General features: G+C 66.7%; 54 protein-coding genes, 1 tRNA gene and 1 riboswitch (2 of these 56 cut by a window edge). Of the genes, 24 read left to right on the top strand and 31 right to left on the bottom strand.

Translation table 11 applies throughout. From position 1 onward, the window contains the following. The 20 genes from AE618_RS15725 to AE618_RS15630 form a co-directional block, all read right to left on the bottom strand. On the bottom strand, positions 1-762 hold the 5' portion of the coding sequence (locus tag AE618_RS15725) for an electron transfer flavoprotein subunit alpha/FixB family protein (RefSeq protein WP_054210006.1). Its footprint begins 183 nt before the window's first position; the window shows 762 of its 945 coding nt (coding positions 1-762); its start codon is at positions 760-762; the stop codon falls past the left edge of the window. After that, positions 762-1,511, bottom strand: coding sequence for an electron transfer flavoprotein subunit beta/FixA family protein (locus AE618_RS15720; protein ID WP_054210102.1), 750 nt, complete (start codon positions 1,509-1,511; stop codon positions 762-764). Before AE618_RS15720 ends, AE618_RS15725 begins: the two co-directional genes overlap by 1 nt. 201 nt (positions 1,512-1,712) lie before the next feature. Next, the gene (locus AE618_RS15715) at positions 1,713-2,408 is read right to left on the bottom strand and encodes a rhomboid family intramembrane serine protease (RefSeq protein ID WP_054210005.1); all 696 of its coding nucleotides are present in this window, start codon (positions 2,406-2,408) and stop codon (positions 1,713-1,715) included. A gap of 65 nt (positions 2,409-2,473) precedes the next feature. Then, entirely contained in the window at positions 2,474-3,055 is a 582-nt protein-coding gene (locus AE618_RS15710) for a cob(I)yrinic acid a,c-diamide adenosyltransferase (protein WP_054210004.1), read from the bottom strand. Between the two features lie 75 nt (positions 3,056-3,130). Then, entirely contained in the window at positions 3,131-3,724 is a 594-nt protein-coding gene (locus AE618_RS15705; RefSeq protein WP_054210003.1) for an acyloxyacyl hydrolase, read from the bottom strand. Between the two features lie 207 nt (positions 3,725-3,931). Then, positions 3,932-4,120 carry a twin transmembrane helix small protein gene (locus AE618_RS15700; RefSeq protein WP_054210002.1) on the bottom strand — a complete coding sequence of 63 codons (189 nt, stop codon included), beginning with the start codon at positions 4,118-4,120 and terminating at the stop codon, positions 3,932-3,934. Positions 4,121-4,202: 82 nt separating this feature from the next. Then, positions 4,203-5,072, bottom strand: a complete 870-nt coding sequence (locus AE618_RS15695) for an ABC transporter permease (RefSeq protein ID WP_054210001.1) — start codon at positions 5,070-5,072, stop codon at positions 4,203-4,205. A 142-nt stretch (positions 5,073-5,214) separates the two neighbouring features. Next, complete coding sequence (locus AE618_RS15690) at positions 5,215-6,261, bottom strand: ABC transporter substrate-binding protein (protein ID WP_054210000.1); 1,047 nt, start codon at positions 6,259-6,261, stop codon at positions 5,215-5,217. 40 nt (positions 6,262-6,301) lie between these two features. Continuing rightward, positions 6,302-7,375: an ABC transporter ATP-binding protein gene (locus AE618_RS15685; RefSeq protein ID WP_054209999.1), complete on the bottom strand. Its 1,074-nt coding sequence runs from the start codon at positions 7,373-7,375 to the stop codon at positions 6,302-6,304. A 4-nt stretch (positions 7,376-7,379) separates the two neighbouring features. Beyond that, positions 7,380-8,198 carry an ABC transporter permease gene (locus tag AE618_RS15680; RefSeq protein WP_197280801.1) on the bottom strand — a complete coding sequence of 273 codons (819 nt, stop codon included), beginning with the start codon at positions 8,196-8,198 and terminating at the stop codon, positions 7,380-7,382. Positions 8,199-8,325: 127 nt separating this feature from the next. Beyond that, the gene (locus AE618_RS15675) at positions 8,326-9,561 is read right to left on the bottom strand and encodes a metal-dependent hydrolase family protein (RefSeq protein ID WP_054209997.1); all 1,236 of its coding nucleotides are present in this window, start codon (positions 9,559-9,561) and stop codon (positions 8,326-8,328) included. A 125-nt stretch (positions 9,562-9,686) separates the two neighbouring features. Then, entirely contained in the window at positions 9,687-10,970 is a 1,284-nt protein-coding gene (locus AE618_RS15670) for a glycosyltransferase family protein (RefSeq protein WP_054209996.1), read from the bottom strand. Between the two features lie 126 nt (positions 10,971-11,096). Next, positions 11,097-11,402, bottom strand: coding sequence for a hypothetical protein (locus AE618_RS15665; protein ID WP_054209995.1), 306 nt, complete (start codon positions 11,400-11,402; stop codon positions 11,097-11,099). 147 nt (positions 11,403-11,549) lie between these two features. After that, on the bottom strand, positions 11,550-12,350 hold the full coding sequence (locus AE618_RS15660; RefSeq protein WP_156330300.1) for a polysaccharide deacetylase family protein: 801 nt from the start codon (positions 12,348-12,350) through the stop codon (positions 11,550-11,552). Beyond that, the gene (locus tag AE618_RS15655) at positions 12,347-13,483 is read right to left on the bottom strand and encodes a glycosyltransferase family 4 protein (protein WP_054209993.1); all 1,137 of its coding nucleotides are present in this window, start codon (positions 13,481-13,483) and stop codon (positions 12,347-12,349) included. The genes AE618_RS15660 and AE618_RS15655 overlap by 4 nt, the downstream gene beginning before the upstream one ends. A 33-nt stretch (positions 13,484-13,516) precedes the next feature. Continuing rightward, entirely contained in the window at positions 13,517-14,689 is a 1,173-nt protein-coding gene (locus AE618_RS15650) for an ABC transporter permease (RefSeq protein ID WP_054210101.1), read from the bottom strand. Between the two features lie 35 nt (positions 14,690-14,724). Then, on the bottom strand, positions 14,725-15,723 hold the full coding sequence (locus AE618_RS15645; protein WP_054210100.1) for an ABC transporter permease: 999 nt from the start codon (positions 15,721-15,723) through the stop codon (positions 14,725-14,727). Positions 15,724-15,764: 41 nt separating this feature from the next. Next, positions 15,765-17,735 (bottom strand): ABC transporter substrate-binding protein, encoded by a 1,971-nt coding sequence (locus AE618_RS15640; RefSeq protein WP_054209992.1) that lies wholly within the window; start codon positions 17,733-17,735, stop codon positions 15,765-15,767. Next, positions 17,735-19,618: an ABC transporter ATP-binding protein gene (locus AE618_RS15635; RefSeq protein WP_054209991.1), complete on the bottom strand. Its 1,884-nt coding sequence runs from the start codon at positions 19,616-19,618 to the stop codon at positions 17,735-17,737. The genes AE618_RS15640 and AE618_RS15635 overlap by 1 nt, the downstream gene beginning before the upstream one ends. Before the next feature lie 99 nt (positions 19,619-19,717). Next, positions 19,718-20,731 carry a heparin lyase I family protein gene (locus AE618_RS15630; RefSeq protein WP_054209990.1) on the bottom strand — a complete coding sequence of 338 codons (1,014 nt, stop codon included), beginning with the start codon at positions 20,729-20,731 and terminating at the stop codon, positions 19,718-19,720. Positions 20,732-20,930: 199 nt separating this feature from the next. Between AE618_RS15630 and AE618_RS15625 the strand changes: the two genes are divergently transcribed. From AE618_RS15625 to AE618_RS15615, 3 genes are read left to right on the top strand one after another with little or no spacing between them, the layout of a single operon-like run. Continuing rightward, positions 20,931-23,663: an ABC transporter transmembrane domain-containing protein gene (locus tag AE618_RS15625; RefSeq protein WP_054209989.1), complete on the top strand. Its 2,733-nt coding sequence runs from the start codon at positions 20,931-20,933 to the stop codon at positions 23,661-23,663. Beyond that, a complete protein-coding gene (locus AE618_RS15620; protein ID WP_054209988.1) occupies positions 23,660-24,109 on the top strand; it encodes a cyclic nucleotide-binding domain-containing protein in 450 nt (149 codons plus the stop codon). The genes AE618_RS15625 and AE618_RS15620 overlap by 4 nt, the downstream gene beginning before the upstream one ends. A gap of 16 nt (positions 24,110-24,125) precedes the next feature. After that, entirely contained in the window at positions 24,126-26,063 is a 1,938-nt protein-coding gene (locus tag AE618_RS15615) for an adenylate/guanylate cyclase domain-containing protein (RefSeq protein WP_054209987.1), read from the top strand. 3 nt (positions 26,064-26,066) lie between these two features. Here AE618_RS15615 and AE618_RS15610 read toward each other — a convergent pair whose 3' ends face one another. Then, positions 26,067-26,660, bottom strand: coding sequence for a hypothetical protein (locus AE618_RS15610; protein WP_156330299.1), 594 nt, complete (start codon positions 26,658-26,660; stop codon positions 26,067-26,069). Positions 26,661-26,692: 32 nt separating this feature from the next. Between AE618_RS15610 and AE618_RS15605 the strand changes: the two genes are divergently transcribed. The 7 genes from AE618_RS15605 to AE618_RS15575 all read left to right on the top strand — a co-directional run bounded on the left by AE618_RS15605 (position 26,693) and on the right by AE618_RS15575 (position 34,498). After that, a complete protein-coding gene (locus tag AE618_RS15605; RefSeq protein ID WP_054209985.1) occupies positions 26,693-27,355 on the top strand; it encodes a hypothetical protein in 663 nt (220 codons plus the stop codon). Beyond that, on the top strand, positions 27,352-28,617 hold the full coding sequence (locus tag AE618_RS15600) for a glycosyltransferase (protein WP_054209984.1): 1,266 nt from the start codon (positions 27,352-27,354) through the stop codon (positions 28,615-28,617). The genes AE618_RS15605 and AE618_RS15600 overlap by 4 nt, the downstream gene beginning before the upstream one ends. Continuing rightward, positions 28,614-29,816, top strand: coding sequence for a glycosyltransferase family protein (locus AE618_RS15595; RefSeq protein WP_054209983.1), 1,203 nt, complete (start codon positions 28,614-28,616; stop codon positions 29,814-29,816). The genes AE618_RS15600 and AE618_RS15595 overlap by 4 nt, the downstream gene beginning before the upstream one ends. Before the next feature lie 147 nt (positions 29,817-29,963). Further along, positions 29,964-30,950 (top strand): cobaltochelatase subunit CobS, encoded by a 987-nt coding sequence (cobS, locus tag AE618_RS15590; protein WP_054209982.1) that lies wholly within the window; start codon positions 29,964-29,966, stop codon positions 30,948-30,950. 14 nt (positions 30,951-30,964) lie between these two features. Then, positions 30,965-31,381, top strand: coding sequence for a GNAT family N-acetyltransferase (locus tag AE618_RS15585; protein ID WP_054209981.1), 417 nt, complete (start codon positions 30,965-30,967; stop codon positions 31,379-31,381). Continuing rightward, positions 31,378-33,279, top strand: a complete 1,902-nt coding sequence (gene cobT / locus AE618_RS15580) for a cobaltochelatase subunit CobT (RefSeq protein WP_054209980.1) — start codon at positions 31,378-31,380, stop codon at positions 33,277-33,279. Before AE618_RS15585 ends, cobT begins: the two co-directional genes overlap by 4 nt. A gap of 220 nt (positions 33,280-33,499) precedes the next feature. Beyond that, positions 33,500-34,498 carry an esterase-like activity of phytase family protein gene (locus AE618_RS15575; RefSeq protein WP_054209979.1) on the top strand — a complete coding sequence of 333 codons (999 nt, stop codon included), beginning with the start codon at positions 33,500-33,502 and terminating at the stop codon, positions 34,496-34,498. Positions 34,499-34,541: 43 nt separating this feature from the next. Here AE618_RS15575 and AE618_RS15570 read toward each other — a convergent pair whose 3' ends face one another. Next, positions 34,542-34,913: a hypothetical protein gene (locus tag AE618_RS15570; RefSeq protein WP_156330298.1), complete on the bottom strand. Its 372-nt coding sequence runs from the start codon at positions 34,911-34,913 to the stop codon at positions 34,542-34,544. A gap of 136 nt (positions 34,914-35,049) precedes the next feature. Beyond that, positions 35,050-35,337: a 50S ribosomal protein L28 gene (rpmB, locus tag AE618_RS15565; RefSeq protein WP_054209977.1), complete on the bottom strand. Its 288-nt coding sequence runs from the start codon at positions 35,335-35,337 to the stop codon at positions 35,050-35,052. A 279-nt stretch (positions 35,338-35,616) separates the two neighbouring features. Between rpmB and AE618_RS15560 the strand changes: the two genes are divergently transcribed. Then, positions 35,617-36,444 carry a DUF3108 domain-containing protein gene (locus tag AE618_RS15560; protein ID WP_054209976.1) on the top strand — a complete coding sequence of 276 codons (828 nt, stop codon included), beginning with the start codon at positions 35,617-35,619 and terminating at the stop codon, positions 36,442-36,444. 118 nt (positions 36,445-36,562) lie between these two features. Here AE618_RS15560 and AE618_RS15555 read toward each other — a convergent pair whose 3' ends face one another. Together AE618_RS15555 and AE618_RS15550 are read right to left on the bottom strand one after the other, a co-directional pair. Beyond that, complete coding sequence (locus AE618_RS15555; protein ID WP_054209975.1) at positions 36,563-36,907, bottom strand: SMR family transporter; 345 nt, start codon at positions 36,905-36,907, stop codon at positions 36,563-36,565. 55 nt (positions 36,908-36,962) lie between these two features. Next, positions 36,963-38,147, bottom strand: a complete 1,185-nt coding sequence (locus tag AE618_RS15550) for a pyridoxal phosphate-dependent aminotransferase (RefSeq protein WP_054209974.1) — start codon at positions 38,145-38,147, stop codon at positions 36,963-36,965. Between the two features lie 272 nt (positions 38,148-38,419). Here AE618_RS15550 and AE618_RS15545 point away from each other — a divergent pair, with 272 nt between their 5' ends. The 6 genes from AE618_RS15545 to denD all read left to right on the top strand — a co-directional run bounded on the left by AE618_RS15545 (position 38,420) and on the right by denD (position 44,606). Next, positions 38,420-40,282, top strand: coding sequence for an IlvD/Edd family dehydratase (locus AE618_RS15545; protein ID WP_082365302.1), 1,863 nt, complete (start codon positions 38,420-38,422; stop codon positions 40,280-40,282). Positions 40,283-40,489: 207 nt separating this feature from the next. Beyond that, positions 40,490-41,329 carry an isocitrate lyase/PEP mutase family protein gene (locus tag AE618_RS15540; protein ID WP_054209973.1) on the top strand — a complete coding sequence of 280 codons (840 nt, stop codon included), beginning with the start codon at positions 40,490-40,492 and terminating at the stop codon, positions 41,327-41,329. Then, entirely contained in the window at positions 41,326-41,652 is a 327-nt protein-coding gene (locus AE618_RS15535) for a hypothetical protein (protein WP_054209972.1), read from the top strand. The genes AE618_RS15540 and AE618_RS15535 overlap by 4 nt, the downstream gene beginning before the upstream one ends. Further along, entirely contained in the window at positions 41,649-42,827 is a 1,179-nt protein-coding gene (locus AE618_RS27415; protein WP_082365301.1) for a GNAT family N-acetyltransferase, read from the top strand. The genes AE618_RS15535 and AE618_RS27415 overlap by 4 nt, the downstream gene beginning before the upstream one ends. A gap of 17 nt (positions 42,828-42,844) precedes the next feature. Next, a complete protein-coding gene (locus tag AE618_RS15525) occupies positions 42,845-43,591 on the top strand; it encodes an SDR family oxidoreductase (RefSeq protein WP_054209971.1) in 747 nt (248 codons plus the stop codon). Positions 43,592-43,622: 31 nt separating this feature from the next. Then, the gene (gene denD / locus AE618_RS15520) at positions 43,623-44,606 is read left to right on the top strand and encodes a D-erythronate dehydrogenase (RefSeq protein WP_054209970.1); all 984 of its coding nucleotides are present in this window, start codon (positions 43,623-43,625) and stop codon (positions 44,604-44,606) included. Between the two features lie 96 nt (positions 44,607-44,702). Here denD and AE618_RS15515 read toward each other — a convergent pair whose 3' ends face one another. From AE618_RS15515 to rplU, 3 genes are all read right to left on the bottom strand, one after another. Next, positions 44,703-45,356 (bottom strand): GNAT family N-acetyltransferase, encoded by a 654-nt coding sequence (locus tag AE618_RS15515; RefSeq protein ID WP_082365300.1) that lies wholly within the window; start codon positions 45,354-45,356, stop codon positions 44,703-44,705. A 152-nt stretch (positions 45,357-45,508) separates the two neighbouring features. After that, a complete protein-coding gene (gene rpmA, locus AE618_RS15510; RefSeq protein WP_054209969.1) occupies positions 45,509-45,775 on the bottom strand; it encodes a 50S ribosomal protein L27 in 267 nt (88 codons plus the stop codon). 100 nt (positions 45,776-45,875) lie between these two features. After that, complete coding sequence (gene rplU / locus AE618_RS15505; RefSeq protein WP_054209968.1) at positions 45,876-46,562, bottom strand: 50S ribosomal protein L21; 687 nt, start codon at positions 46,560-46,562, stop codon at positions 45,876-45,878. A gap of 319 nt (positions 46,563-46,881) precedes the next feature. Between rplU and AE618_RS15500 the strand changes: the two genes are divergently transcribed. Further along, positions 46,882-46,971 (top strand) — tRNA-Ser (locus tag AE618_RS15500). 67 nt (positions 46,972-47,038) lie between these two features. Here AE618_RS15500 and AE618_RS15495 read toward each other — a convergent pair. Next, positions 47,039-47,305: a hypothetical protein gene (locus tag AE618_RS15495; protein WP_054209967.1), complete on the bottom strand. Its 267-nt coding sequence runs from the start codon at positions 47,303-47,305 to the stop codon at positions 47,039-47,041. A gap of 79 nt (positions 47,306-47,384) precedes the next feature. Beyond that, entirely contained in the window at positions 47,385-47,594 is a 210-nt protein-coding gene (locus tag AE618_RS15490; protein ID WP_054209966.1) for a hypothetical protein, read from the bottom strand. A gap of 124 nt (positions 47,595-47,718) precedes the next feature. Further along, positions 47,719-47,845: riboswitch (TPP riboswitch) on the top strand. Positions 47,846-47,948: 103 nt separating this feature from the next. On the opposite strand from AE618_RS15490, the gene AE618_RS15485 reads away from it, so the two are divergent. The 6 genes from AE618_RS15485 (at position 47,949) to AE618_RS15460 (ending at position 54,029) form a co-directional block, all read left to right on the top strand. Continuing rightward, positions 47,949-49,028, top strand: coding sequence for a hypothetical protein (locus tag AE618_RS15485; RefSeq protein WP_197280800.1), 1,080 nt, complete (start codon positions 47,949-47,951; stop codon positions 49,026-49,028). 2 nt (positions 49,029-49,030) lie between these two features. Continuing rightward, positions 49,031-50,482, top strand: coding sequence for an acyl-CoA reductase (locus tag AE618_RS15480; RefSeq protein ID WP_054209964.1), 1,452 nt, complete (start codon positions 49,031-49,033; stop codon positions 50,480-50,482). After that, positions 50,472-51,236 carry an ABC transporter ATP-binding protein gene (locus tag AE618_RS15475; RefSeq protein WP_197280799.1) on the top strand — a complete coding sequence of 255 codons (765 nt, stop codon included), beginning with the start codon at positions 50,472-50,474 and terminating at the stop codon, positions 51,234-51,236. The genes AE618_RS15480 and AE618_RS15475 overlap by 11 nt, the downstream gene beginning before the upstream one ends. Beyond that, positions 51,233-51,982 (top strand): ABC transporter permease, encoded by a 750-nt coding sequence (locus AE618_RS15470; protein WP_054209963.1) that lies wholly within the window; start codon positions 51,233-51,235, stop codon positions 51,980-51,982. Before AE618_RS15475 ends, AE618_RS15470 begins: the two co-directional genes overlap by 4 nt. Before the next feature lie 153 nt (positions 51,983-52,135). Then, on the top strand, positions 52,136-53,095 hold the full coding sequence (locus AE618_RS15465; protein WP_054209962.1) for an ABC transporter substrate-binding protein: 960 nt from the start codon (positions 52,136-52,138) through the stop codon (positions 53,093-53,095). 166 nt (positions 53,096-53,261) lie between these two features. After that, positions 53,262-54,029 carry a 3-oxoacyl-ACP reductase gene (locus tag AE618_RS15460; RefSeq protein ID WP_054209961.1) on the top strand — a complete coding sequence of 256 codons (768 nt, stop codon included), beginning with the start codon at positions 53,262-53,264 and terminating at the stop codon, positions 54,027-54,029. On the opposite strand, the gene AE618_RS15455 is transcribed toward AE618_RS15460, so the two are convergent. After that, positions 54,026-56,253: the 3' portion of a xanthine dehydrogenase family protein molybdopterin-binding subunit gene (locus AE618_RS15455; RefSeq protein WP_054209960.1), read on the bottom strand. It continues 124 nt past the right edge of the window; 2,228 of the gene's 2,352 nt are visible here — the last part of the coding sequence; its start codon lies off the right edge, out of view; the stop codon is at positions 54,026-54,028. The two genes, AE618_RS15460 and AE618_RS15455, sit on opposite strands and share 4 nt — an antisense overlap.

Genomic DNA, 56,253 nt, shown 5'->3' with positions numbered 1-56,253 from the left:
GTAGAGATCAGGCGCCACGACCTTGCCGGTCTGGCCGACCTGCCAGTCATTGGGGGCAAAGCCCGCATCGACAGCGGCGCGCGAGGCGCCCATGGCGGCGCCGAGCCGATCGGCAACGGGCTCGATCACCTTGGTGAAGTTCTCGGTCGAGCCCAGCGCGCGACCGCCGGATATGATGATCTTGGCCGAGGCCAGCTCCGGACGGTCGGACTTGGCGACCTCCTCGCCCTTGAAGCTGGAGAGGCCGGGGTCCTCGCCGCCCGAGACGGTCTCGACCGGGGCCGAGCCGCCCTCTCCCGTCGCCTGGAAGGAGGCGGTGCGGATGGTCAGGAGCTTCTTGGCTTCGCCGGACTGGACGGTCTGGATGGCGTTGCCGGCATAGACCGGGCGTTCGAAGGTGTCGGGCGAGACCACCTTGATCACGTCCGAGACCTGCATCACGTCGAGCAGGGCTGCGACGCGCGGGAGAACGTTCTTGCCGGTCGTGGTCGAGGGCGCGACGATCGCGTCATAGCCCTCGGCGAGCTTGACGATCAGCGCCGCCAGCGGCTCGGCGAGGTTGTGGCCGTAGGAGGCGGCCTCCGCCAGCAACACCTTCTCGACGCCGTCGAGCCTGGCGGCGGCGTCGGCCGCAGCCTTCGCGCCCTCGCCGGCGACGAGGATGTGGACCGGCGCGCCGAGCGCCTTGGCCGCGGTCAGCGCCTTGTTGGTGGCGTCCTTGATCGTGGCGTTGTCGTGGTCTGCAATCAGCAGCGTGGCCATCACAGCACTCCCGCTTCGTTCTTGAGCTTCGAGACGAGTTCGGCGACCGAGCCGACCTTGACGCCGGCCGAGCGACCGGCGGGTTCGACGGTCTTCAGCACCTTGAGGCGCGGCGCGACATCGACGCCCAGCGTCTCGGCCGAGGTCTCGTCGAGCGGCTTCTTCTTGGCCTTCATGATATTGGGCAGCGAGGCGTAGCGCGGCTCGTTGAGGCGCAGATCGGTGGTGACGATCGCGGGCAGCTTGAGAGCGACCGTCTGCAGGCCGCCATCGACCTCGCGGATGACATCGACCGAGCCGTCGCCGACGATGACCTTCGAGGCGAAGGTGCCCTGCGGCCAACCCAGCAGGGCGGCCAGCATCTGGCCGGTCTGGTTGCAGTCGTCGTCGATCGCCTGCTTGCCGAGAATGACGAGCTCAGGCGCCTCCTGCACGACGATCTTCTTCAGGAGCTTGGCGACGGCGAGCGGCTCGACCACGCCGTCGACCTTGACCAGGATGCCGCGGTCGGCGCCCATGGCGAGACCCGTGCGGATCGTCTCGGCGGCCTGGGCCGGGCCGATCGAGACCACGATCACCTCTGTCGCCTTGCCGGCTTCCCTGAGGCGCAGCGCCTCCTCGACCGCGATCTCGTCGAACGGATTCATCGACATCTTGACGTTGGCGAGCTCGACGCCGGAACCGTCCGCCTTGACGCGGATCTTTACGTTGTAGTCGACAACCCGCTTCACGGGCACAAGGATCTTCATCGTCATCATCACCGTTCAGAAAAGAGGCTGACTTAACCGCGCCCTTGGCCACAATCCTGGCCATACCCTCAGCCGCGGCGCCACCGTCGGCAGGATCGCGGCATCGCGGCTCTCGGCTGGAATGCGGAGGGACCGTAACGACGGCCGTTTGCGCTTGTCAACGCTGGCAACGGCTCATTGGCGATGTGCAAACCGCACCCCTCATCCCCGCGCGACGCGCCCAAACAGCGTGACACCGCGATGGATGAAGAGCGGGGTCAGGGCCGCGCCGGTGCCGAGCCCGCCGAGATGCGCCCACCAGCCGACATGGCCCTGCGGATCGATCAGGGCCTGGACGAGCTGGAACAGGATCCAGGCACCGATCGCATAGAGTGCGGTGATATGCAGCGGGATCCAGTTGAAGGCGAGGCCCCAGATCCGCACGCGCGGATAGAGCATCAGATAGGAGGCGATGACGCCCGAGATCGCGCCCGAGGCGCCGATCAGCGGCTGGTCCGAGGCCGGATTGATCAGTGCGTGGGCCATCGAACCGCCAAGTCCGCACAGGACGAAAAACAGCAGGAAGCGGACATGGCCCATAGCGTCCTCGACATTGTCGCCGAAGACCCACAGAAACAGCATGTTGCCCAAGAGATGCGCCAGGCTGACATGCAGCAGGACATTGCTGAACAGCGTCACCCAGGGCGGAGCCTGCAGCAGTTCGGGCGGCAGTTGCGCCGCGCCGAAGAACACCGAGGGGATCAGCCCGAAGCCAGCCGCGACCGCGATCTGGCCTTCCGCATTCTGGCGCAGCGTCACCACGAGATAGAGCGCGATGCAGAGGCAGATCAGGCCGTAGGTGACATAGGGCGCACGCATGAAGCGGAGCGGCACACCGTCATGCAGGGGGATGAACACGCGGACCTCATCATTGTGGTCGGGACTCTCGCGAAAAACCGGTTCCCACTTTGTCGCATCCGGCTCTAGCGGTTCTGACCGGGCACCCAGAGCACGTCGCCTCCGGCCCTGGCATTGAGGAAGCGCGAGGCGACGAAGAGGAAGTCCGAGACGCGGTTGATGTAGTGCAGCGCCGGCGCGCCGACGATTTCGCCTGGCGTTTGCGCCAGCTCCGTCATCAGCCGCTCGGCCCGGCGGCTCACCGTACGGGCCAGATGCAGATGCGTGGCGGCCGGCGTGCCGCCCGGCAGCACGAAGGAGCGCAGCGGCGCCAGATCGGCGTTGAGCGCGTCGATATCGTCCTCGATCCGCGCGACCTGGGCCTCGACGATGCGCAGCGGCTCATAGGCCGGGGGCTCGCCTGTGTCGGGGGTCGACAGGTCGGCGCCGAGATCGAACAGATCGTTGCTGATGCGGCCGAGCATGGCGTCGACGCCGGCATCCTCGGTGATCGCGTGGAGCCTCGCGATGCCGATGCAGGCATTGGTCTCGTCGATGGTGCCATAGGCTGCGACGCGCAGATCGAATTTGGCGCGGCGCGGCCCGGTTGCGAGCCCCGTGGTGCCGTCGTCGCCGGTGCGGGTGTAGATCTTGTTGAGCTTGACCATGCCCGCGTTATAGCGCGGCGCGTGCCGGACGGAAGCGGTTCCGCGAGGATCGGCTCTGCGTCAAAAGCTCGGGCGTCAGAAACTGTAGCCGAGCTTCGCGCCGACATTGGCCGGGCCGCGCGGGTTGCCGCGGTCGGCGCAGCCGGCGGTGCTGAAATGCTCCAGCGTGGCGACCAGGCTCCAGCGGTCGTTGAGGCGCACGCCGAGCGCGGCGGCCTCGCGCGTGCCGCTGTTGCAACCGACATTCAGCCGGTCCTGCGGGATGATCGCGCCGGTCTTGCCGTCGTTCAGGGCGGCGCCGAGGCTTGCCTCGACGAAGACGGTCTTCGTCAAATCGACCGTCCAGGTTGCGCCGGCATAGGCGTAGCGCGTGCCGTTGAAGTTCGCGCTCGAGCCGAGATGGAAGCGCGGGACGAAGGCGTTGGCGAAGCGGTCGTTCAGCGTGAAGGGACGCGGGGTCGCGATCTCGCCGCTGAAGTTCAGGAGCCCGCTTTCGCGCCCGCCGGGATTGGCGACGGCCGCGCCGATGCGCGCTTCCCAGGACAGGGCGGAGGAGGGTTCGGTCGCGGGGGCGTAGCTCGAGACACCGGCCGGGAGGGTCTGCGCCTGCGCCGCCAGAGGCGAGACCGTCAGGGAACCGGCGAGGAGGAGCAACGCGACGCGAACCATGGGCAGAGTGTTCTTCTTGTCGGCAAAGCGGAGATTAAGAAAGCGCAGAGACTCGTGTCGGGAATATGGCGGGATTGCGGCTGAGGCGTCCTGGTTGCGTCGGCAAGGGAGAATTTGTTTATTCAAATCAATATCTTAGTTGGATTATGTGGATAAGCGCCGCTGACCGTGACATGGGCGGTCATCCTGTCGATGACGCTGGCCGGCTCAGCCGCTGCGCCACCACATCACGCCCAGGATGAGCAGGATCGCGACGAATTGCAGGATCACGCGAAGGCGCATCAGGCGCTGCGAGGTGTTGGCACTGCCGCCGCGCAGCATGTTCGCCAGCCCGAGCAGCAGAACCACGGCAACGGCGCCGAGCGCGAGCGGGACAATTAAGCCTGAGACTGTCATTCAGCACCCCATACGCCGCAGCCGGTGGCTTGACCAGCCGGCCGTTCCGCCAGTGACGCTGCGCCGCAGCCGGGTCGGCGCCTCAGCGGTAGCGCCGCTGCACGATCAGATGCGCCGCGACCGTCAGGACGATGGTCGCCGTCATCAGGATGAAGGAGATCGCGCCGCCGAAGGGCCAGTTGTTCTGCTGGGCGAACTGGCCATAGACCAGCGGGCCCATCATCTGGAATTTCGGGCCGCCGAGCAGCACCGGCGTGGCATAGGCGTTCATCGCCAGGATGAAGGTCAGGATCGTGCCGGCGAGGATGCCGGGCAGGGCGAGCGGCCAGAGCACGCGCCAGAACATCGCGGCCGGTCCGGCGCCGAGGCTGAAGGCGGCCTCCTCGACATTGCGCGGAATGCCCTCGATCACGCTCTGCAGCGTCAGCACCATGAAGGGCAGGTTGACCGCGATGATGCCGATCAGCACGGCGTTCTCGGTGTACATGATCTCCAGCGGCTGATCGATCAGGCCCATCCCCATCAGCGAGGCGTTGAGCGCGCCCCTGCTGCCGAAAGCGGTCATCCAGCCGGCGGCGCGAACCGCATTGCCGACGAAGAGCGGCAGCACCACGGAAATGATCAGCAGGTTCTTGAAGCGGCTCTGGGTGCGGGCCAGCACATAGGCCAGCGGGAAACCCATGATCAGGCAAACGACGGTGCAGAACACCGCGACGCGGACGGTGCGGGCGAGCACGTTCAGATAATAGCCGTCGGTGAAGAACTTGACGTAATTCTCGATCGTCAGCCCGTCGACCATGAACTGGCCGGGAATGAACTGGTTCAGCGAATAGCGGAACAGGATCGCGATCGGGCCGATGAGCCCGATCGCGACGAAGAGTGTCGCCGGCATGACGAGCAGGCCGGCCAGGCCGGTGCGCGCGCCAGCGACGGGTTCGGGGGCGGTGCTCATGGCGTTGCTCCGTCATGCTCGGGCTTGACCCGAGCATCTCGGGACAAGGAGGCGCAGGACACGAGCCAAGGCGCCTCAATTGTCATGAGATTCTCGGATCTGCGCTTCGCTTCGCCCGAGAATGACGTGCGTACCGATTGCATCACGCCTTGAAGACCTTGTCCCACCACTCCTTCATCGCCGAGTCGTTCTTGGCGAGGAAACCGTAGTCGAGGTCGCGGAGCTGCTTCTCCTCCTCGGGAGTGAAGCCGATGCGCTTTTGCAGGTCGGGCGCGACGGTGAGGCCGGTGACGGTGCCGTTATAGCCCATGTCGACCGCGAAGGCCTCCTGCGGCGCCTTCTCGAGCATCGCGTTCATATAGGCGTAGGCGTTGTCCTTGTTGGGCGCGTTCTTCTGGATGACGAAGCCCGAGACATAGGCCGGGATGCCCTCGACGGGCGAGACCGCCTCGCAGGGAATGCCGGCGTTCTGCCACTGGACGACGCGGGCCTTCCAGATCGCGCTGATGCCGATCTCCTCGTTCTTCATCGCGGCGGCGAAAGCCTCGTTGGTCGGGTAGACGCGGGCGCCGGCCTTCTTCACGGCCATCAGGATCTCCTTGGCCTTGTCGAGGTCGTTCATGTCCTTGCCGCCGGTGGCGGCCATCGAGGCGGCGATCATGATCGACTGGTACTGGATGTCGATGAAACCGATCTTGTTGCCGTGCTTGGGATCGAGCCAGTCCTTGAAGCCGGTCGGCGCGGGGCTGATGATCTTGGGATTGTAGATCACCACATTGCCCGAATAGATGTGCCCGATGCCGTAGGGGTACTTCATCGTCGGCAGCAGGTTCTTGGCGTTCGGGATCTTCGAGTAGTCGAGCGTCTCGATGACGCCGGCCTCGTTCATCTCGTACATGTTGGCGGCCGAGAGGCCCTGGATGTCGACCGTGCCGCGCGGCAGGCGGCGCTCGGCGACCATCTTGGCGCGACGCGGGGCGTCGCCGGCCTGGTCCTGCACCACTTCCATGCCCTTGGGCTTGAGGATCGGGTCCTCGATGTTCTTGGTCAGCAGGCGGGCATAGTCGCCGCCCCAGGTGCCGACCACGACCTTGCCGGCCGCCTGAGCCAGGGCCGGGGTGCCGAGGCCGGTGGCGAGCGCGGCGGCGCCGGCGCCCTTCAGAAGATCGCGTCTGTCGAATGTGGTCATGGTGTGAACTCCCCTGTTGGACGCCCGTCGAAGCCTGTCTTCAGGCTTCGCGCGGATAAACGAGCCCGGCGTCTTCGGCCCAGCCTATGGTGATGGTCTCGCCCGGCTTCGGCTCGGCGACGCCGGCCTTGTTCGGGATCTGCAGCAGCATCCGGTCTTGCCGGGCAGAATCCTGCCCGGAGAGGCTGACGTCGATATCGAGGATCGCGCCGAGATAGGAGGCGTGCTCGACGCGGGCTTCAAAGCGGTTGTGCAACCCGTCGGCGTCCCCGCCGACCGCAATGCGCTCTGGCCGCAACGCCAGGGTGGCGGCGCCTGTCCCGGTCGCGGCGGCACAGCCGATCTCGACGCCGCCCTTCGTCCGGAAGCGGCCGGGCGCGGTGATGTCGCCGTCGAGGAAGGCACTGCGGCCGATGAAGCCGGCGACGAAGCGGTCGGCGGGCTTCTCGTAGAGCTCGCGCTGGGTGCCGATCTGGCGGACCTTGCCCTTTTCCATGACGACCAGCCGGTCAGCCATGGTCAGGGCCTCCTCCTGGTCGTGGGTGACCATGATCGTGGTCAGGCCGAGCTTGCGCTGCAGGTCGCGGATCTCGACGCGAACCTCCTGGCGCAGTTTGGCGTCGAGATTGGAAAGCGGCTCGTCGAGGAGGAGCACGTCGGGCTCCATGGCGAGCGCGCGTGCCAGTGCGACGCGCTGCTGCTGGCCGCCGGACAACTGGCGCGGATAGCGCTCGTCGAAGCCGGTGAGCTGGACGAGCCGCAGCGCCTCGGCGACGCGCGGCGCGCGGTCGGCTGGGGAAATCTTGCGCATCTCCAGGCCGAAGGCGACATTCTCGGCCACCGTCATATGCGGGAACAGCGCGTAACTCTGGAAAACCAGGCCGCAATTGCGTTTCCAGGGCGGCAGGGTGGTGACGCCACGCTCGCCGATCGTGATCGCCCCGGCGCTGGGCGCAATGAAGCCCGCGACCATGCGCAGCGTCGTGGTCTTGCCGCAGCCGGAGGGGCCGAGAAGGACGAGGAACTCGCCGTCGGCGATGTCGATGGTGACGTCGTCGACGACGGTCAGGTCGCCATAGGTCTTGCGCAGATGCTCGATCGAAAGCCTTGCCATCGCCTCAGACCACCCGGCTCAGTTTGACATAGCGGTCGGTGACGATCATCGCCACGGCGATCAGGACGATCTGGATCAGGGATGCTGCTGCCACGGTCGGATCGATCTTCCATTCGAGATATTGCAGGATGGCGATCGGCAAGGTGGTGCGGCCCGGTCCGACCAGGAACAGGCTCATCTCCAGATTGCCGAAGGAGGTGACGAAGCCGAACAGGCCGGCGGCGACGATGCCGGGCCTGATGCTCGGCAAGGTCACCCGCCGGAAGGTGGTGAAGGGGCCGGCGCCGAGATTCTGCGCGGCCTCCTCGATGGTGCGGTCGAAGCCGACGAGGCTCGCCGTGACCAGGCGCACGACCCAGGGGATGACGACGAGCGTGTGCGCCGCGACCAGGCCACCGAGCGAGCCCATGACAGGCAGGCCCGTGGCGATCTCCGTCTCGATCTGGAAGACATAGATCGCGGTGCCCAGCACAATGCCCGGCATCACCAGCGGCAGCAGCAGCAACGTGTTGAACAGGGGGCCGAGCACGATGCGGTGGCGCACCAGCGCCAGGCTCGCGGGAACGCCGACGAGCAGGCCGAGCAGCGTCGCGGCCACGCCGACCTGGAGGCTGAGAAGGAAGCCGTTGATGAAGGGCTGGTTGTTGGCGGCAGCCGCGAACCACTTCACCGAATAGCCTTCCGGCGGGAAGGAGGGGATCTCCTGTCGGAAGAAGGCGAGCCAGGTGACGAAGATCAGCGGCAGGAGGATGTAGAGCAGCGAGAGGCCGGCGGCGCCGTTGAGGGCGATACGGCCGAGGCTCGGGCGGGTCGTGGCGCTCATGCCGCGCATCCTTCGGCGACGATCCGGACCTCGCGCTGCGATGCGGCCGCGACGCGAAGCACTCCCCCTCGCGGGGAGGAGCCCTGCCTTGCCTGTCCTGTGAGCCTCGACCGCAAATTCGTGCCTTTCACTGCAGCGTGTTCTTGTGGAACATGCCGCCCTTCATGATGATCGGCAGGCGCGCGCCCTGGTCCTGCAACAGGGCCAGGTCTTCGAGCGGGTTGCCGTCGACCAGGATCATATCCGCGAATGCCCCAGCACGCAGCGTGCCAAGCTTGCCTTCCATGCGCAGGAGCTGGGCGCCGATCGTCGTCGCCGAGCGGATGATCTCGATCGGGGAGAGCACCTCGCGGCGCAGCAGAAACTCGCGGGACTGGTCGACCTGGAGCTGGCCGAGCAGGTCCGAGCCATAAGCGACGGGCACGCCGGCCCGCTTGCAGATTTCGAGCGAGCGCAGGCCGCCGTCGATGACGAGGTCGTTCTTGGCCAACATGTCGCCATCCATACCGAATTCGGAAGCGCGCTCCTTCATCGCGTAATAGGCGACGAGGTTGGCGGTCAGGAACATGCCCTTCTCGGCCATCAGCTTGGCGCTGGCCTCATCGATCAGGTTGCCGTGCTCGATGGCACGCACGCCACAATTCGCGGCGCGGGTGATCGCCTCGGGCGTATAGGCGTGGGCGCAGACATAGCGGCCGAAGGCGGCTGCCTCCTCGACGGCGGTGCGGACCTCGTCGAGGCTGAACTGAAGGGAATCGAGCGGGTCGTAAGGCGAGGCGACACCGCCCGACATCATGATCTTGATGTGGTCGGCGCCGAGCCGCATCTGCTCGCGCACGGATTTACGCACCGAGGAGACGCCGTCGGAGACGTTCATCGTGTAGGCCATGGCGTTGCAGCACTGGCAGCGCGCGCCGAAATCGGTGCGCCTGCGCGGATCGCTATGGCCGCCGGTCGGGCCGATCGCCTGGCCGGCGATGAACAGGCGTGGCGCCGCGACATGGTGCTTGTCGACGGCCTCCTTGATGCCCCAGTCGGCGCCGCCGGTGTCGCGCACGGTGGTAAAGCCGCGGTCGATCATGCCCTTCATCAAACCGATGGCGCGGGCCGTCATCAGGGTGAGCGGCATGCTCTCCATGTTGCGGATCACGACCTCGGAGAGGAAGACATGGACGTGGCTGTCGATCAGGCCCGGCATCAGCGTGCGCCCGCCGCAATCGATCACATCGGCATCGCCCGCCTTGATCGGCTTGTCGGAGAGCTCGCGGATGGTCTCGCCCTCGACCAGCAGTTCGTAGCCGGCGCGAACCTCGCCATGGTCGGGCTCGAGCAGGGCGAAATTCTTGAACAGCAGCGCGGTCATGGCAGGAACCTCCTCCGGCTTGGCGCAGAGCGGCGCACTGCGTCTCCCGGCCGCTGATATACTGGAAAGAATATCCCGGCTTGTCCATCGCTCAGTCCCGAATGGGACGATCGCGCGCCTGGCGCCTAGCTGGTAGCCGCCGCATTCTGCGCCAGCAGGCGGCCGCGGATCGGCATGGACAGATCGTCGGCGAGCGCGCGGCTGATCGCCGGCAAGCCGTCGAGGAGGCTCGGTACGAAGGCTTGCGACGGCGGCAGGCGCCGGGGCAGGGCGTGCAGCGCCGCCGCCATGACCAGCGGGTCGCGCTCGCCCTCACCATTCTCGGAGGGGTCGTGCAGGACGTCGATCAGCTTGAGCTCGTCGGCCCGCTCCGCACGGATCGCCTGTTCGAGCCTCGGCTTGACGCGCGGCACGATCAGCGCCGGCTTGTCGAAGGACAGGACCTCGCAGAAGGTGTTGTAGCCGCCCATCGCCACGACGCAGTGGGCCCGGTTCATCAGCAATTCCAGGCGGGGCTCGAAACCGAGGCTTTCCAGTTTGGGGATGCGGGCGATGCGTTCGGCAAAGTCCTTGCGGCGTTCGCGCGACATGAACGGCCCGAACACGATCAGGGCCGGCAAGGCGATGGTGGGGTCGGCCTCATAGGCGGAAATCACCCAGTCGATCACGCCGGCGCCGTCGCCGCCGCCGCCTGGGGTCACCAGGATGAAGGGTCCCTTGGTGATGCGCGGATAGCGGTTGGGCGGCATCGGGCTCGGCACCGCCCGCTTGAGATAGCCGGTGTAGCGGATCTTGTGGGCGAAGAGATGCTGGTTCGGCAGGCCGGCGAGCGGCTGGTAGATGCCCTCCAGGCCGTAGACGAAAATATCGTCATAGATCTGGTCGAGCGCCTCGAGCGCGCCGCTATGGCGCCATTCCTCATGCAGCTTGACCGGCTCGTCGAGCACGTCGCGCAGGCCGAGTACGATGCGCGCCCCGCGGCGGCGCAGGATGTCGAGCGCCGGCACGAGTTCGCCGCGCAGGCCGACCGGCTCCTTGTCGACGATGACGACGTCGGGATCGAAGGAGAGCACGACCTGCTTGATGATGTCGGTGCGCAGGCGGATCGTGTCGTTCAGGTCGAGGTTGAGATGATGCGGGCCGTAGCGGCCATCGCTCTGCTTCTCGATGCCGGGGATGCGGACATAGTCGACGCCGTCGCCGAACTGGAAGCTCGAGATCACCGACGAGCCGGAGACGATGATCACTGATATATGAGGAAAGCTGGCGACCAGAGAGTTGGCTATGGCGCGGCAGCGCCGGATATGGCCGAGCCCGAAGGTATCGTGGCTGTAGATCAGGACGCGCGGCGCATGGGGGCTGCGCGGCGCGCGCTCGGCACCCGCCAGGTCAACGACATTGAAAGGCATATCCGCGTCGCCCCCCGCAGATAGGTCACACGACCTCACGCCGAGGACGAACGCACCTGAGAATATGTGAGAGGCTTATAGCGCGTGGCGAGGGCCTAACCAAGCCCGCCGACGCCACAACGTCCACTAAGGGCAGGTGTACCCACCGGCGTCCGGCAGGCAGCGATTGCCGTTGGGCAGCACGAGGGCGCCGCGCGCATCTCGCGTCACCTGCTGGCCATTGGGAAGCGCGAAGCCGCCGGCCGCGTTCCGCGTCGAGCGCGAACCGTCGGGCAAGGTCACCTCATTGCCGACGACGGTAATGCGCTTGGCCGGCGAGGCGCGGGGCGCTTCCAAGCCGCGCGGAGCTTCCTCGATCCGCGTCAGCCGCGAGGAGGTGCAGCCTGCGAGCGTGACTGCAGTGAGGGCGATGGCAGGGATCAGCGTTTTCATAGGCGGACAACGTCGCGGCATGGTGCTGGTTCCTTCCATCGTGGGCCTGGCGGGTCAGGCTGCAAGCGGGGTGAAGCGGCGTCGATGATCTCGATCAAGCCTTCCTAAACGAAACCGTCTGCCCTGGGGAAGCTCCCACGCCGGCAGCTATGCGGCGACGTCGATCTGGAACAGCGCGCGCGGATCGGTCGGACGCACCGCTGGATGCCGGGTCGACAAGGCCAGAAAGGCATCGAGAAAACCCCAGACGGTCGCGTCATGGTCGCGGTGATGCATCAGGATGCCGAAGGCATCGTCGTCCTGGCGTGGGTCCGCGCGCCTTGCCGCAAGCAGCCGACAGGTTTCCCCGATCAGCTCGTGCGGCTGCCGCCCGGTCCGGCTCCCCCAATCCATGATGTCGAGATGGGTGTTGGCGAGCCTCGGGCCGCCTCCAGGTCCCAGGCTGTAGCCGCGAAAGCAGGACAGGCCTGAGAAGCCCAGCTCCGGCAGCAGGCTGGCATGGCCAGGGTCGATGCGGTTCCAGGGTGGGACGAAGACGGGCAGGACGGCCGCACTGAGGATGTCGCCGAGGCGGCTGCGGGCTTGCGCGATCTCGTCGCGGATGTCGTCGGCGGGGCGCAGCGGCCCGAACTCGGATTTCCTGGCGCCCTGCGGCGCGTGGTTGCGGTGCCGGCAGCCATGCTGGCAGGGCAGGAGCGCGGGCATCGTCTGCAGTGCCTTCGCCAGTGCAGGCTCCGCCAGCATCGGGATGACCGCAAGCAGGACGGGGAGTTCGAAGCGTTCGCCGAGAGCCGACAGCCGGTCGAGGGCGGGGCTGGGCGCAATCGCGTCGTCGTCGCGCAGCCAGAGCCGGATCTGCCGGCCGGCTTCGGTCCAGCGGTCGAGTTCAGCCTGGAGAGGCTGCCAGATGTCGCTGTCCGTAGCGCCGCTGATCATTGCGCCGCTCATGGCGCTTCCACCCGCGCAGGCTGGGCACGTGCCGCGCGGTTGGCGACGGCGAGAGTGAGCCCGCGCTCCAGGATCGTCGCAGCCCGCGCCGGGCTGCGCTCGGTCAGGGCGAAGCGGCGCGCGGCCATGCCCATCCTGCTGCTCAAATCCGGATCGTCGAGCAGGCGCAGCAATGCAGCGGAGAGTGCGGCCTCGTCGCCCTCGGCAGCGAGCAAGGCGGTCTCGCCGCTGCGGACGGTGGCGGAGACGCCGCCGCTGTCGAAGGCGACGATGGGCAAGCCGACCGCCTGCGCCTCGAGATAGACCAGCCCATAGGCCTCGCGGACGCCCGGCCAGATGAAGACGTCGTGCGCGGCCAGTTCGGCGAGGACGCGGTCATGGGCGATCGCGCCACGCCACTGGATGCGGCCCGGCGGGAGCGCGGCGAAAGCCTGTTGGATCTCGGCGCGCTTGCGGCCGTCGCCGATGATGGTCAGGGTCCAGGGCCGGTCGGCGACCTGTGCGAGCACGCGCGCCAAGGCGAGATAGCTGTTCTGCTTGGTGCCCTCGCGCATCATCGCCACCGTCACGAGCCGGGGTATGGCCGCATCGCCGGCCTGCATCGGTGGCTCGGACGCGAAGGCGATGAAGGGCGGCAGGTCGAGCAGGGCGGTCCGTGCCGCGCGCCAGGGCTCGAGACCCTGCCGATCTCGGTCGGTGAAATGCAGATGCAGGTCGGCGGCGGCGAGGCCGTCGCGGACGATCCGGGTATGGGCGGCCCATTCGCCGCTGGCACGGCGATCCGCGTCGCTGGCTTCGGCGACGACATAGGGAATGCCGAGCCGTTCGACGATCGCCGGCCCGAGCAGATCGGGTGCCTTGTAGTAGTTGTGGTAGGTGAACCAAAGCTCAGGCGCCGGGACGCCATCCCGCCATTGCGCCAGCATCGCCTCCACGAGCGCAGTCGCCTCGCCTTCGTGCCGGGCGAGCAGGTCGGCATCCGGGGTCGGCATGAAGGCGCGCGCGGCCGGCACCGGCTCGACGACATGGCCCAGCCCCTCCAGCACATCGACGAGCTGGCGCGCCATGCGCCGGTCGCCGGAGATGCCGCCATCGTCATAGGCGTTGAGCGGGGTGTGGAAGGCGATGCGCACCGGCGGTCGGGCCCAGGAGTTTCTGCGGCGCCCTCAGCGATAGGGATCGGCCGCGTCGCGCAGGCCGTCGCCGAGGAAATTGAAGGCCAGGATGATCAGGATCACCGGCACGACCGGATAGAGCAACCACGGATAGAGCGCCACCACATTGATGTTCTGCGCCTCGTTGAGCATCACACCCCAGCTGGTGATCGGCGGCCTCAGTCCCAGGCCGAGGAAGCTCAGCGCGGTCTCGCCGAGGATGGTCTTGGGGATGGTGATCGTCGCCGAGGCGATGAGATGGCTCATGAAGCCCGGCACCAAATGCAGGCCGATAATGCGAGCGGGCTTCGCCCCCATGAGTTGGGCCGCGACGACATAGTCCTCCTCGCGCAGCGAAAGCAGCTTCGAGCGGACCGCGCGGGCGAGCCCGGTCCAGTCCATCAGGCCGAGGATGACGGTGATGCCGAAATAGACCAGCAGCGGGCTCCAGGAGGGCGGCATGATCGAGGCCAGCGCCAGCCAGAGCGGGATATGCGGCAGGGATTGCACGATCTCGATCAGGCGCTGAACGACGAGATCGACCTTGCCGCCATAATAGCCGGCGATGCCGCCGATGACGACACCGAGCACGAAGGAGACGAAGACGCCGAGCAGGCCGATCGAGAGCGAAATCCGCCCGCCATAGAGGATGCGCGAGAGCATGTCCCGGCCGAGGCGGTCGGAGCCCAGCAGGAAGAGCGTGCCGCCCTCCGGCGCGCAGACCAGATGGAGGTTGCCGGGGATCAGCCCCCAGAACAGGTAGTCGTCGCCGCGGCAGAAGAAGCGCAGCGGTTGCGGCTTTGTCCGGTCGACATCGTATTCGCGCTTCAAATTCTCCATGTTGAGGCGCTGGACGTAAGGATAGACGAAGGGGCCGATCAGGCTGCCCTCATGGAAGAGGTGGACCTCCTGTCGGGGGGCGCGAATGAAGTCGGTGTTGCGCGTCGTGTAGTGATAGGGCGCGAGGAATTCGGCGAAAGCCGCCATGGCGTAGATCACGAGGATGACCACGCCGGAGATCACCGCGAGCTTGTGGCGGCGGAATTTCCACCACATCAGCTGCCATTGCGAAGCGAGATAGACGCGCTCCTGCTCGGGCGTCATCGTCTCGACGGCATTGGGCTCGAACGGCGCGGTCGAGGCCGTGTGCGGCAGGGGCGCGCCTTCGGGCGGCAAGGCCGATATCGATGCGGAGGCCTGGCTCACTTGCGAGATATGGCTCACTTGGTCGCCGCTCCCTGCAAGCGGATGCGCGGATCGAGGATCGCCAGCGCGATGTCCGAGATCAGCACGCCGATTACGGTCAGGAAGGAGAGGAACATCAGGAAGGAGCCGGCGAGATACATGTCCTGGCTCTGCAAGGCGCGAATCAGGAGCGGCCCGGTCGTTTGCAGCGAGAGCACGATCGCCACGATCTCGGCGCCCGAGACGATCGAGGGCAGGATGTCGCCGATGTCGGAGACGAAGAAGTTCAAAGACATCCGCAGCGGGTATTTGCGCAGCGCCTTGCCGGGGGGCAGGCCCTTGGCGCGGGCGGTGACGTAGTACTGCTTCTGGAGTTCGTCGAGCAGGTTGGCGCGCACCGAGCGGATCATGCCCGCGGTGCCGCCTGCGCCAATGATGATGACGGGAATCCAAAGGTGCTCCAGCACGGAGGCCGCCTTCGCCCAGCTCATCGGCTGGTTGAGGTATTGCGGATCGACCAGCCCGCCGATCGAGGTGCCGAACCAGACATTGGCCATGTACATGAAGACCAGCGCCAGCAGGAAATGCGGCACGGCGAGCCCGATCAGGCCGATGAAGGTCAGGCCGTAATCGCCCCAGCTGTACTGGTGCGTCGCCGAATAGATGCCGATCGGGAAGGCGACGATCCAGGTGAAGATGATCGTCACGAAGGAGACGATCATGGTCAGCATCAGGCGGTCGCCGACGATCTCGCGCACCGGGCGCTGATATTCGAAGGAGTAGCCCATATCGCCCTGGAGCAGCCCCGCGACCCACCAGAAATAGCGCTCGGTGACAGGGCGGTCGAAGCCGTATTCCTTCTTCAGGAACTCGATGCGGGAAAGGTCTGCCTTCTCGCCTTGCGCCTGCATCTCGGCCGACAGCGTCTCGAAATAGTCGCCCTCGGGCAGGTTGATCACGTTAAAGATCAGCGCGCTGGTGATCAGCAGCGTCGGGATCATCACCAGGATGCGCTTGAGGATGTATTTCAGCAGCACGGATCAGCTCTCTGCCATAGGTCAGCTCTTGACCATCGTTAGCTCTTGGCCTTGTCGAGGCTGGCGGTCTTCTGCGTGTCGAACCAGAAGGTGTCGGGCATGTATCGGCCGAAGAAGGCGCCGGGCTCGAAGCTGTAGAGCCCTTTCTGCGGCACATTGCGCAGATTGCGCGAGACGACCACGGGCTGAAGCGTGCCGTTGACCACGCCGATGGCGAAAAGCTGCTCCGCATTGATCTGGAGCATGCGCTGCCAGATCTCCCGGCGCTGCTGATGCGTCGCGCTGGCGCGCCAGGCGTTGTAGAGCGCGACGAGCTCGCGCACCTCCGGCCCATCGGGCGCCTCGCCCTCGCGGCCGCCGCTCTCGAGGAACTGGCCCCAGCGCGGCCAGTTGAACTGGGATGAACTGGTCGGTGCCAGCGCATCGGGCTCCATGTCGGCAGTGACCAGCCCGTTATCCATGCCCGCCCAGGCCGACATGATGGTCTGGCCGGCGACGATGCGGCGGCGGAAGACGTCGCGCTGGGTCGAGCGCGGATAGATCTTGATGCCGACGGCGTAGAGATCCTGCTTGATCAGGTCGAGGATGTCGGTCTCTTCCGTGCTTTCGCCCGCGGTCTCGATGGTGAATTCGAGCCTGCGCCCGTCGGGCAGCAGACGCACGCCGTCGGCAGCACGCTTGGTTAGGCCGACCTCGTCGAGAAGCTTCTCTGCGAGCGCAGGATCGTGCTCCATCCACATCTTGGCGTAGTCCGCATTGTAGAGCGGACTTTCCGGCAAGGCGGTGTTGCCGCTTTCCTTGGCGAGGCCGAAGAAGATGACCTTGTTGATGTCGTTGCGGTTGATCGCGACCGAGAGCGCGCGGCGGTAGCGGACGTCGCGATTGAGGTCCCGCCAGACCGGGTCGATCGCGTTCATATTCGGCATCAGGGCAAAATACGAACCCTCCGCCCGCTTCCAGAGCCGGACGTCGAAGTTCATCCGCTTCGAGGCATCCTTGAGGAAGGTGTAGTTGTCGAAGCGCAGATAGCGCGCCTGCAGATCGGCGTCGCCGGCGGCTGCCTTGGCCGGCACGAGCGAGGAGGTGCCGACCGTCAACGTGACCTCGTCGACATAGGGCAGCTGCCGGCCGTTCTGGTCGATGCGGTGGAAATAGGGATTGCGCTGGAAGGTGAACTGCTCGGCCGGCAGCGGCGTGGTGTTACGCCAGGGGTCGAGCGTCGGCAGGTCAGGGTTCTCGGGACGATACATGCGCGAGAGACGCTCATGCAGCGCGCCCCAGTCGCGCACGCGGGCCTGCTTGACGCGGGCATTCAGGATCGCCGCATCGGCATGGTCGATGTGGAACTGCTTCAGGTAGCCTGCGGGCATGCAGATATAGGTTGCTTGCGCGCCTGCGAGCGAGGGCAGGAAAATCGGGTTCGGCTTGGTCCAGCTGTAACGGACCTCGGTCGGGCTCAGCACCTCGAAGACCGGCGGTTCGCCGTCGGCCAGCAGCGCCTGGGGCAGGCCGCCCGGCGAGAGGCGCTTGTTGTTGGCGACGTGCTTCCACCAGTAGCGGAAGTCCTCCGCGGTGAAGGGCGAGCCGTCCGACCAGCGATGCCCCGGCCGCAGCCGCAGCGTGAAGATGCGGCCGCCCTCGACCTCGTAACTTTCAAGCACGTCGGGGGCGATGTCGAGATTCTCGTCGTAACCGACGAGCCGCGTATAGCCGTAGAGCGTCATCATGCGGATGTCGCGCTGATCGCCCATCAGCATGCGCATCGTGCCGCCATGGCGCCCGGGCTCGCGATCTTCGCCCGAGACGTCGACGATACGCGGCGCGGAGGGCACCCGCTGCGCGATCGGCGGAAGCGTGCCGGCCGTGACACGTGCTGCGAAGAAGGGGCTGTCGATCAGCTCATCCGGCTTTCCGGTCGCAGCCCGCGCCAGCCGGGGCAGTCCTGCTGCAGCCATGGCGGCAGAGCCGAGCAGCAGAGCGCCACGGCGCGTGGGACGGTCGGGCTTCATCAGGCCATCTCTCGGATGTCGGCGCCGGGGCGGGCAAGGACGTAATGCCCCTCGCCCAGCGCCAGATGGGTCAACGCTTCGCCGTCGGGATCGCGCCGGAAGGCTGGTGCCCAATGGCTGGCGTCGGAGGCGCCGCCCGGCGCAGCGAGCTTGAAGTCGAGCTTGCGGTCGAGATCGGCGAAGGGCACGGATTTGAGCAGGGCCCGGGTGTAGGGGTGCATCGGCCGGCTGAACAGCGCGCGGCGCGGCGCGATCTCGACGATGCGGCCATTGGCCATCACCGCGATCCGGTCGGCCATGTAGTTCACCACGGCGAGATTGTGCGAGATGAACAGGAAGGTCAGGCCGCGCTCGGCTTGCAGGTCCTTGAGCAGGTTGAGGATCTGCGCCTGCACGGAGACGTCGAGCGCCGAGACCGGCTCGTCGCAGATGATCAAATCGGGGTCGAGTGCGAGCGCCCGGGCGATGCCGATGCGCTGGCGCTGGCCGCCGGAGAAGGAATGCGGGTAGCGGTTGAGGAAGCGGACATCGAGCCCGACATCCTCCATCAGGGCCTTCACCCGCGCCGTCTGCTCGCTGCCATGGCCCTTGTCATGGATCGCCAGCGGCTCGCGCAGGATGCTCATCACGGTCATGCGCGGCGAGAGCGACGAGACCGGGTCCTGGAAGATCATCTGGACGCGCGGGCGGAAGGCGCGCAGATCCTCGCCCTCGAGGCCGAGCACGTCGATCTGGGCCTGGCCGTCGTCGAAGCGGATCGTGCCGGCATCGGGGGTGACGGCGCGCATGATGATCTTGCTGACGGTGGTCTTGCCGCAGCCGCTTTCGCCGACGAGGCCGAGGCATTCGCCGCGCCTGATGTCGAAGCCGACATCGTCGACCGCGAGCACAGTATGCTGAGTGCCCTTGCCGAAAAAGCTGCGCGAGCCGGTGGTGTAGGCCTTGCGCAGGCCGCGTACGCTGAGCAGCGGGGCGGCCTCGACGGCGTGCTGAAGCGTCTCGACGGAGCGCGGCGCTGCCGGCGGGCGTGGCCTCGCCTCACGCAGCGCCACCAGGCGCTCGCCCTCTTCCATGTCGAAATGCGGCGAGGCCTTGAGCAGCGCCTTGAGATAGGGGTGGCGCGGGCGGCGGAAGATGTCCTCGACCGGGCCGCTCTCCATGATCTCGCCGTGGTAGATCACCACGACCTCATCGGCCATGTTGGCGACGACGCCGAGATCATGGGTGATCAGCAGGATCGCCATGCCCATCTCGGCCTGGAGATCGCGCATCAGGTCGAGCACCTGGGCCTGGATGGTGACGTCGAGCGCCGTCGTCGGTTCGTCGGCGATCAGCAGGGCCGGCTTGCAGATCAGCGCCATGGCGAGCATGGCGCGCTGGCGCAGCCCGCCGGACAGCTCGAAGGAATAGAGGCCGAAGGCGCGAGCCGGGTCCTTGAAGCCGACGCGCTTGAGCATCGTCTCGATCAGCGCGCGCGCTTCCGGCTTGGGCGTCGGCCGGTGCAGTTGCAGCGCTTCCTCGATCTGGTTGCCGATGGTGTGGACCGGCGAGAGCGAGGACATCGGCTCCTGGAAGATCATGCCGATGCGGCCGCCGCGGAGCGAGCGGATTTCCTTGCCTTCGGCCGGCAGGCTGGCGATGTCGATGGGATTGTCCGGCGCCAACGGGTCGCGGAACAGGATCTCCCCGCCGGTGATGGCGCCGGCGCGCGGCAGCAGCCCCATGATCGCCTGCGAGATCACGGATTTGCCGGATCCGGACTCGCCGACGAGTGCGACCGTCTTGCCGGCGGGAACGCGCAGGCTCACGCCCTTCACGACATCGCGAGCGAGCCCGTGAATGGTGAAGCCGAGATGCAGGTCGATGATTCGCAGGATGTCCATGAACCGCTGTCGCCGGATGGCCTCGTCTGAACGTCTGAAGAAGACAACGTCAGTAGACGTGGAAAGTGCCATCTTGCCAATGGCTTTTGACCGGTCTTCTCATTGCGGCGGACATTGGCCGCTGCGGATGACATCGGTGCAACGGGGCCCGCGCCGGAAATCGCCATAGCTGACGCTCCAGGGCCGATGGCCGGGGGCGCGATAGGGGCCGAACTTGAAATACTGGTTCTGGCCGAGACCGGGCCCGCGATGGCCGATATGGCCCCTGACGGTGGCGATATGGACGCCATTGGCGATGATCTCGACATGGCCGTCGCCGTCGGGACCCGGCTGCGAGCGGATGACGAAATCGATCCAGCCCTGCTGGGCTGACGGCAGATCGGCGTGGCGGATCACGGTGATGCCGGGCGCACAGCTGTCGAAATACGCGGGATAGTTGGACGGCGACGCGCCGCTCTCGATCGCGACGAGGGCCCGCGTCTGCCGCGCGGTCGGCCGGCTCAGCGCCCGTGCCTCCCCGTCGCGGCAGCCATCGGGACGTTGAGCACCGCCGACGGGAAAGGATTCGATCAGGTCGGTTTCCACCGTGACGCCGAGCCGCCCGCGATAAAGTCGCAGCGCCAGGAAGGGCGAGTAGTCGCGTTTCGCCTCGGGCAGGATCTCGCGTTTCCACTGCGCCATGACATAGCGCCCGTCGTCCTGGGGCAGCGGATCCTCCAGATACATGGAAAAACCGTACCAGACCGGCCTGTCATAGGGCGCCAGCACGCTGGGGCGCTCCCAGACCTCGGCCCTCTCGCTGCAGGTCTCTCCGGGCGAACGGCAGGCGGGCACGACGGTGAGCGTCACGGCAGCGCGTCCCGTCGCGACATGCCGCTGCTGGAAATCGACCCGTCCGGCGCGCTGCTCGGGATTGTCCTTGTAGAAAAGGCCGCTGCCGGGCGCGAATTGCCCGTCGTGGAAGCTGTCCCGCAGAACGAGATCGGAGGGGTCGGCCGGTTGTTTTGCCGAGACGGGCTGTGACGATGAAAGGCCCAGGGCCAGGATCGGTATGGCAGCCTTCATGCCGGCGCGCAGAAGCATGCTCAGCGGAGCCGGGAGCGATGTCTGCATCACACGATCCGGCGCCCTGCTGCGCTCTCGACGACTCCCGTGACGCGCTGGCTGCAGTGAAGGTACAAGCGCATCTTGCCGTCATCCTTTCGCGATCCTCGTGAGCGCCACATTGCGCTCGACGCAAAGCTGACACACATATGGTCGCAGCAGGTCAAGAGACGGGCGCGCTGCCTGACGCGCCGGACAGGATTGCCCGTTGGAGACCAACCTCTTCCGTTATGTCTGGGAGAAGAGCCGCGGCGAACAGATCATCGTCCTGCTGATCATCCTCGCCTCGATCCCGTTCTACTGGGCCTCGTTCGACGTACCGAAGCGGATCGTCAACGACGCGATCCAGGGCGGCGCGTTCAAGGACGGCAAAACCAGCGCCACGCTGCTCGATTTCACGCTGCACCTGCCGTCCTTCCTGGGCGGCGCAAGCTTCAAGCTGTTCGAGGGTTTCCAGGTGGGCCAGCTCGGCCTGCTGCTCGGCCTCAGCGGCTATTTCCTGTTTCTCGTCCTGGTCAACGGCGCGTTCAAATACGTCATCAACGTCCGCAAAGGCATTCTCGGCGAGCGCATGCTCAGGCGCATGCGCTACGACCTGTTCAGCCAGCTGATGCGTTTCCGGCCGGAGGATATCCGCGCGGTCAAGCCGGCCGAGGTCGCCAGCATGATCAAGGACGAGGTCGAGCCGATCGGCGGTTTCGTCGGCGACGCCTTCATCCAGCCGGTCTTCCTGCTGAGCCAGGCCCTGACCGCGCTGGTCTTCATCATGGCCCAAAGCGTCTGGCTCGGCTCGATCGCACTCTTGATCGTGCTGGCCCAGGCGATCATCATCCCGATCCTGCGCCGGGAGCAGCTTCGGCTCGGTCGTGAACGGCAGATCGCCTCGCGCCAGCTTGCCGGCCGCATCGGCGAGATCGTCGATGCCGGCCCCACGATCCAGGGCCATGGTGCCACGACCTACGTCCAATCGGACATCGCCGGACGGCTGGGGCGGCTCTTCGACATTCGCTACGCGCTCTACAAGCGCAAGTTCGCGGTCAAGTTCCTGAACAACCTGCTGGCCCAGATCACGCCGTTCTTCTTCTACGCGATCGGCGGCTTCTTCGCCCTGCAGGGCCGGCTCGACATCGGCCAGCTCGTCGCCGTCATCGCCGCCTATCGCGACCTGCCGCCACCGATCAAGGAGCTGATCGACTGGGACCAGCAGCGCAACGACGTGACGATCAAATACGAGCAGGTGATCACCCAGTTCAACGCCGACGAGACGATGGAGCTCGACGAGGCCGACGGCGTCGCCCGCCTGCCGGAAACCGGAGAGATCAGGCTCGACGGCGTGCAGATGCTGGACAACCGTGGCCAACCGCTGCTGACGCCGCTCTCGGTCCGGATTCCAAGACCCGGCACCGTCGCCGTGATCGGTCCCCATGGCGGCGCGATCGACGTGCTCGGGCGGATCCTGGGCCGGCAGACGATGAGCTATTCCGGCCGCGTCATCATCGACGGTGTGCCCCTGTCGCGCATGTCGGTCGAGCGGGCGAGCCATCTGATCGGCTATGCCGGCAGCGAGACCGAAATCATCGCCGGCACGATCCGCGACAACATCCTGCTGCCCTTGAAGCGGCGCAGGCCGAGCCTCAAGCCCACTGGCAAGGTGACGGCGATCGAGCACCGCCGATTCGTCGAGGCAATCCGCTCCGGCAATACGCCGCTGTCGTTCGAGGCGGACTGGACCGACTACGAGGGCGCGGGCGTCGCCGACGAGACCGAACTGGCGGCCCGCGTCGGGGTCGTGCTCGACGTGCTCGGTTGTGCCGAGGACGTCTATGAACTCGGCCTCGACGGCAAGGTGACGGCATCGCTGCGCTCCGAAGCCAAGGCACAGATCGTCGAGGCGCGGCGGGCCGTGGCCGATGAACTCGGCCGCAGCAAGCTCGCGGGGCTGATCACGCCCTTCGACACCGAGAGCTACAATGCCAATGCCACCATCGCCGAGAACCTGATCTTCGGTGCTCGTATGGGGCCGCGCTTCGCCAACGAGACACTGCTGTTCGAGCCCTATGCGCATGCGATCCTCAAGGCGGAATCGCTGATCGAGCCGCTGGTCGACGTCGGCTCGCGCATTGCCGCGACGGTGGTCGAAATCTTCGCCGGTCTGCCGCAGGGACACGCGCTGTTCGAGCGTTACTCCTTCGGGGCCGGCGCCGACATGGACAGGCTCGGCGAACTCGCGGTGCTGCTCAACAAGCACGATATGCGCATGCCGCTCGACGCCGTGGCGGAGCGCGACCTGGTCGCGCTGGCGCTGGGCTATATCGAGCCCAAACACCGGCTCAACCTGCTCGACGAGCGCCTGCAACGGCGCATCCTGCGTGCGCGCCAGAGCTTCAAGGCGCATCTCCCGGCCGACGCCGCTGAAGACGTCCACTTCTACGATCCCGAGAAAGTGATGCTGGGCGCGAGCCTGCGCGACAACCTGATGTTCGGGCGCGTCGGCCACGGCATCGCCGATGCCGGCAAGAAGGTGGCGCAGATCGTGCGCAAGGCGCTGGCGCGGGCAGGGCTGGACGGCGAGCTCTACCGGATCGGGCTCAACACCGATTGCGGCATCCGGGGGCGCTTCCTGCCGGCCCGGCTGAAGCTTGCCGTGCCGCTGGCGCAGGCGCTCATCAAGGCGCCGCAGATCGCCGTGCTGGATGTCGGCTCTTTTCTTGCTACCTCGTCGCAACCCGACGAGGTTCTTGACCGGCTGCGCGAACATTGCGCGGGCATGACACTGGTCCTTCTTGTCGGGGATGCTACTCTCCTCCACGGCATTCCGCTGCGGATCGTCTTCAACGGCCCTTCCGGGACGATCGAGAGCGAAGACGATGGGGATGCTGGTGACGCCATCGCCCCTTCGAGACGGCGCAGCGGCGTCGAGCAGATGGAGGCGCGACCATGACACTCGAAGCAGACATCGCTTGCCTGGGCCGTCTTCCACTGTTCCGGGCGCTGCCGCTGCCGCGGCTCAAGCTCGTCGCGCTGATGGGTGAAAAGCTTAGTTTCGAAGCCGGCGCCCAGATCGCCGCGGAGGGCGAAAAGCCCGAGGGTGTCTATGTCGTCCTGCAGGGCGAGGTCGAGATCTCGAATGAACGCTCCAATGGAGAGGGGCCGCGGTTCCACCTCAATTCGGGCAGCCTGATCGGCGACGTGCCGCTGCTGTCGGGCCAGAGCTATGTCGGATCGATTTCGGCGAAGAGCGCAGTCACCGTGCTGCTGCTGCCAAAGGATCTGTTCTTCGAGCTCATGGAGACGATCCCGGATTTCAGCCTGGCGCTGACGCGGGATCTCGCCTCGCGGCTGTACAGGCTGGCAAATTTTACGCTTCACGCAGAGAAGGTTCACTGACGATGCGGGTGCCGGCATGAGCCTGCAGCAGACGGTCGGCCCAGGACGCCCCGGCATGGGATCGGGCATGGGTGCCGGCATGGACCAGGTGTCTTCGTGGAGCCGCGACATCCGCTTCGTGTCGGGCATGGTGCTGCTGTTCTTCGCGACGACCCATTTCCTCAACCATGCCGCCGGCATCGCGGGCGTTGCGGTGATGGAGCAGGCGCAGGAGTGGCGCTACTGGCTGTGGCATTCGTGGATAGGGACGGTCGCGCTCTACGGCTCGCTGATCGTGCATCCGTTTTTCGCGCTCGTGCGCGTCGCCCAGCGCCGCACCTTCAAGATGCCGGCGCGCGAGATGCTGCAGATCGCGCTCGGTCTGGCGATCCCGCTCTTCCTGATCGACCACATCGTCGGGACGCGGGTAATGGGCACCTTCTTCAATCTCGACGAAAGCTATCAAGCCGTCCTGCGGCGGCTCTGGCCGGGGCTCGCCGTCGCCCAGTCCGTGCTGCTGCTGCTCGTCTGGGTGCATGGCATCATCGGACTGCATTTCACGCTGCGTTCGCGCGATGGCTACCAGCGCTGGCGCGACCCCTTCCTGCTGGCCGCGATTCTGATCCCGGTCCTGGCTTTGATCGGCTTCGCGGTGGCTGGACGCGAGGCCGGCCACATGGTGGTGGAGCCGGAGGTCACGACCGACGCGCAGATCGTCATGTTCAACCAGAACGTGACCTGGGCGAAATCGGTTTTCTACGGCCTCGTCGGCTGTTTCGTCGGCTTCGTCGGCATCCGCGAGATCAGGGTCCGCACCACCAGGCAGATCACGGTGCGCTTTGTTGGCCATGGCGTGCGCAAGCTGGCGCCGGGGCTGACCGTGCTCGAGATGTTCCGGCGCTTCGGCATTCCCCATGCGGCGCTCTGCGGCGGTCGGGCACGCTGCGCCACCTGTCGCGTGCTGGTGCTGGACGGGGCCGACTCGCTGCCGGCGCCCGGCATGAACGAAGCCAAGTTGCTGCGCCGGATCTCGGCGCCCGAGCGGGTTCGTCTCGCCTGCCAGATCAGGCCGCGTGACGATTTGCAGGTCCAGATTCTGCTGGCGTCGCGACTCAAGGTGGCCAACCCCGGCGAACTGGCGCCGGACGCCAGCGTCGGCAAGCGCGGCCTGACCGTCGTCGTGGCGGATCTGCGAGCCTTTTCGGCGCTCTCCGAACGACAGCTGCCGCAGGAACTGATCGGCCTGCTCAACCGCTTCTTCGACGAGATGGCGCAGGCGATCGCGGCCCATGGCGGACGCATCGACGCCTTCTATGGCGACGGCTTCATGGCCGTTTTCGGGGTGGATGGCACACCGGCCAAGGCGGCGCAGGCGGCGATCAGTTCGGCTGCCGACATCGTGCGCGCCGTCGAGGCGCTCAACCGCGAGTTCGGTGCGGCGCTGCCGCTGCCGCTGCGCATCGGCATCGGCATTCACAGCGGCCAGGCGATCACGGGTTCGGTCGAGAACGACAGCCTCGGCCGGCGCGAGATCACGGTCGGCGAGACCGTGGCGGTGGCCAGCCAGCTCGAATCGGCGACGCGTCGGGTGCTGGCCGATATCCTGGTCTCGGAGGAGACGATCCGTGCGAGCGGACGCAGTTATCGCGGTACGACGCTGCTCAAGATCGCGCTCCGAGGCCGCGAGAAACCGCTGAACGCCTATGGCTTCGCCAGCGCTCCCGAGATCGCGGCGCGAGATGACGAACCGGACACCGCGCCTGCTCCGGCGGTGGCGGCGGGCGATGTCGATATCGATGCGGAGGTCGTCGAGGAGACCGCCCAGGAGGTCATCGAGCGCGAGCAGATCGTCGAACGCGAAGAGGTCGTCGCGGCGAACGGGCCGCAGGAGAAGCCTCCTTCAAAGCCCCGCAAAGTCCCGCGCAAGAAGGCTGTGGCCAAGGCGCCCGCAGAATCCGACGAGACCGGGTCTTGAGGTTCAGGCCGCACCGAAGACGAGGAAGCGCCGGCGGTCGAAGCCGGCAGCCATCAGGGCCTCGTCGTTGATCGTCAAAGCGAGGTCGATGGCCGGCGGCGCGGCCCGGGTCGCGGTCAGCGCGCCGATCTGGCCCTGAGCCCGTTCGAGATCGAGCGCGTAGTCGATCACCAGCACCTGCGCATTCGCCGCGAGCGCGAGCAACTCCGGCGGGGTCGCGCCGCGCCGGCCGAAGGGCTTGAGCGACAATCCCAGCAGCACCAGCGCATAAGGGGCGGGCGGCACGATCTCGACCTCCTGAAGCTTGGCGGCGAGATGGCGCACGCGGCAGGGTGCATGGTTGAGCGTCGTCGCGGAGAAGGCGGGGATCTTCGGGTCAATGACCGTGACCGTTTCCGGATGGTGGGTCAGGAAGCCGGTGATCGGCAGGCCGGCGCCACCGATCTCGACGATATGCGCGCAGAATCGCACCGCATGGGCCGCCAGCACCTGCCGTAGCGCGGCTGCCGGGCTGGAGAGGTGCGGGAGCAGGATGCCCGACGGCGCTGCCGTCGCGTCGCTGGCCTTTGCGGGTGCAGTTGCATATGGTCCGGCCACTTTCACTGCACCTTCCGCCATCCCGATACGGCATGACACGCGCCACGCCTCCCGACGCCTTCTATGACATTCTGCGCGGGGTCGCAGCCCTCACCGGCAACAGCGTGGTGGCCGATCTCGCGCGCCTCGTCGCCGACGACATGCCACCCGAGATCTGGATCGCCTTCAATCACAAGCAGATCGGCTCGAAGCGCTGGCTGGTTGATGCGCTGGCGCAGGTCCTGCCGCAGCCTCAGGGGCCTGTCTGGGTGCTGGGCGCCTGGTATGGCGTGCTTGGCGCGCTGTTGCTGGCCGATGAGCGATTGACGATCCCGGCTGTGGTCAGCGTCGACCTCGATTCGACTTGTGCCGATGTCGCCGAGCGGCTGAACCGTCGCCATGTCGCGGCGGGACGGTTCAGGGCGGTGACCGCCGACATGATGGCGCTCGACTTCGCCGGCCAGGACTCCGCGCCCGGCCTCGTCATCAATACGAGCTGCGAGCATCTGGCGGATGTGCCGGGCTGGCTCGCGACCCTGCCGCCCGGGCTGCCGCTGCTGCTCCAGTCCAACGACTATTTCCGCGAGCCCGATCATCGCAGCTGCGTCGCCTCGCTGGAGGCCTTCAAGGCGCAGGCGGGCTTGTCGGAGACGCTGTTCGCCGGCGCCCTGCCGACGAAGAACTATACCCGCTTCATGCTGATCGGCCGGCGATGAGCGCCCCCTTGGACGCGGCTGCACAGGCACCCCGCATCGCGATCGCGATGAAGGGCTATCCGCGCCTGTCGGAGACCTTCATCGCCCAGGAGTTGCTTGGCTTGCAGCAGCGCGGCGTTGCCTTTGCGATCTGGTCGCTGCGCCGGCCGACTGATGTCGCGCGCCATCTGATGCACAACCAGATCACGGCGCCGGTGAGCTACCTGCCGGAATATCTGCACGATGAGCCCGGGCGGGTGTTGCGCGGCGTGCTGCGGGCGCTGCTGCGGCCCGGCTTCGCGCGGCTGCTGCCGGTCTTCCTGCGCGATCTCGCCCGCGACCGCACGCGCAACCGCTTGCGCCGCTTCGGCCAGGCCTGCGTGATGGCGCGCGAATTGCCGGCCGACATCACGCATCTGCATGTGCACTACCTTCATACGCCGGCCTCGGTGATCCGTTATGCAGCGCTGCTGCGGGGGCTGAGCTGGTCCTTCTCGGCCCATGCCAAGGACATCTGGACGACGCCGGATTGGGAGAAGCGTGAGAAGATCGCGTCCGCCGCCTGGGGCGTGACCTGCACGCGCGACGGCCACCGCGAACTCGCGCGCCTTGCCGACCGGCCCGACAAGGTCGATCTCGTCTATCACGGGCTCGACCTCGCGCGCTTTCCGGCTCCGCCCAGCCGTCCGGCGCGCGACGGTGGCGATGCCGCCGATCCGGTGCGCTTCGTCACGATTGGCCGCGCGGTCGAGAAGAAGGGCTTCGACGATCTCCTTTCGGCACTGGCGCAGCTTCCTGCCGGCCTGCACTGGCGGCTGGCGCATATCGGCGGCGGCGAAAAGCTGAAGGCGCTGCAGGCGCAGGCTGCCGATCTGGGCCTCGGCGACCGAGTGACCTGGGCGGGCCCGAAGGCGCAGGGCGATGTCATCGCGGCGCTGCGCGAGGCCGATCTGTTCGTGCTGCCCTCCCGGCAGGCCGGCGACGGCGACCGCGACGGCCTGCCCAATGTCGTGATGGAGGCGGCGAGCCAGGGCCTGCCGATCGTCGCTACGGATTTTGCCGGCATTCCCGAGTTTGTCCGCGAGGGTGTCGAGGGGCTTTTGGTCCCGCCTGGCGATGTCGCGGCACTGGCGGGGGCGCTGGCTGCGCTGGCGGTCGCGCCGGAGCGGCGCGCGGCGCTGGGGGAGGCGGCCCATCAGCGGTTGACCAGTGCCTTCTCGGCCGCCGCCGGGCTCGACTGGATCGCCGCAAGGCTGCGCGCTTCGTCGGGCGAGCGGCCATGAATGGCACCGTGCTGATCGCGGTGACGCATCTGCTCGGCAGCGGGCATCTGGTGCGGGCGGGCCATCTCGCCCGGGCGCTCGCCGCGAGCGGCTATGCCGTGACGCTCGCCAGCGGCGGCATGCCGATGCGGGCGATGGAGGGCGAGCCCTTCGCCTTCGTGCAATTGCCGCCGGTGAAGGTCGAGGGCGTCGATTTCCGCAACCTCCTCGACGAGGAGGGCGTGCCGATCGCGGCCTCCCGGCGCACTGAGCGTCAGGCGATTCTCGCGCAGCTTGCGACGGCGCTTCGGCCAGATGTCGTGATCACCGAGCATTTTCCGTTCGGGCGGCGGCAGCTTGCGGATGAGTTCCTTGGCCTCATCGCTGCGGCGAAGGCGGCCAACCCGCGCGTTTTGGTGCTGGCTTCGGTCCGCGACGTGCTGGTGACGCCGCGGCCGGACCGGATCGCGGAGGCGCATCGGCGGCTCGCCGACCATTTCGACGGCGTGCTCGTCCATGGCGATGCAGCCTTCCTGCCGCTGGAGGCGTCCTGGCCGGTCTCGGCCGGGCTTGCGGAGAGGCTGCATTACACGGGGTATCTGGCTGCGCCGTCATTGCGAGCGGAGCGAAGCAATCCAGAGCCGCCCGCTCGACGTCCCCCTGGATTGCTTCGCTCCGCTCGCAATGACGGTGAGGGCGAAATCCTCGTCTCCGGCGGTGGTTCCGGGGCTGCGTTGCCGCTGTTCCGGCTCTGCCTCGATGCCGCGCGCCTCGACACCTCCCGGCCCTGGCGCCTTTTTGCCGGACGCGGCCTCGCTGACGCCGATTTCGCCGGCCTGCGGCAATCGGCCTCGCCCAACGTCACCGTCGAGCGGGCGCGTCAGGATTTTGGCGAACTGCTCGCGGCCTGCGCGCTGTCGATCAGCCAGGCTGGCTACAACACCGTGCTCGATCTCGTCGCGGCGGCGTGCCCCGCCATCGTCGTGCCCTTCGACGCAGGCGCGGAGACCGAGCAGGCGGTGCGTGCCGAGGCGATGGAACGGGCAGGCCTCGCGCGCTGCCTGCGGCTTTCCGGCGCCGATGCCGCAACGCCTGCCGCTTTCGCCGCCGCAGTCAAGGCGGCGCTGACGGCAGGTCCTCCCGGGACCTCGGCGATCGATCGCGACGGCGCAGGCACGGTCGCGGGCATCGTGACGCGGCTGCTGGCGGAGCGGGACTAGGCATGTCTTTTGCGAACAATAGCCTTGGCGCTTTGCGAATTGCCGATGCCGGGCTTTGCCTCTAATTAGGTTGGTATTGCCTCCCTCCTCGGTCGGCGTTGGGACAACCGGTCAATTACCGGCCATGCTCCCACGCCCGGAGATCTGATGATGACAACGACGACTGCCGCCGGCCTGCCCGACATCAAGCTGTCGGTGCGCCAGACATTCGGTATCGATTCCGATCTGGAGGTTCCGGCCTATTCCTCGACCGAGGCGCATGTGCCCGATCTCGACCCGGATTACCGCTTCGACCGCGACACCACGATCGCGATCCTGGCCGGCTTCGCCCATAACCGGCGCGTCATGATCTCGGGCTATCACGGCACCGGCAAGTCGACCCATATCGAGCAGGTCGCGGCCCGCCTCAACTGGCCCTGCGTCCGCGTCAACCTCGACAGCCACGTCTCGCGCCTCGACCTCGTCGGCAAGGACGCGATCGTGCTGAAGGAAGGCAAGCAGATCACCGAGTTCCAGGACGGCATCCTGCCCTGGGCGCTGCAGAACAACATCGCGCTGGTCTTCGACGAGTACGATGCCGGCCGCCCGGATGTGATGTTCGTGATCCAGCGCGTGCTCGAGCAGTCCGGCAAGCTGACGCTGCTCGACCAGAAGCGCGTCATCCGCCCGCACCCCGCCTTCCGGCTGTTCGCCACCGCCAACACGGTGGGCCTCGGCGACACGTCTGGCCTCTATCACGGCACGCAGCAGATCAACCAGGGTCAGATGGACCGCTGGTCGATCGTGACCACGCTGAACTATCTGCCGCACGACAACGAGGTCGAGATCGTGCTGGCGAAGTCGAAGCACTTCCAGGGGAGCCCTGAAGGCAGGGCGACCATCGACAAGATGGTCCGCGTCGCCGATCTCACCCGCAATGCCTTCATGAACGGCGATCTCTCGACCGTGATGAGCCCGCGCACCGTCATCACCTGGGCCGAGAACGCCGCGATCTTCGGCGATATCGGCTTCTCCTTCCGCGTCACCTTCCTGAACAAGTGCGACGAGATGGAGCGCACGCTGGTGGCCGAGTTCTTCCAGCGCTCCTTCGGCAAGGAACTGCCGGAGAGCGCGGCGAATGTGGTCCTGAGCTGACGGTCGCTCCCGCCATGGCGACCCTCCAGCGCGAAAGCGATGTCGCGGCGACGAGGGAGGCCGTGGTCGCGGGGCTGAGCGCCTACAACGCCGCGAGGGCGGGCGAGCGCAACAGCGTGCCGCTCGCGCTCAGCCTGCGCGACGATGACGGCGTCATCGTCGGCGGGCTGATCGGCGAGCTGAAGTGGGAATGGCTCCATGTCGACCTGCTCTGGATCGACGAGGCGCATCGCGGGAAGGGCCATGGCGAGGCCCTGGTCGCGATGGCCGAGGACGCCGCGCGCGAGCATGGTGCGCGGGGCGTGTATCTGAGTACGATGAGCCTTCAGGCGCCTGATTTCTATCCGAAGCTGGGCTATCGGCAGTATGGCGTGATGGAGGACTACCCCGTGGCCGGCCATCGCATCCACCATTTCGCGAAAGCGCTATGAGCATCTCAAATCGCAAGCCCGGCCAGTCCAAGGAAGCGCCAGCAGAGCCGCTGAAGCGCGCGATTTCGCAGACGATGAAGGCGATCGCCCGGAAGCCGGAGATGGAGATCGTCTTCGCGGCGGACAAACCCTCGCTCGTCGGCGACCGCGCCCGCCTGCCCGAGCCGCCGCGCAAGCTGACGCTCGAGGATGTCGCGATCCTGCGCGGCCATTCCGATTCGATGGCGCTGCGGCTCGCCTGCCATGATGCCAGCGTGCATCGCCGCGCCGCACCCGAGGGCGATGCGGCGCGTGCCGTGTTCGACGCTGTCGAGCAGGCGCGCGTCGAATGCGTCGGCTCGCGGCGGATGGCCGGCATGGCCGGCAACATCACCGCCATGCTGGAGGATCGCTATCATCGCGGCGGGCGCTATGAGGAGATCACCGACCGTGCCGACGCCCCGCTGGAGGATGCGCTGGCGCTGATGGTGCGCGAGCGGCTGACCGGCCTGAAGCCGCCCAAGGCGGCGCAGAAGCTGGTCGATCTCTGGCGCGAGCAGATCGAGGAGAAGGCCGGCGCCGATCTCGACCGGCTGTCGAACGCGGTCGAGGACCAGCGCGCCTTCGCACGCACGGTGCGCGACATGCTGGCCTCGCTCGACATGGCCGAGCAGACCTCTCAGGGCGAGGAATCGGAGGAAGACGAGGACAACAAGGACCAGTCCTCCGACGAACAGCAGCAGCAGGATGGCGAGGCCGAGCAGGAAAGTGCCGGTGAGCGCTCCGAGGTCGAGGTCTCCGACGACGCCACCGAGGAGTTGCAGGAAGGCGCGAGCGAAGCTTCCGACGCCCCCTCGGGCGATTGGGACGACGAGGACGAGAATTCGGAGGCCGACGAAGCCGGCGAGGCGCCGCGTCCGCGCGAGGGCAAGCCCAATGACCGGCCTCAGACCGACTACAAGCCCTACACCGTCAAGTTCGACGAGACGATCACGGCCGAGGAGCTCTGCGACGCCGAGGAGCTGACGCGCCTGCGCGCCTATCTCGACAAGCAGCTCGCGCATCTCCAGGGCGTCGTCGCCCGTCTGGCCAACCGGTTGCAGCGTCGCTTGATGGCGCAGCAGAACCGGTCCTGGCAGTTCGACCTGGAAGAGGGCGCGCTCGATCCGGCGCGGCTGCCGCGCATCATCATCGACCCCTATCAGCCGCTCTCCTTCCGGCAGGAATCGGACGTCAATTTCCGCGATACTGTGGTGACGCTTCTGATCGACAATTCCGGCTCGATGCGCGGCCGGCCGATCACGGTCGCCGCGACCTGCGCCGACATCCTGGCCCGGACGCTGGAGCGCTGCGGCGTCAAGACGGAGCTGCTCGGCTTCACCACGCGGGCCTGGAAGGGCGGGCTGTCGCGCGAGTCCTGGCTGCAATCGGGCAAGCCGGCCAATCCCGGCCGCCTCAACGATCTCCGCCATATCATCTACAAGGCGGCGGATGCGCCGTGGCGGCGGGCGCGCAAGAATCTCGGGCTGATGATGCGCGAGGGCCTGCTCAAGGAGAACATAGATGGCGAGGCGCTGGATTGGGCGCATAAGCGCATCCTGGCCCGGCCGGAGCAGCGCAAGATCCTGATGGTGATCTCGGACGGTGCGCCGGTCGACGATTCCACCCTGTCGGTCAACGCCGGCAATTATCTCGAGCGGCATCTGCGCCACATCATCGCCGAGATCGAGACACGCTCGCCGGTCGAGCTGATCGCCATCGGCATCGGCCACGACGTGACGCGTTACTACCGCCGCGCCGTCACCATCGTCGACGCCGAGGAGCTCGGCGGCGTGATGACCGAAAAGCTCGCCGAGCTGTTCGAGGACGATCCGCGGCTGAACGCCAAGTCGTCGGGCGGCGCGCGACGTCGGCAGTGAGGTTGGCCTGCCACATCCATGGGTCTGGCGCGGGGAACCCTCTCCCGGAGGGAGAGGGCAGGGTGAGGGGTCGGCCGTTGGACGTCTTGGCCGAAACCTCACCGTTACCGCCGCTTAGGACTGGCACGCCTCTGGTCCAGGGGCCGACACCTCACCCCTGCCCCTCTCCTTACAGGAGAGGGGTTCCCCGCGCAGGCTTGGCAGCAGGCGCTTCGTTCTGATGCGCCTGACTCGCCGCTCCGCGTTGGCTGGACTCGGTGCGCTCGCCGTCGCGCCCCAAGCCCGTGCCCAGGACCGCGAAGGCGGCCCCGTCACCGTCTCCTCCCGGCCGATCCGCGCTTTCGAGCCGCGAAACCCCGAGAAGACCCGCTTCGGCAAGCTCGCCTTCCGGGGTGGACTCGTGCTCAGCGGCGATCATCCGCGCTTCGGCGGGGTCTCGGGCCTCTGGCGCGGCGGCGCTGATGGCTGCGACCTCGTCGCCGTCACCGATAACGGGTTCTGGCTGACGGCGAGGGTCGCCACGCGCGACGGCAGGCTGACCGGGCTCTACCGCGCGGAACTTGCGCCAATCCTCGGGGCGTCCGGCAAGCCGCTGCACCGCTCGCGCTACTACGACACCGAAAGCCTCTGCATCGCCGATGGTGTCGCTTACATGGGCGTCGAGCGGACGCATGACGTGCTGCGCTTCGACTGGGCCGGTCAGGGCGTCATGGCGCGGGCGCGCATCGTGCCAGTCCCGCGAGAGGTCAAGCGCCTGCCGGATAATCGCGGGCTGGAAGCGATCGGCGTCGTGCCGGCAGGCCAGCCTCTTGCAGGCGCGGTCGTGGCGATCGCCGAGCGTTCGGGCGCCGACGATGAGCCGACGCTGGGCGTGATCCTCGGGCGGCAGCCCGGCCTGTTCCAGGTGGCCCGGCATGACGGCTTCGACATCACCGATCTCGCCTTCCTACCCGATGGCGACATGCTGCTGTTGGAACGCTGGTATCGCCCGCTGCGTGGCGTCGGCATGCGGATCCGTCGCGTGGCGGGCCCAAGCCTGAAAGCGGGCGCCCTGCTCGATGGCCCAGCGCTGATCCAGGCCGATCTCGGGCAGGAGATCGACAATATGGAAGGTTTGGCCGTCCATCTGGAGGATGGCAAGACCATCCTGACGCTGATCTCGGACGACAATTTCTCGTTCCTGCAGCGGACGGTGCTGCTGGAATTCGAGCTGGTTTGAGTTCTAACCCTTACGTTTCAATGTCCTCGGTGCCTTCAGGCGGTCACCACTTCAAGGTCCATTGCTCGTGAGTATACCGCTTGCCTTTATATCGGATTTCTTTCTGGCTCCGGATTAAGCGGATACGATCTGGTGCAATTTCTTTCAATAATTCTTTATAAACAGCCGCACAAAAATCCTTATGATAGGGACTGTCGAGAAATATTTCGTTCGACATGATTGGCTTGTAGCGTTCGATTTTATTCTCAATTGTATTCCATTCGAGGCCGAGTTCGCAGCTATTTTCGCCGGCTTGTGCCTTTTCCATCATTAATCGTTTGATGTCAGGGATATTTGCCTGAACCCACTGATATGGGAGGCTCTGCTGCGCAGCAGCCAGCTTCGATGCCTTCTCTTGCGCCTTCTGCGCAGACATTCGGCGAAGCATCTCTCCAAACATAGCTGATCCCCATATCCGGCGAGCAGAATTTTCAGAAGAAATAGCATGAACGAGTCAAACGAAAAAAGCGGCCTTTCGGCCGCTTCGTTCAATCGCGAGACAGCGACACCGCTCAGGCGGTGGCGAGCTTCTTCTCGATGTCGCGCTTCAGCGTCAGGGCGCCGGTCGACAGGTCGCCGGCCGGAGCCTTGACCAGGAAGGCGTCCAGACCGCCGCGATGATCGACCGTGCGCAGCGCGTTGGCCGAGATGCGCAGGCGAACCGAGCGGCCGAGCGCGTCGGACTGCAAGGTGACGTTGACCAGGTTCGGGCGGAACACGGTCTTCGTCTTGTGGTTCGAGTGGCTGACGAGGTGGCCGGTCTGGGTGGCTTTCCCGGTCAGTTCGCAACGGCGCGCCATGGTATCGTTCCCTAAATCCAACCGGCTGGCTCAAACAAAAATGCCGACACGCGACGTGCCGGACATGAGCACCGGAAGTCAAATTGAAGTCGCGGTTCCATAGCCAAGGCTGGCGGGCGCGTCAAGGAAAAGTCATGCAAGCCCTGGTGATATCGCTCGGGTGATGGCGGGAGCCCAGGGCGTGACGCTTTGGTGCTCGCCAAAACCGGCGAAAGAGGTCACGATTCGGACCGATTCGCAGTGCATGTCCCGATCAGCTCGAAAGCCCGGAGGACGTAGATGAAGCCCGCCATCGCGTCGTCCCTGGCCGGGTCCGTCCTTGCGCTTTGCATCGCGGGCGCGGCCGCTCTGCCCGCCAGCGCCGCCTCGCTCGATGCCCAGTATGATGTCTCACTGCTCGGGCTGACGCTGGGGACCGCCAGCCTCAGCGGCGGCATCGACGCGTCCAGCTACAAGCTCGATGTCGCCGCCAAGCTGACCGGGCTGATCGGCGGCTTCACCGGCGGGCGGGGTTCGGGCGCGGCGTCCGGCGGCCTCAACGGCGCCAAGCTGTCGCCGACGAGCTTCGCGGTCAGCTCCGCCAGCTCCAACGAAAGCCGCACCGTGCGGATGGCGCTCGACGGCAACAATGTCGCGGCCGTCGAGATCGAGCCGCCGATCGACGCCAAGCCGGACCGCGTGCCACTGACCGACGGCCACCGTCGCAACATCGTCGATCCGCTCTCGGCCTTCCTGATGCCGGTCACCGGCAAGAACCTTGCGACCGCCTGCAACCGCACGCTGCCGATCTTCGACGGCGCGGCGCGCTACGACATCAAGCTCACCTCGGCGGGCACGCGCGAGGTCAAGCTCGACGGCTATAGCGGGCCTGTCGCGGTTTGCCAGGTGCGCTATGTGCCGATCGCGGGCCATCGCGCGCTGCGGCCCAGCACCAAGTTCATGATCGAGAACAAGGACATCAGCACCTGGCTTGCGCCGGTCGCAGGCACCAACATGATGGTGCCGGTGCGCGTCTCGGTGAAGACGATGATCGGCACCGCCGTGCTCGAGGCGTCAAGCTTCAAGGTCGATCCGGGCGTGACGGCGAGCACGGCGAAGCAGAACTGAGCCCTGGCGTCATGCTCGGGCTCGACCCGAGCATCCCGTGCCGCATGAGGAGCCGGAGCCTGTCCTGCCGGAGATTCTCGGGTCTGCGCTTCGCTTCGCCCGAGAATGACGCTCTTTGTCAGTGCGGCGTCGCCCGCGAGAACAGGTTGATCACCAGTACGCCCGTGACGATCAGGGCCATGCCGATGATGGCCGGCGCATCAAGCTTCTGGCCGAACAGCACCCGCGCGACCAGGCTGATCAGGACGATGCCGACGCCTGACCAGATCGCATAGGCGACGCCGACGGGGATCGTCCGCAGGGTCAGCGTCAGGAAATAGAAGGCACTCAGGAAGGCCGCGATCATGATGAGCGTCGGTACGAGCCGGGTGAACTCGTTCGACGCCTTCAACGCGGACGTGCCGATGACCTCGCTGACGATGGCCGCCGCCAAATAGAGATAGCTCACGGTGGTGAGGTTCATGCTGCCGAAGCTCCTGCCGCGGACGTTTTCGCTGCCGAAGCTCCCGCCGCGAATCTCATGCCGCTTTCGCGCTCGCCAGGAACGTCCCCATCCGCTCCAGCGCGCGCTCGATATTCTCAAGCGAATTGGCGTAGGAGAGGCGGATGTAACCCTCGCCATGGACGCCGAAATCCGGCCCGCCGATGGTGGCGACGCCGGCATCCTCCAGCAGCGCGGAAGCGAGCTTCTTGGCCTTCCAGCCGGTCTGCGAGACGTTCGGGAAGGCGTAGAATGCGCCCTTGGGCACGATGCAGGAGATGCCTGGCAGGGCGTTGAGCCCCTTGACCACGGCCTTCCGGCGCCGGTCGAATTCCGCCAGCATCATGCCCACCGCATCCTGCGGGCCGGTCAGCGCGGCGAGCCCCGCCCATTGCGCCGGCGCATTGACGCAGGAGTGCGAGTTCACCGCGAGCTTGCGGGCGTTGTCGTAGAGGGGCTTGGGCCAGACCGACCAACCCATGCGCCAGCCGGTCATGGCGTAGGTCTTCGACCAGCCATTGAGCAGGATCAGCCGGTCGCGAATCTCGGGGTAGCTCAGCAGGCAGACATGCTGCTCGCCGTCATAGAGCATCTGGTCGTAGATCTCGTCCGACATGATCGCGACATCGGGGAATTTGGCCAGCCCGGCGACGAGCTTGTCGACCTCGGCCTTGGGCGTGACGCCGCCGGTCGGATTGGCCGGCGAGTTGATGATCAGCAGGCGCGTCTTCGGCGTGATCAGCGCCAGCGTTTCCTCGGCCGAGAAGGCAAAGCCGTTTTCCTCGCGGATCGGCACCGGAATCGGCGTGGCGCCGGTGTATTCGATCATCGAGCGGTAGATCGGGAAGCCGGGGTCGGGATAGAGGATCTCGGCGCCGGGCTCGCCAAACATCAGGATCGCCATGAACATGGTGACCTTGCCGCCGGGCACGATCATCACGCTCTCGGGCGACACTTCGACACTGAAGCGCTTGTGCAGGTCGGCCGCGACCGCCTCGCGCAGCGGCAGGATGCCGTTGGCTGGGGTGTAGCCGTGATGGCCGTCGCGCAGGGCTTTCACCGCCGCCTCGACGATATGATCGGGCGTCGGGAAGTCCGGCTGGCCGATGCCGAGATTAATGATGTCCTTGCCCTGGCGCTGCAATTCGGTCGCGCGGGCCAGCACGGCGAAGGCATTTTCCTCGCCGATGCGGGCGAAGGAGGGGACGACATGCAGCGTCATGGCGGCGTTTCCTCGGGCAGGGTCGTTTCAGGCGAGGCCCGCTCGTGTCGGGCTCTTGGCTTCTCTTGGCTCCAAACCGTGCCGCCATGCAAGTCCGGGCGCCGTTGCGATTCGCGGGACCATGCCGCCGGCTTGCATAAATAGTATGACTATCTCGCGTTTGCGGGCTTGCCCCGGCAAAACTGATCGGCATGATGGCGGCCCTACAATCGTTTGAAGAGAGACCGGCAAGCGGCCGTCAGCGCCGCGTCCGTGCGAGAGGAAGCATCAGGATGGCCAAGAGCCCCGAGAGCAATGTGCCGCGCCAGGACCGGCCGGTGGCGACCACGAAGAAGAAGGCCGCTCGCCGCATCAAGCCGGAGCAACTGCGCTCCAAGGCCTGGTTCGACAACCCCGCCAATGCCGACATGACCGCGCTCTATATCGAGCGCACGATGAATTTCGGCCTGTCGCGCGACGAACTCCAGTCCGGCCGGCCGATCATCGGCATCGCGCAGACGGGCTCCGACATCGCGCCCTGCAACCGCCACCATATCGAACTGGCGCATCGCGTCCGAGACGGTATCCGCGAGCGCGGCGGCGTGCCCTTCGAGTTTCCGATCCATCCGATCCAGGAAACCTGCAAGCGGCCGACGGCCAGCCTCGACCGCAACCTGCAATATCTCTCGCTCGTCGAGATCCTCTACGGCTACCCGCTCGACGGCGTCGTGCTGACGACGGGCTGCGACAAGACCACGCCGGCCCAGCTGATGGCGGCTGCGACCGTCGACATCCCCGCGATCGCCCTGCCGGGCGGGCCGATGCTGAACGGCAATTTCCGCGGCGAGCGCACCGGCTCGGGCACGATCGTCTGGAAGGCGCGCCAGATGATGGCGGCCGGCGAGATCGACTACAAAGGCTTCGTCGATCTGGTGGCGTCCTCGGCGCCGTCGGCGGGCCACTGCAACACCATGGGCACGGCGACGACGATGAACTCGATCGCCGAGGCGCTGGGCATGACGCTGCCGGGCGCGGCCGCGATCCCCGCGCCCTATCGCGACCGCTACGAGATGGCCTATCTCACCGGGCTTCGCATCGTCGACATGGTCTGGGAGAACCTGATTCCGTCGAAGATCATGACGCGCGAAGCCTTCGAGAACGCGATCGTGGTCAATTCGGCCATCGGCGGCTCGACCAATGCGCCGATCTCGGTCAACGCCATCGCCAAGCATATCGGCGTCCCCCTCGACAACGAGGACTGGACGAATGTCGGCTACGACATCCCGCTGCTGGTGAACCTGCAGCCGGCCGGCGAGTATCTCGGCGAGGATTACTACCGCGCCGGCGGCGTGCCCGCCGTGGTCGCGGAGCTTGTCGCCAAGGGCAAGATCAAGCCGGCGATCACCGCCAATGGCCGGACCTTGGCCGAGAATTGCGAGGGCTTCTTCGCCGAGGACCGCAACGTCATCAAGGCCTATGACGCGCCGATGAAGGCGCAGTCGGGCTTCCTCAACCTGCGCGGCAACCTGTTCGATTCCGCGATCATGAAGACCAGCGTGATCACGCCGGAATTCCGCAAGCGCTATCTCGAGAACCCGAAGGACCCGAATGCCTTCGAGGGCAAGGCGATCGTCTTCGACGGGCCGGAGGATTACCATCACCGCATCGACGACCCGGCGCTCAAGATCGACGAGCACTCGATCCTGTTCATCCGCGGCGTCGGGCCGGTCGGGTATCCGGGCGCAGCCGAGGTCGTGAACATGCGGCCGCCGGACTACCTGATCAAGAAGGGCGTCACGGCCCTGGCCTGCATCGGCGACGGGCGGCAGTCTGGCACCTCGGGCTCGCCCTCGATCCTGAACGCCTCGCCGGAAGCGGCGACCGGCGGCAATCTCGCCATTCTGGTGACCGGCGACAAGGTCCGCATCGACCTGAACAAGCGCTCGGCCGACATCCTGATCTCGGATGAGGAGCTGGAGCAGCGGCGCGCGGCGCTGAAGGCGGCGGGCGGGTACAAATATCCGAAGAGCCAGACGCCTTGGCAGGAGATCCAGCGCAAGATCGTCGGCGAACTCTCAGAGGGCATGGTGCTGAAGCCTGCGGTCAAGTACCAGAAGATCCACAAGAAGTTCGGCATTCCGCGCGACAACCACTGAGGTTCGTCGCGCTCGAGCTTGACCCGGGCATCTCCGGCAGGAAATTCTCGGGTTGGCGCCTTGCGCTGCCCGAGAATGACGCTAACGGACGCCATTCGCGGGGCGCATCAGCGTCCGACCATCGGCGCGGGGCTCCGGGGCTGACAAAGCGGTGCGGGACGGACACTATGCGCCGCATTCGAGCCCGCTCATTTGAAACGATTTAAAATGGCCTATTCCGCTCAGGTCGATGCCTTCCGCACACTGCACGAAGCGGGCTGCTTCGTGATGCCAAATCCCTGGGATGTCGGTTCGGCGCGCTGGCTGCGCGGGCAGGGCTTCAAGGCGCTGGCTTCGACGAGCGCGGGCTTCGCCTTCACGCAAGGCAGGGCCGACCAGGACGTGCCGCGCGACATGATGCTGGCGCATCTGGCGGACCTGGTGAAGGCCGTCCCGGACCTGCCGATCAACGCCGATTTCGAGAACGGCTATGCCGATACGCCCGACGGCGTCGGTGCCAATGTGAAACTGTGCATCGCGACGGGCGTCGCCGGCCTCTCGATCGAGGATGCGACGGGGCGCAGCGAGGATCCGCTGTACCCGTTTGAGCTTGCCGTCGAGCGGATCAGGGCGGCGCGCAAGGCGATTGACGAGACCGGGTCGGGCGTCGTGCTGACGGCACGGGCAGAGTGCTTCCTGACCGGTCATCCCGATGCGCTGAACGAGTCGGCGCGGCGGATCGCGGCCTATGCCGAGGCCGGCGCGGACGTGCTCTATGCGCCTGGCCCGAAGACACTGGATCAGATTTCAAGGATCGTCGCCGCTGCTGGCGGCAAGCCGGTCAATGCGCTGGTCTATGGCGATTTCGGCCTGACCGTGTCGGACATCGCCGCGCTCGGCGTACGCCGCATTTCGATCGGTGGCGCGCTGGCGCGGGCAGCCTGGGCCGCCTTCATCGAGGCGACGCGGCTGATCGCCGAGGAGGGCAGCTTCCGCGGGTTCGCCGGCAACGGTCCGTCCTCACCGCTGAATCCGTTCTTCACCGAAGACCTGAAGGCGCGCTCGTGAGCGGGACGCTGCTGATCGCGCCGGCCTGGCTCGGCCTGAGCGGACTCTGGACGCTCGATGCCAAGGGCAGGCGGAAGGCCGTCGACGCCGAGGATATCGACCTTTCGGAGGAGCTCGCCGACCGGCTCGAAGCCTGGATGGATGAATTCGACGCGATCTACGAGGAAGAGCAGGAGGCGCGCTCGCGCTTTCCCAGCGAGGCGGAACAGCGCGCCTGGGAGGCGGAGGGACAGGCGATCGCCAGCGCCGTCGCCGCAGAACTCGGTCCGGACTGGACGGTTTCGACCGATCTGACGGGCTGGCAGGAGATGACCAAGCCATGACCTCCATTTCGGCGGTTACCGCCGCCAATCCGCTGCTCGAAGGCTGGACGGCGCCGCCTTTTCCGCCGGCCCGCGTGCTCGAGGGGCGCTACTGCCGGCTGGAGCCGATCGACCCGGCCCGCCATCTCGACGACATCTGGGCGGTCAATGCCGGCAACGACCATATCTGGCAGTGGATGCCGGCCCATCCGCCGCAGACGCGCGAGGCCTATGGCGAATTGCTGGCGATGATGGCGGCAAAGCCCGGCATCGTGCCCTTCGCGATCATCGACAAGGCCGACGGGCGGGCCAAAGGGCATCTCTGGCTGATGGAGATCCGGCCCGAGCATGGCGTCTTCGAGGTCGGCTACATCACCTATTCACCGGTGCTGCAGAGGACGCGGGTGGCGACCGAAGCCATCTATCTGTGCGGCGAGTATGGTTTCTCGCTCGGCTATCGCCGCTTCGAGTGGAAGTGCAACACTCTCAACGCGCCGTCCAGGCGCGCCGCGCTGCGCTTCGGCTTCCAGTATGAAGGCCTGTTCCGGCAGCATATGGTGGTCAAAGGCCGCAACCGCGACACGGCCTGGTTCTCGATTCTGGACAGTGAATGGCCGGTGCGAGCGCAGGGCTTCCAGCGCTGGCTGGCTCCCGAGAATTTCGACGCGGAGGGGATGCAGAAGCACTCGCTCGCGTCCTTCAACCAGTCTGTCGCGATGGCTGGGTCCGTGCCGCTGCGGCGGGCCACCATGGCCGATATTGCTGCGCTCGAAGCGCTCAAGACGGCTGCCTACCTGCCCAACGAAGCCATCAGCGGCGTGCCCTCGCTGCCGCGGATGGCCGATTACCACAGCGCCGTTGCCCAGCATGAGATTTGGCTTGTCGATGGTGCGGCTGGACCGGCTGGGCCGCTCGACGCCGCTCTGGTGCTCGACATCGCGCCCGAGGCGTTCACGGTCTGGAGCATAGCGGTCGCGCCTGACGCCGCGGGCCGAAAGCTCGGCCGCGCGCTGATGGACTTTGCCGACGCGCGCGCCGCCGCACTCGGCTACGACGCTGTGCTGCTTTACACCAACAGCCGGCTCGCCGACCGCATCGCCTGGTATGAGCGCCTCGGATTCCGCTTCAGCCATCATGAAGAAATGGCCGACCGGCGGCTCACACATCTTCGCAAGTCGCTTTCCAAAAGCAGTTGAGCAGGGGACGAATTACCATGGCAGGACGTTTGAAGGGCAAGGTCGCGGTCGTCACGGCGGCCGGCCAGGGCATCGGCCGCGCGATCGCGGAGGCCTTCGTCGCGGAGGGTGCGACCGTCTGGGCAACCGACAAGGACGTCGCCCTGCTCGAGGGCATTCCCAAGGCGAAGAAGCGCAAGCTCGACGTGCTCTCGACCAAGGCCGTGATGGCCTTCGCCGAAAAGGTCGGGACGATCGACATCCTCGTGAACGCCGCCGGCTTCGTTCATCATGGCACGGTGCTCGACACCGACGAGAAGGCCATGACCTTCTCATGGGATCTCAACGTCGTTTCGATGCACAGGACGATCCAGGCCTTCCTGCCGGGCATGCTGGCCAAGGGCGCGGGCTCGATCGTCAACATCGCCTCGGGCGCGGGCTCGGTGCGCGGCATCCCGAACCGCTACGCCTATGGCACGACGAAGGCTGCCGTCATCGGCCTGACCAAGGCGGTCGCGGCCGACTACATCAAGAAGGGCATCCGCTCCAACGCTATCTGCCCCGGTACGATCCAGTCGCCCTCGCTCGACCAGCGCATCAAGGACCTCGCCACGGCGAACAAGACCACGGAAGCCGCCGCCCGCCAGGCCTTCATCGACCGCCAGGCGATGGGCCGGCTCGGCACCGCCGAGGAGATCGCCTGGCTCGCGGTCTATCTTGCCTCCGACGAGGCGAGCTACACCACCGGCCAGATCCATCTCGCCGATGGCGGTTTTGCTCTCTGAGCGCACAAGAACAACAACAGGGAGGAAACCCATGCATATTCTCGTTCTCGGCGGCGCCGGCATGGCCGGCCGCAAATTCATCGAACGTCTCGCCCGCGATGGCCAGCTCGGCGGAAAGCCCATCGCCAAGGTCACGGCCCAGGATGTCGTCGCGGCGCAGGCGCCGAAAGGCGCGGCCTTCACGTTCGAGGCCATCGTCTCGGATCTCTCGGTGCCCGGCGAGGCGGAGACGCTGATCGCCTCACGGCCGGAACTGATCGTGCATCTGGCGGCGGTCGTCTCGGGCGAGGCAGAGGCCGATTTCGAGAAGGGCTACAAGATCAATCTCGACGGGACGCGCTTCCTGTTCGAGGCGATCCGCCTGACCGGCGACGGCTACAAGCCGCGCGTCGTCTTCACCTCCTCGGTCGCCGTGTTCGGCGCGCCCTTCCACGACAAGATCGGCGACGAGTTCTTCACGACGCCGCTAACGAGCTACGGCACGCAGAAGGCGATCTGCGAACTGCTGCTGTCGGACTACAGCCGCCGCGGCTTCTTCGATGGGCTGAGCATCCGCTTCCCGACGATCTGTGTGCGGCCGGGCAGCCCCAACAAGGCTGCGTCGGGCTTCTTCTCCAACATCATCCGCGAGCCGCTGAACGGCATCGATGCGGTGCTGCCCGTCTCGGACCAGGTGCGCCACTGGCACGCCTCGCCGCGCTCGGCGGTCAACTTCCTGATCCATGCCGCGACCATGGACCTGGCGGTCGTCGGCCCGCGCCGCGCGCTGAACATGCCGGGCTATTCCTGCACCGTGGCCGAGCAGATCGAGGCTTTGCGCAAGGTCGCAGGCGACGCCGTCGTGGCGCGTATCAAGCGGGTGCCCGACCCGGTCATCGACAAAATCGTCGAAGGCTGGCCGCGCAATTTCGACCCGCAGCGGGCGATCGCGCTCGGCTTCAAGGCGGAATCGAGCTTCGACGAGATCATCCGCATCCATATCGCGGATGAGCTCGGCGGGACGTTCGTGAAATAGGCGGAACTGTTCGTCATGCTCGGGCTCGACCCGAGCATCTCCGGATCGAGATTCCCGGGTCGGCGCAGAGCGCCGCCCGGGAATGACGTGTCACACTCACGCCGGGCAGGGTTCGCCCGGTGTATCGACGGCGACGGACGGCTCGTTCTCCGGCGCATGCGCCCAGCCGCTCGCGCCCCAGCTCTTCAGCGCCGACCAGGTCGACCGGTCGAGCCGGAACTGCTCGCAGGGGAACAACCCGCCGCGCGCCGGCAACGACTTGAGGAACGAGCCCTCGGCCCGGAAGCCGGACTTCTCCAGCACGCGCCGCGAAGCGGGGTTGATGACGCGCGTGTCGGCCTCGATCGCCGGCATCTCGACGAGCGAGAACAGCGTGTCGATCAGAGCCTGCACGGCTTCCGTGGCATAGCCCTTGTTCCAGTGCGGTGTGCCGAGCCAGTAGCCGACGAAGGGTACGCCCGTCGCCTGCTTGTGCGCGCCGATCATGCCGATCAGCTCGTTGGGCTTCGCGCGCGGCGTGATCGCCAGCACCAGATGCTCACCCAGCGCGTTGCCCTTGCGCATGGCGAAGATGAAGGGCTCGACCGCAGCCACCGGATAGGGATGCGGGATCGAGGCCGTCATCTCGGCCACGGCTTTCTCCCCGGCCTGGCGCAGGATGGCGGAAGCGTCCGCCATGCGGGGCCAGCGCAGCCAGAGACGGCGGGTCTCGAGCCGGAAGACATCGTCGCGGGTCAGTTCGGGGAACATCGGTCTCTCCGTCGGCGCAAACGAAAAAAGGGAGGCGGGATTTTGTCCCATCTCCCTTTCGCTGACCTTGGGTGACCCTTGAGAGGGCTAGACCCCTGATCCGTTCCGGTTCGATGGAACCGGCGGATCGAGGAGTTTCCCTATCCGCCGTCTTATTCTGCGGCCTCTTGGGCCGGGACTACGTTCACGAAAGCTCGGCCGAGTTTGGTCGTGAATCGGACGCGACCGGTCGTCGTCGCAAAGAGGGTATGGTCTTTGCCCATGCCGACATTGGCGCCGGGATGCCAGGTGGTCCCACGCTGCCGAATGATGATGTTGCCCGGAATCACGGCCTGGTCGCCGAACTTCTTGACGCCGAGGCGCCTGCCTGCGGAGTCGCGACCGTTGCGGGATGAACCGCCTGCCTTTTTATGAGCCATAACGCCCTACCTCAAAACTGATATGTGGTCTCTAACCCGAATCGGCGGCAAAAGCCAGCCGGTCCGGGCGCGAAAGACGGAGACGGACTGACGGGGTGCGTCAGTAGTCCTCGCCGGAAGCCTGCTCGGCCTGGTCAGCCTTGGCCCGCGGGGGCTTACCGGCCAGGAGTTCCTTGGCCTGCTCGACCCATTCCTCACGGGTGGCGCGGCCGCGGAGCTTGAGCTCCTCGTCCCACTTGGCGACATCGGCCTCGCTCCAGGACGCGATGTCGTTCCAGGAGGTGATGCCGGCGGCGCGCAGCTTCTTCTCGATGGTCGGGCCGACGCCCGAGATCAGCGAGAGGTTGGAGGCGTCGATGGCGCCGGCCTCGGTGGCCTTGGCAGCCTTCGGAGCGGCCTTGCCCTTGGTCTCGGTGGAGGCGGCCTTCAGCGCGACGGGGGACGCCTCGCCCTTCTTCATCTCCGGCTTCTTGCCGCCGGTGAGGATGTCGGTGATGCGAATGACGGTCAGCTCGGCACGGAAACCGCGCTTGCGCTTCGAATTCTGGCGGCGACGCTTCTTGAAGGCGATGACCTTCTCGCCACGGGCCTGCTCGACGATCTCGGCAGCAACCGTGATCTCGGAGAGGGCCTTGGCGTCGAGCGTGGTCTTCTCGCCGTCGGTGAGCATCAGCACGGTCCCGAAGGCGACGGTGTCGCCCGGGTTGCCTTCGATCTTGGCGGTGGTGATGCGGTCGTTGGCGGCAACGCGGAATTGCTTTCCGCCGGTCTTGATGACTGCGAACATTTTATCCTCCATGTTCGGCCCTGCCCTGTCATGGCCTCCGGGGAGGGCACGCGGGACAGCTTTTTGGCAGTCGTTGCGGGTCGGGTTCGCTCTTGCCGGCCCCCGCTCGCGAAACCGCGACACCATGAGGCCAAAAGAGATCGGGCGCGGGTTTCCCCACGCCGGATGAGGCTCGATAGTCGGATGGCCTCGTGAGGTCAAGGGAAAGCACGCGCTCCCTGCCCGAAATATGACGGGCACACGACTTGTTGCGACCGGAGACTTGTTTTGGCCCGAAGCCGCGTGTAGTAACCCGCCTGCTTCGACCGAAGGCGACCGCGGACAGGTGGCAGAGTGGTTGAATGCACCGCACTCGAAATGCGGCATACCCGCAAGGGTATCGGGGGTTCAAATCCCTCCCTGTCCGCCACTTCCTTGATCTTGCGCCGCTCGCTGCAACCAGCGCTGTGACGCGTAGCCTGATCGGCCGGGCGCTGTCAGACCTTCGGCGGAAGCGACCCGCGATCGAAGACGGGGATCGTGTCAGCCCGGCCCTCGGGGCGCTGGCCGGTCGGGATATCCTCCGCGGCGTGACGGACAGCCTCCTGCGATTCCGTCAGCCCGTCATTGGTGTCGTTGGCATCGCTGCCTTCGTCGTGGACATTGGTGCGCAGGCTCGTCTGATGGGCGGCGCCGTCGGCCTCGGCGATACGGCCGGTATCATCTTCGACGGGCGAGGTGGCGTTCTCGCGATTGGGGTCCATCGGTCTTCTCCTTACGATTGATCGAGGGGTGCCGGGATAGCGCCAGCGCGACGCGGGCACGTGTGAGAGGCAAGCGCGATCAGTGCGCCGGCGCGTCGGCGGCGTGCGTGCCGGGTCCGGTGCCGTGCTCCTGCTCCCATGCGCGGACAGCAGCGGACAGGCCGGCCGCCTCGATCGTTTCGGGCGTGCCGACCGGCAGGACGCTGGCGGCGCGGATCTGCGCCAGGGCCTCCTGATATTCGTCCTCGCTGGCAATCACGACCAGAGGTGCGTCCTGCGGGAGTTCCATGTTTCGTTTCCTTGCGTGGTTCGCTTCGACAACGCGCGTCGCCGCCGCAATGTTTCATCCCTGGCGCCATGGCGGCTGTTCGGCCGCCATTCTTGACATCGCCGCATGCGCGCCGTCATGCTGGCCGCGTTCCAAGGGGGGCCTCGCTAGGAGGCTGAGATTCCGCCGGTTCGGGTCCTATCCGGACGACGCGGTGACCCTCCGAACCTGATCCGGTTCATACCGGCGTAGGGATGCGGGACATCGGGCGGATCGCCGCTCCTTTTCCAGGCTCGCGCCGAAGGCCGGATTCTCAAGGCCCCGTGCAAGGCATGTCGCCGGACCATGGTGTCCCGTGGGAAGGCATGGCTGGACGTGACGGAAGCTGAGATCATCGAGGCGCTGCTCGCCTTCATCGACCGCGACGAGGCGAGCGAGGCCGAGTTCGAGCGGATGGCGCTCGACGTTTTCGCCTACCAGTTCGCCAACAACCCCCCCTATCGGCGCTTCGCCATCCAGCGCGGGCGCACCACGCTCACGGTCCGCGACTGGCGCGACATTCCGGCCGTGCCGATCACCGCCTTCAAGGATATGACGCTGAGCTGCACTCCGCCGGAGAGGGCACAGCGCGTCTTCATGACGAGCGGGACGACGCAAGGCGGAGTCCGGGGCAAGAGCCATCACCCGACGCTGGCCGTCTGGGACCGCTCGATGCTGGTGAATTTTCGAGCGCGCTTCATGCGGGGGCTGGAGCGGATTGAGATGGGCATTCTCTTCCCCGACGAGGAGGCGATGCCGAACTCGTCCCTGGCGCATTATCTCGCGCTGGCGAAGCAGGAGTGCGGAACGGCCGACAGCGAAGGCTTCATCGGCGCGGATGGCCTCGATCTCGCCCGGCTGACCGCTGCGCTAGAGCGGGCGCAGGCCTCCGGGCGCCCCTATGCGCTGCTCGGCGCCAGCTACAGCTTCGTGCATCTGCTGGATGCGCTGGCGGCGCAGGGGCGCCGCTTTGCCCTGCCGAAGGGCAGCCGCATCCTCGATACCGGCGGCTTCAAGGGGCAGTCGCGCGAGATGGGGGCGGATGCCTTCTATGATGCGCTCTCGGCCGCACTCGGCGTAGACCGCAGCGCCTGCATCAACATGTACGGGATGACCGAGCTCAGCACGCAGTTCTACGACGACGGCAACGCGATCTGCCCGCCAGTGAAATCCGGGCCGCACTGGATCCGCAGCCGGGTCGTCGATCCCGTCAGCGGGCGCGACCTACCGGAGGGGTCCACCGGCGTGCTGGTGCATCACGACCTCGCCCATTTCAACTGCGTCTCGGCGATCCTGACCGAGGATGCCGGGATCATGGTCGAGGGCGGCTTCAAGCTGCTCGGGCGGGTGGATGGCGCCGATTCCAAGGGCTGCTCGCTCGCTGTCGCGGAGTTCCTCAAGGCGGCGCGGGGTTAGCCGTGCGCGAGGTCGCCGGGCATCTGCCAGGGCTGTCGGCCGAGGAGGTCGAATGGCGCGTGCTCGACTTCGCCGCCTGGGGCGAGAGCGTGCAGGTGTCGGTGCCGGTGCTCAGCGAGGCGCAAGCGCTCGCGCTGGCCGCTCGCGTCCGGGAGAATGCGCGGGCCTATCTCAAGACGCTGTCCGTGGCGCAGATCGTCGCGACCCTCGACAAGGCGGTGGCGCGGCTGCTCGACCGTGACGATCCCTGGCGCCGCAAGGCGGAGGCCGTGCTGCCGATCGTGACAGGATACGATGCCGAGACGGTGCGCCTCGGATTGTCGGGCTATCTCAGGACGTTTCGGGCGCCGCAATTGCAGCGCTTCCTCGCCGAGGATTTCGCCAATCCCGGCGTTCTCGATGCCTTCCAGCCGGCGATGAAGGGTGGCTTCACGCGCGCCCATGGGCCGGAGCTGCTGTTGCATGTCTGGGCCGGCAATGTGCCGGGGTTGCCGCTGTGGAGCCTGATGTCGGGGCTGCTGGTCAAGGCGGGAACGGTCGGCAAGGTCGCCAGCGCCGAGCCGCTTCTGGCCGGCTGGTTTGCGAAGGTTTTGGCCGAGATCGACCCGAAGCTGGGCGAGTGCCTCGCGGTCGTGTGGTGGAAGGGCGGCGACGCCGAGCACGAACGGGTCTGGCTGTCGCAGGCGGACACGATCGTCGCCTTTGGCGGGAATGCGGCGCTCGCGGCACTCCGGGATCGCGTGCCGGTGACGGCGCGCTTCCTGTCCCATGGCCACAAGATCGGCTTCGGGCTGGTCTCGGCGGCGGCGCTCGACACACGCCGGGCCGGGCCATTGGCGCGGCTCGTCGCCCATGACGTGGCGCGCTACGAGCAGCAGGGCTGCTACTCGCCGCAGATGCTGTTCGTCGCGCGCGGCGGCAGGCTCTCGCCACGCGACTTTGCCGAACAGGTCTCGCGCGAGTTGGCGGGCTTCGCGCGCCGGCATCCGCGCCGAGCGCTGTCGGTGGCGGAGGCGGCCGGCGTCGCGTCCTGGCGGACTACCGAGGAGATGCGCGCCTTCGATGGGGAGGGCCCGGTCGTGTTCGGCGACGCCGCCGATCCCTGGAGCGTCGTGCTCGTCGAAGAGGCGCAGCCGCTGGCGCCGAGCGGGCTGAACCGCACGCTCAAGATCGTCGCCGTGGACAGTCTCGATGCGGTCATCCCGCTGATCGCGCCGTTTAGGGCGTTCCTCCAGAGCGCAGCCGTCGCGGCCGCGCCCGAGGAGCTGTTCCGCGTCGCGGCGCTGCTGGGCGAGGCCGGCGTGACGCGGATCTGCGCCTTCGGGCGGATGACTGCGCCCGAGGCCGGCTGGCACAATGACGGACGGTTCAACCTGCTCGACCTCGTCACCATCACCGAGATCGAGCAATCGGCGGAACTCGCCGCCGAAGGCTTCGCCGATTATGTCGATTGAGCCGGGGACGGATGGCTTCGTCGTCATCGACGAGGCGAGCTTTCGCTATGGAGCGGAGCCGCCGATCGTTGATCGCGTCGACTGGGCGATCCCGCGCGGCGCCTTCCATTGCCTGGTCGGCCGCAGCGGCAGTGGCAAGACCACCTTGCTCAAGCTGGCGGCGGGGCTGCTGGCGCCGGACCAAGGCAGCGTGCGCATTGACGGCGTCGCGCTGACCGGGCCGGTTTCGCGCATCGGCTTCGTCTTCCAGCAGCCGACACTGCTAGACTGGCTCAGCGTCCTCGACAATGTGCTGCTGCCAGTGTCGCTGAAGCGCCGCCCCACCGCGCAGGATCGCGACGAGGCCCGCGCCCTGCTGGACCGGGTCGGGCTCGGCGCCTATGGCGAGCGGCATCCCGGGCAGCTTTCGGGCGGGCAGCAGAGCCGGGTCGCGGTCGCCCGCGCGCTGATCACAGAGCCGGATCTGCTGCTGCTCGACGAGCCTTTCGCGGCGCTCGATGCGCTGACGCGCGAGGAACTGCAGGACGACCTGCTGGCGCTGTGTGCGCTGCATGCGACGACCGTGCTCTTCGTCACCCACGACATCACGGAGGCCGTCTATCTCGCCGACCGCGTCGCGATCATGGCGTCCGGCAGGCTGCATCACGACCTCCCCATCGATCTGCCGCGTCCGCGCCGCCGGGAGATGCGCTACGCCCAGCCGTTCAATGCGCTCTGCCTGGCGTTGCGGCAGGCGATGGACGAAGCGCCATGAAAACGCGCCTCGCCTCGGCTTTGCTGTTGGTCGCCCTGCTCGCCGCATGGGAGGCCTGGTGCCGGCTCAGCGGCGTGCCGGCGCTGATCGTGCCGGCGCCGTCGGCCGTGTTCGCGACCTTGTGGAGCGAGATCGCCACGGGGCGCCTCTGGCCGCATCTGCGGCTCACCGCGACCGAAATGGCGCTGGGGCTGGCGCTCGGCTGCGCGGTTGGGCTCGGGACCGGCGTTCTGCTGGCTGAAGCCAGCTTCCTGCGCCGCCTCCTGCACCCCTACATCGTCGCCAGCCAGGTCGTCCCCAAGCTCGCTTTAGGCCCGCTCTTCATCGTCTGGTTCGGCTTCGGCATGACGCCGACCGTGGTGATCACCGCGCTGATCTGTTTTTTCCCGCTGATGGAGAACACGCTGACGGGGCTCGCCCAGGTCGATCCGTCCCGGCGCGAGCTTTTTCGCATGCTCGGTGCGGGCCGGCTCCAGACGCTGCTGCGGCTGACGCTGCCCAGCGCGCTGCCGGTCATCCTCGCCGGGTTTCGCGTCGCGGTCGTTCTGGCGCTGGTGGGCGCCGTCGTCGGCGAGTTCATCGGCGGCCGGGCCGGGCTCGGCGCCTCGATCATCGCCGCCCAGAGCGTGATGGATTCGAGCCTGATGTTCGCCCTCTTCATCGTGATCACGCTGCTCGGCATGGTCTTCTATCAGGCCGCGCTCCTGGCCGAGCGGCTGCTGCTGCGCCACCATCTGAAAGGGTAAGCCATGATTGCCAGAGGCCGGTTCGTTCCCCCGAGCCCTCATCCTGAGGAGGCCCGCAGGGCCGTCTCGAAGGATGGTTCAGTAGGCGCCAGAGCCATCTGGAGCATCCTTCGAGACGCCGCTTCGCGGCTCCTCAGGATGAGGGCTGAGTGGATGGCTGTCGCTCTGATGACGGTCGCCTCCAGCTTCGGTTCCGCCCATGCCCAACCCCTCGACAAGGTCACGGTCGCGGGCTGGAGCCAGCCGATCAGCGAGATCACCAATCTGCTGGCCGAGCCCGACAAGGGCTTCTTCAAGGCAAAAGGCATCGATCTCGGTTACGTGCCCGGCACCGGCGGCGGCTCGGCGATCCAGACCATGCTGACCGGCCAGGCCGACATCGCCTTCACCGACCCGGCCGCGCTGTATCTGGCGCTCGACAAGGGCGAGAAGCTGGTCGCGATCTACAACATCTATCCGCAGAACGTGTTCAACGTCGTCGCGCCCAAGGCCAAGGGCATCAAGGGGCCGGCCGATCTCAAGGGCAAGCGCATCGGCGTCTACTCGCTGTCGAGCGGCACGCGGCAGAACCTGCAGGTGCTGCTGAACCAGGTCGGGCTGACCGAAAAGGACGCGACGATCGAGGTCACAGGCCTGCTCAACTTCGCCCCGCTGATCCAGGGACAGGTCGATGCGACCGCGGCGACCGATACCGGGCTCTTGGTGGCAAAGTCGAAGGGGCTGGCCGATTTCGACGTCATCGAGGTGAAGAACCATCTCAACCTGCCGAGCGACATCTTCGTCGTGACGCAGGCAACCTATGAGGCGAAGAAGCCGCTGCTGAAGCGCTTCCTCGAAGCCTATCGCGACAGCGCCGCCTGGATGATCGCCAAGCCCGAGGAGGCCGCCAAGGTCGCGGTGACGCGGGCGATCAACGGCCGCGACGAGGCGCTCAACCTCGAGATCATCAAGCTGCGCAACATCTCCACGGTGTCGCCAACGACGGCAGCGAAGGGTCTCGGCCATTTCGATCCGGAGCTGATGCAGAAGGGGGCCGACACCTTCCACAGGCTCGGGCTGATCGGGAAGCCGATCGATATCGGGCAGGTCGTGAAGTCGGATTTGATTCCGTGAGGACAAAGTTTCCCTTCAAGCGCGCCGTCGTCCCGGGCGGAGCGCAGCGCAGACCCGGGACCCATTCCGGAACGCTTCAGGCATGGATCCCGGGTCTCCCTTCGGTCGCCCGGGATGACGCGGCGGTTTTCATGCAAGGCTCGCGAACGCCGGTCGGACAGACATCATGAAATTCCGCGACAAAACCATCCTCGTCACCGGGGCGAGCCGGGGCATCGGCGCTGCGCTCGCAAAAGCCTTCGCCGCCGAGGGCGGGTTGGTGATCGTGAACTACAGGCGCAGCGAGGCGGCGGCGCAGGCGGTCGTCGAGGCCTGCCGGGCGGCGGGCGGGCAGGCGGTCGCTATCGCGGCCGATGTCACCGACCCGGAGGCGGTCGCAGCGATGATCGCTCGTATCGCCGAGGAGGCCGGCCGGCTCGATGCCGTCGTCAACAACGCATTCGCGCCCTATGTCTTTGACCCCGACGACCGGGCGCGTTTCTGGGAAACGCCGTGGTCGGCCTATCAGGCGCAAGTCGATGGGGCGCTGAAGGCGACCTACACTGTCTGCCAGGCCGTGCTGCCCTTGATGCGGCAGCGGGGCAGGGGCTCGATCGTCAACATGGCGACCGATCTCGTGGCGCGGCCGAGCATCGCCTATCACGACTACACGACGGCCAAGGCCGCGTTGATCGGCTTCAGCCGCAATCTCGCGACGGAACTCGGGCCGCTCGGCATCCGGGTGAACTGCGTCGCGCCGGGGCTGGTCTATCCGACCGATGCCAGCCGGGGAACGCGCGAGGCGGTCAAGGACATGCTGATCGCGCAGACCCCGCTGGGGCGGATCGCGACCCCGGAGGATGTGGCAGGCCCGGTGCTGTTCCTGGCCTCTGACTGGAGCGGCTTCGTCACCGGCCAGACACTGCATGTCGATGGCGGGTTGGTGATGAGCTAAGCGGTCTTCGCCTTTGCATCCCGGATTGCCCGCCAGACCTTTGCGGGCGTGGCGGGCATGTCGAGATGCGTCACGCCGAGCGGGCGCAGCGCGTCGAGCACCGCGTTCATCACGGTCTGCGGCGCGCCGATGCAGCCGGCCTGGCCCGAACCCTTGACGCCGAGCGGGTTGGCCTTGGTCGGAATCTCGACCATGGCGAGGTCGAAGAAGGGCAGGTCGTCCGCGCGCGGCATGGCGTAGTCCATGAAGGTCGCGCTGAGGAGCTGGCCGGAATCGGGGTCGTAAACGGCCTCCTCCAGCAGGGCCTGTCCAATGCCCTGGGCCAGCCCGCCATGGACCTGGCTTTCGGTCAGCAGCGGATTGACCAAGGTCCCGTAATCGTCGACCGCGACATAGCGTTCCAGCGAGATCGCGCCGGTCTCGGGATCGATCTCGACCTCGGCGACCTGCGCGCCATTGGGGAAGGTGATGATGTCGCAGACATTGTCGCCATGGCTTTCGACGCCTTGGCCGGTGCTGTCGAGGACATGCCGCGCCACGGCGAAGAGGTCGATCTCGCGGCTCACGCCGTCAGGCCCGGCAGCGGCATGGAAGCGACCGTTCTCGAAGGTGAGCCCTTCGGGCGTCACCTGCAGCAACTGCGCCGCGATCGGCTTTGCCTTGGCGATCAGATCGTCGGCCGCCATCACCAGCGCGGTGCCGCCGAGGTGGAGCGAGCGGGCGCCGCCATGGCCTCCGCCGCGTGGGACGCGGGTCGTGTCGGCCTGCACCAGATTGAAGGTCTCGACCGGCAGACCGAGTTTCGTCGACGCGACCTGGGCGAAGGAGGTCTCGTGGCCCTGGCCGTTGGACTGCGTGCCGACCGCCATGTCGATTGTGCCGTCGTCGCGCATGCGTAGCCAGGCTTCCTCATTGGGCTGGCCGCGCGAGGTCTCCAGAAAGCAGCCGATGCCGAAGCCGCGCAATTTGCCGCGCTTGCTTGCAGCGCGCTTGCGGTCCGGGAAGCCGGCCCGGTCTGCCGCCAGCAGAACCTGGTCGAGATTTTCTCCGAATGTGCCGCAGTCGATCGTCGTGCCGAAGGCGGATCGGTACGGGAATGTCCGGATAAAGTTGCGCTGGCGCAGTTTCGCCGGATCGATCCGCAATTGATGCGCCCCCTTCTCGACCAGGCGTTCGATCAGGTAGTTCGCCTCCGGCTTTCCGGCACCGCGATAGGCGTCGATGGGCGCCGTGTTGGTGAAGACGCCGCGCACATCCATCGTCATCGCGGGGATGTCGTAGAGCCCGCCCATGGCGGCGGCCGGCGCATTGGTCGCGCTGCCCGGCCCGAGCGAGGAGACATAGGCGCCGAGATTGCCGATCGTCTCGACGGCGAGCGCGAGAAAGCGTCCCTTCCTGTCGAGCGCAAGCCTGGCGGTGCTGAGATTGTCGCGGCTGTGAATGCCGCCGGTGAAATCCTCGATGCGCTCGGCGCTCCAGCGCACCGGCCGGTCGAGCTTGCGCGCCGCCCAGAGCACCAGCGCATGTTCGGGATAGGTGACGTTCTTCATGCCGAAGCCGCCGCCGACATCTGGGCAGGAGACCTGAATCCTGTCCAGCGGCAGGCCGAAGACGCCCTCCGCCAGTTCGCGGCGGATGGCGTGGACCGAGGCGCCGCTGATCTCGAGATGGTAGACGCCGGTACCTGCGTCGAAGCGCCCAACCGCGATGCGCGGTTCGAGAGCGGCAGCGACGATGCGGTTGTTGACGAGATCGCAGGTGACGATATGGGCCGCTTTCGCAAAAGCCTTCTCGACGGCGGCCGCATCGCCCCGATGGAAGCGGAAGGCGAGGTTGCCCGGCGCCTGCGGCCAGATCTGCGCCGCGTCGGGCTCGGGCGCGTGACGCAGCTCGGTGACCGAGGGCAGGATGTCGTAATCAACCGCGATATGCTCGCAGGCCTCGCGTGCCAGCGCCGCGCTGTCGGCGACGACGAAGGCGACGGGATCGCCGACATGGCGGACCCGCCCCGCTGCCAGCGGCAGGCGCGGCGGCACGATCAGCGGCTCGACGGTAGCGACCGTGATCGAGGTCGGCAGCGGGCCCAGGCCGTCGAGGTCGGCCGAGGTGAAGACGCCGCGCACGCCGGGCAGGGCTGCGGCGGCGCTGACGTCGATCGAGACAATCGTGGCATGGGCATGTGGCGAGCGCAGCACGGCAGCGGAGAGTTCGCCCGTGACGAGCC

The sequence above is a fragment of the Allobosea vaviloviae genome (assembly GCF_001298265.1).
Taxonomy (GTDB): Bacteria; Pseudomonadota; Alphaproteobacteria; order Rhizobiales; family Beijerinckiaceae; genus Allobosea; species Allobosea vaviloviae_B.
This window is presented reverse-complemented; position numbering and strand designations above follow the sequence as displayed.

What these genes read in the sequence shown, in the direction of transcription:
- AE618_RS15600 (WP_054209984.1), top strand. Translation starts at nt 27,352, where the DNA reads ATGAGCGCCCCCTTGGACGCGGCTGCACAGGCACCCCGCATCGCGATC.
- AE618_RS15465 (WP_054209962.1), top strand. Translation starts at nt 52,136, where the DNA reads ATGGCTGTCGCTCTGATGACGGTCGCCTCCAGCTTCGGTTCCGCCCAT.
- AE618_RS15470 (WP_054209963.1), top strand. Translation starts at nt 51,233, where the DNA reads ATGAAAACGCGCCTCGCCTCGGCTTTGCTGTTGGTCGCCCTGCTCGCC.
- AE618_RS15695 (WP_054210001.1), bottom strand. Translation starts at nt 5,072, where the DNA reads ATGAGCACCGCCCCCGAACCCGTCGCTGGCGCGCGCACCGGCCTGGCC.
- AE618_RS15665 (WP_054209995.1), bottom strand. Translation starts at nt 11,402, where the DNA reads ATGAAAACGCTGATCCCTGCCATCGCCCTCACTGCAGTCACGCTCGCA.
- AE618_RS15515 (WP_082365300.1), bottom strand. Translation starts at nt 45,356, where the DNA reads ATGTTCCCCGAACTGACCCGCGACGATGTCTTCCGGCTCGAGACCCGC.
- AE618_RS15495 (WP_054209967.1), bottom strand. Translation starts at nt 47,305, where the DNA reads ATGGACCCCAATCGCGAGAACGCCACCTCGCCCGTCGAAGATGATACC.
- cobS (WP_054209982.1), top strand. Translation starts at nt 29,964, where the DNA reads ATGATGACAACGACGACTGCCGCCGGCCTGCCCGACATCAAGCTGTCG.
- AE618_RS15685 (WP_054209999.1), bottom strand. Translation starts at nt 7,375, where the DNA reads ATGGCAAGGCTTTCGATCGAGCATCTGCGCAAGACCTATGGCGACCTG.
- AE618_RS15630 (WP_054209990.1), bottom strand. Translation starts at nt 20,731, where the DNA reads ATGCAGACATCGCTCCCGGCTCCGCTGAGCATGCTTCTGCGCGCCGGC.
- AE618_RS15490 (WP_054209966.1), bottom strand. Translation starts at nt 47,594, where the DNA reads ATGGAACTCCCGCAGGACGCACCTCTGGTCGTGATTGCCAGCGAGGAC.
- AE618_RS15605 (WP_054209985.1), top strand. Translation starts at nt 26,693, where the DNA reads ATGACACGCGCCACGCCTCCCGACGCCTTCTATGACATTCTGCGCGGG.
- AE618_RS15475 (WP_197280799.1), top strand. Translation starts at nt 50,472, where the DNA reads ATGTCGATTGAGCCGGGGACGGATGGCTTCGTCGTCATCGACGAGGCG.
- AE618_RS15570 (WP_156330298.1), bottom strand. Translation starts at nt 34,913, where the DNA reads ATGTCTGCGCAGAAGGCGCAAGAGAAGGCATCGAAGCTGGCTGCTGCG.
- AE618_RS15680 (WP_197280801.1), bottom strand. Translation starts at nt 8,198, where the DNA reads ATGAGCGCCACGACCCGCCCGAGCCTCGGCCGTATCGCCCTCAACGGC.
- AE618_RS15615 (WP_054209987.1), top strand. Translation starts at nt 24,126, where the DNA reads ATGAGCCTGCAGCAGACGGTCGGCCCAGGACGCCCCGGCATGGGATCG.
- AE618_RS15690 (WP_054210000.1), bottom strand. Translation starts at nt 6,261, where the DNA reads ATGACCACATTCGACAGACGCGATCTTCTGAAGGGCGCCGGCGCCGCC.
- AE618_RS15460 (WP_054209961.1), top strand. Translation starts at nt 53,262, where the DNA reads ATGAAATTCCGCGACAAAACCATCCTCGTCACCGGGGCGAGCCGGGGC.
- AE618_RS15595 (WP_054209983.1), top strand. Translation starts at nt 28,614, where the DNA reads ATGAATGGCACCGTGCTGATCGCGGTGACGCATCTGCTCGGCAGCGGG.
- AE618_RS15555 (WP_054209975.1), bottom strand. Translation starts at nt 36,907, where the DNA reads ATGAACCTCACCACCGTGAGCTATCTCTATTTGGCGGCGGCCATCGTC.
- rpmA (WP_054209969.1), bottom strand. Translation starts at nt 45,775, where the DNA reads ATGGCTCATAAAAAGGCAGGCGGTTCATCCCGCAACGGTCGCGACTCC.
- denD (WP_054209970.1), top strand. Translation starts at nt 43,623, where the DNA reads ATGCATATTCTCGTTCTCGGCGGCGCCGGCATGGCCGGCCGCAAATTC.
- rpmB (WP_054209977.1), bottom strand. Translation starts at nt 35,337, where the DNA reads ATGGCGCGCCGTTGCGAACTGACCGGGAAAGCCACCCAGACCGGCCAC.
- AE618_RS15705 (WP_054210003.1), bottom strand. Translation starts at nt 3,724, where the DNA reads ATGGTTCGCGTCGCGTTGCTCCTCCTCGCCGGTTCCCTGACGGTCTCG.
- AE618_RS15640 (WP_054209992.1), bottom strand. Translation starts at nt 17,735, where the DNA reads ATGAAGCCCGACCGTCCCACGCGCCGTGGCGCTCTGCTGCTCGGCTCT.
- AE618_RS15635 (WP_054209991.1), bottom strand. Translation starts at nt 19,618, where the DNA reads ATGGACATCCTGCGAATCATCGACCTGCATCTCGGCTTCACCATTCAC.
- AE618_RS15540 (WP_054209973.1), top strand. Translation starts at nt 40,490, where the DNA reads ATGGCCTATTCCGCTCAGGTCGATGCCTTCCGCACACTGCACGAAGCG.
- AE618_RS15660 (WP_156330300.1), bottom strand. Translation starts at nt 12,350, where the DNA reads ATGAGCGGCGCAATGATCAGCGGCGCTACGGACAGCGACATCTGGCAG.
- AE618_RS15550 (WP_054209974.1), bottom strand. Translation starts at nt 38,147, where the DNA reads ATGACGCTGCATGTCGTCCCCTCCTTCGCCCGCATCGGCGAGGAAAAT.
- AE618_RS15525 (WP_054209971.1), top strand. Translation starts at nt 42,845, where the DNA reads ATGGCAGGACGTTTGAAGGGCAAGGTCGCGGTCGTCACGGCGGCCGGC.
- AE618_RS15620 (WP_054209988.1), top strand. Translation starts at nt 23,660, where the DNA reads ATGACACTCGAAGCAGACATCGCTTGCCTGGGCCGTCTTCCACTGTTC.
- AE618_RS15710 (WP_054210004.1), bottom strand. Translation starts at nt 3,055, where the DNA reads ATGGTCAAGCTCAACAAGATCTACACCCGCACCGGCGACGACGGCACC.
- AE618_RS15700 (WP_054210002.1), bottom strand. Translation starts at nt 4,120, where the DNA reads ATGACAGTCTCAGGCTTAATTGTCCCGCTCGCGCTCGGCGCCGTTGCC.
- AE618_RS27415 (WP_082365301.1), top strand. Translation starts at nt 41,649, where the DNA reads ATGACCTCCATTTCGGCGGTTACCGCCGCCAATCCGCTGCTCGAAGGC.
- rplU (WP_054209968.1), bottom strand. Translation starts at nt 46,562, where the DNA reads ATGTTCGCAGTCATCAAGACCGGCGGAAAGCAATTCCGCGTTGCCGCC.
- AE618_RS15585 (WP_054209981.1), top strand. Translation starts at nt 30,965, where the DNA reads ATGGCGACCCTCCAGCGCGAAAGCGATGTCGCGGCGACGAGGGAGGCC.
- AE618_RS15545 (WP_082365302.1), top strand. Translation starts at nt 38,420, where the DNA reads ATGGCCAAGAGCCCCGAGAGCAATGTGCCGCGCCAGGACCGGCCGGTG.
- AE618_RS15670 (WP_054209996.1), bottom strand. Translation starts at nt 10,970, where the DNA reads ATGCCTTTCAATGTCGTTGACCTGGCGGGTGCCGAGCGCGCGCCGCGC.
- AE618_RS15575 (WP_054209979.1), top strand. Translation starts at nt 33,500, where the DNA reads ATGCGCCTGACTCGCCGCTCCGCGTTGGCTGGACTCGGTGCGCTCGCC.
- AE618_RS15720 (WP_054210102.1), bottom strand. Translation starts at nt 1,511, where the DNA reads ATGAAGATCCTTGTGCCCGTGAAGCGGGTTGTCGACTACAACGTAAAG.
- cobT (WP_054209980.1), top strand. Translation starts at nt 31,378, where the DNA reads ATGAGCATCTCAAATCGCAAGCCCGGCCAGTCCAAGGAAGCGCCAGCA.
- AE618_RS15560 (WP_054209976.1), top strand. Translation starts at nt 35,617, where the DNA reads ATGAAGCCCGCCATCGCGTCGTCCCTGGCCGGGTCCGTCCTTGCGCTT.
- AE618_RS15675 (WP_054209997.1), bottom strand. Translation starts at nt 9,561, where the DNA reads ATGACCGCGCTGCTGTTCAAGAATTTCGCCCTGCTCGAGCCCGACCAT.